Here is a 55,986-nt window from a genome sequence, read left to right as displayed (position 1 = left end):
GTCGATGTCGTAGCCCAGGCCCGAGACGTAGTCGTAGTTGTAGTCCGGGCGGTTGTTCGCATTGGTCAGCTTGTCGACGTCGACCGGCGCGCCGGCGGCCGTCTGGACGTAGTACTCCGCCGAGTACTCCAGGTAGGCGCGGACCTGGGCGCCGGTCAGCAGCTTGGCGACCAGCGTGTTGTCGTACACGTACAGGCCGGAGAGGTCCCGGATGGTGACATCGCCGGCCGGGATCTCGGAGGTCCGGGAGAACGGCGAGGCCTGGGCGATCACCGGCAGCGAGGCGTACTCGGTGCCCGCGAGCGCGGCCTTGACCACGTCCTCCTGCACCCTGGTGATCAGGTCGATGATCGGGGCGTCCTTGTAGCGGGCGTCGACGGTCGTCAGGGTCTCGGTCGCGCGGCCGACGACCTGGTTGACGTACGCGACGACCTTCTTGTGCTCGTCGGTGAGCAGCCGGGTGATCTCCGGGTCGTCGGCGACGGAGTTGGAGTTGCGCAGGGAGGCGGAGACCGACTCGACCTCCCACTTGCCCTTGCTGAACACCAGCTCGATGTCGAAGAGGGTGAGCCGCTCGGCGTAGCACAGCGGCTCGGAGAGCACGACGGTCTTGCCGGTCTGCTCGTTGACGACCTTCAGCTCCGGGATCTCCACGTGCGCGTGGCCGACCAGGATCGCGTCGATGCCGGGCACCTGCTTGGCGACGTTGGCCGCCGCGTTCTCCACGTACGGCACCTGGTCGCCGTACGACGACGTGCCCGAGGAGCCGGAGTGCGCCGAGACGACGACCACGTCCGCGCCCATCGACCGCAGCTTCGGCACCCACTTGGCGGCCTGCTCCTCCAGACCCGGGAACGCCAGCTTGCCCTGGACGTAGGCCTTGTCCCAGATCGCGATGCCCGGGTTGGTCAGGCCGAGGACGGCGACCTTGACCGGCTTGGCGCCCGGCACGTGGAACGTCTTCATGAAGTAGGCCGGGAAGGCGGGCTTCAGCGTCTTCGCGTCCACGGCGTTGGCGCCGAGCAGCGGGAAGTCGAGCTGGTCCTCGAACTTCCGCAGCGTCTCGATGCCGTAGTTGAACTCGTGGTTGCCGAGGGCCGCCGCGTCGTAGCCGATCGCGTTCATCGCCTGCGCCATCGGGTGCACCGGGCCGCCCTTGGCGGTGATCGGGTCGACCTTGGCGTAGTAGTAGGCCAGCGGGGTGCCCTGGATGGTGTCACCGGCGTCCAGGAGCAGCGTGTTGCAGCGGCCCTTCTCCTTCCGCACCTGCTTGACCAGGGTGGAGATACGGGCGAGGCCCATCGCGTTGCCCGCCTTGTCGGCGTACTCCGCGTCCTTGAAGTAGTCCCAGTTGAAGACGTGGCCGTGCAGGTCGGTGGTGCCCATGACGGTCAGCGAGTACCGCTTCACGGGGTGCCCGGGCTTGCCGGCCTCCGCCGCCTCGGCCGCCGGAGCCGCCGCCGCACCGGCGACCGCCACTCCTGCCCCGGTGGCTGCGGACTTCTTCAGGAACTTCCGGCGGTTCAACGGCATCTTCAGGTCTCCTTGGCGCATGGTTCAACAACGCGCGTAGATTCTGACCTGAGCATGACCTACGGCAACAGGGCCGGGAGGTTGCGATCTGGTGACCATCGCTCATAGGAGCGGGCGGCCGCACAATTCAACACTTGTCAATAACCCTTTGCCCAAAGTCTGTTGTGTGGCCATTCGGCGCCAATTCTCTACCCACGGGTAGGGCCTAGGCTCGAACCATGCGCCGAGCAAAGATCGTCTGTACATTGGGGCCCGCCACCGACTCGTACGACCAGATCAAGGCATTGGTCGAGGCCGGAATGGACGTTGCCCGGTTCAACCTCAGCCACGGCACGCACGCCGAGCACGAGGAGCGCTATCAGCGCGTGCGGAAGGCGGCCGACGAAACCGGCCGCAGTGTCGGAATCCTCGCCGACCTTCAGGGTCCGAAGATCCGGCTCGGCCGTTTCGCCGAAGGACCGGTACTCCTTGAACGCGGCGACACCTTCACCATCACCGTGGAGGAGGGCGTCGAGGGCGACCGCAACCGGTGCGGCACCACCTACGCCGGCCTCGCCGCCGACGTCACCGCCGGCGAGCGCATCCTCGTGGACGACGGCAAGGTCTGCCTGGAGGTCACCGAGGTCGACGGTCCCCGTGTGCACACCCGGGTGGTGGAGGGCGGTGTCGTCTCCGACCACAAGGGCCTGAACCTCCCCGGCGTCGCCGTCTCCGTCCCCGCCCTCTCGAAGAAGGACGAGGACGACCTGCGCTGGGCGCTGCGCACCGGCTTCGACGTGATCGCCCTCTCCTTCGTCCGCAGCGGCGGCGACGCCGCCGACGTACACCGGATCATGGCCGAGGAGGGCCGCCGCCTCCCGGTGATCGCCAAGGTCGAGAAGCCGCAGGCGGTGGAGAACCTCGACGGCATCGTGGCCGCCTTCGACGGGCTCATGGTCGCGCGCGGCGATCTCGGCGTGGAGATGCCGCTGGAGCAGGTGCCGATCGTCCAGAAGCGCGCCATCAAGCTCGCCAGGCGCAACGCCAAGCCGGTGATCGTCGCCACCCAGATGCTGGACTCGATGATCGGGAACTCCCGGCCGACCCGCGCCGAGGCCTCCGACGTCGCCAATGCGGTCCTGGACGGCACGGACGCGGTGATGCTCTCCGGCGAGACCAGCGTCGGCACCTACCCGGTCGAGACCGTGCGCACCATGGCGAAGATCGTCGCGGCGGCGGAGGAGGACATGCTGGCGGGGGGCCTGCCGCCGCTGACCGAGCGGAACAAACCGCGCACCCAGGGCGGCGCGGTCGCCCGGGCCGCCGCCGAGATGGGCGACTTCCTCGGCGCGAAGTTCCTGGTGGCCTTCACCCAGTCGGGAGACACCGCGCGCCGGCTCTCCCGCTACCGCTCGCCGATCCCGCTGCTCGCCTTCACCCCGGAGCCGGCCACCCGCTCCCAGCTCAGCCTGACCTGGGGAGCGGAGACCTTCCTCGGTCCCCACGTGGACTCCACGGACGCCATGGTCGACCAGGTGGACGAGCTGCTGCTGCAGTACGGCCGCTGCGAGAAGGGCGACGTCGTGGTGATCACGGCGGGCTCACCGCCCGGTGTCTCCGGCTCGACCAACATGGTCCGGGTGCACCACATCGGCGAGGACGACAGCCCGAAGTAACAGTGCTGCCTCGGCTTGGAGGCGATGTAGCCGTCGCCCAGGTGGAGACCCAGCAGGTAGGCGTATGCCGGATCTTCCGGGATTCCCGGCGTGTCCCGGCGTCGGATGCAGGGCGGTGTTCGAGACAGCGGTTCCGGGTCAGCCAGCAGGTGATCGCATGTCGGGAGATGCTCATTTCCTTGCTGAGGGAGCTCAGGCTGCGGCCCTGCGCCACCAGCGCGAGGGCTCGTCTACGTGTACCGAGGTCGTACATGTGAAAACCCTGCGAGGCCGATCGCAGCGACACGCAGAAAAAGCGGATGTTCACGAGAACGTGAACGTCCGCTTTTTAAGGGAACCTTCGTTTCTTAGGAAAAGTACCCCGGGTCGGATTCGAACCGACGCTGGATGGTGTTTGAGACCATTGCCTCTACCGCTGGGCTACCGGGGCTCCCTTGAAAAGCAAGGTCGACGGGCACCCGCCGTGACCCCACCTTACCGTAGCTAGGTAGGCTCTTGTCAGCAGTACCCCTGCCCTGAACGAGGAGCCCCCGTGACCGCCGAGTCGCCCCAGCCCGTAGACGTGCCAGACGAGGACAAGTCGCACGTGCCTCCGCTGACGACCCGAGTCGTCATCGCCGAGGACGAGGCCCTGATCCGGCTGGACCTGAAAGAGATGCTGGAGGAGGAGGGGTACACCGTCGTCGGCGAGGCCGGGGACGGTGAGCAGGCCGTCGAGCTGGCCCGCGAGCACAAGCCGGACCTGGTCATCCTCGATGTGAAGATGCCCAAGCTGGACGGTATCTCCGCGGCCGAGAAGATCGCCGAGGAGTCCATCGCCCCGGTCCTGATGCTCACCGCGTTCTCGCAGCGCGACCTCGTCGAGCGCGCCCGGGACGCCGGTGCCATGGCGTACCTGGTGAAGCCCTTCAGCAAGAGCGACGTCGTCCCGGCGATCGAGATGGCCGTCTCCCGGTTCACCGAGCTGAAGCAGCTGGAGAAGGAGGTCGCCGACCTCACCCAGCGGCTGGAGACCCGCAAGCTGGTCGACCGTGCGAAGTCCGTCCTCCAGTCCGAGTACGGCCTGACCGAGCCGGCCGCCTTCCGCTGGATCCAGAAGACCTCCATGGACCGCCGCATGTCGATGCAGCAGGTCGCCGAGGCGGTCATCGCGGACAACGAGGAGAAGAAGGCCGCGAAGAAGGGCTGAACAACCCGGCTACGACGAGGCCCGCGCCCCCGGAGAAGAGGGGCGCGGGCCTCGTCGTGCAGCGAACGGTCAGTCCTCGCCCAGATAGGCCTTGCGGACCGACTCGTCGTGCAGCAGGTCCTGGCCCGTGCCGGACAGGACGATGTTGCCGACCTCCATCACATGACCCTGGTCGGCGAGGGAGAGCGCCGCCTGGGCGTTCTGCTCGACCAGCAGGATCGTGGTGCCCTGCGACTTCAGCTCGGCGATCGTCGCCATGATCTTCTGCATCATGATCGGCGACAGACCCATCGACGGCTCGTCCAGCATCAGCAGCTTCGGCTGGGACATCAGCGCCCTGCCCATCGCCAGCATCTGCTGCTCACCGCCCGAGAGGGTGCCCGCGGCCTGCTTCCGGCGCTCCCCGAGGATCGGGAAGAGGTCGTAGGCGCGCTGGATGTCCTTCTCGATGCCCGGCTTGTCGTTGCGCAGGAACGCGCCGAGGCGCAGGTTGTCCTCGATGCTCATGCGCGGGAAGATGTGCCGCCCCTCGGGGGAGTGGGCGAGGCCCAGCGAGACCACCTGGTGGGCCGGGATCTTCTTCAGCGACCTGCCGTTGAATTTGATCTGTCCGCCGACCGGCTTCAGCAGGCCGGACAGCGTGCGCAGGGTGGTGGTCTTGCCGGCGCCGTTGGTGCCGATGAGCGTGACCACCTGGCCGGCGTCGACCTTGAAGGAGATGCCCTTGACGGCCTCGATCTTGCCGTAGGCGACCCTCAGGTCCTCGACTTCGAGCAGTGCGGTCATCGGTCGTTCTCCTTGCCGGGCGCGGCGTCCGTCGTGATCTCGGCGTGTGCCTCGGCGGCCTCCACCTCGGCCACCTCCTCGGCGCCGGGCGCGTCCTCGAAGGGCTCGCCGAGGTAGGCCGCGACCACGCGCTCGTCGCCCTGGACGGTCGCGCTGTCGCCCTCGATCAGCTTCTCGCCCTGTACGAGCACGGCCACGCGGTCGCACAGGTTGAAGATGAAGCGCATGTCGTGCTCGATGACGAGGACGGCGATGCCCATGTCCCGGATGGCGAAGACCAGTTCCTCGGTGGTCCGGGTCTCCTGCGGGTTCATGCCGGCCGTCGGCTCGTCGAGCAGCAGCAGGCCGGGCTCGCTGGCCAGGGCGCGCGCGATCTCCAGCTTGCGCTGCTCGCCGTAGGGCAGGTTGCGGGCGAGGTGCTCGGCCTTGTGCTCCAGGCCCACGAACGCGAGCAGCTCCATGGCCCGGTCCCGGGAGGCCTTCTCGGCCTTGTGGAAGCCGGGGCCGCGCAGCACCGCCGACCAGAAGCCCTCCTTGGTGCGGGTGTGCCGGCCGACGAGCACGTTCTCCAGGACCGTCATGTTGGCGAACAGCCGGATGTTCTGGAAGGTGCGCGCGATGCCGGCCGCGGTGACCTTGAAGGACTTGGGCGGCAGGACGTTGCCCTTGTACCGGACCTCGCCCTCGGTGGGGACGTACAGGCCGGTCAGGCAGTTGAAGAAGGTCGTCTTGCCGGCGCCGTTGGGGCCGATCAGGCCGACGATCTCGCCGGCGTTGACGGTGAGGTCGACGCCGCGGACGGCGGTGAGGCCGCCGAAGCGCATGGTCACGCCGCGGGCGTCCAGGACGGTCTCGCCGGGCGCGGTGGCGCCGGAAGCGGTGTCCTTCGTGGTGGTGTCGGTCGTCATGGTGGTCAGGCCCCCGCCTTCGTCAGGAGGGTCGGCGCTTCGGCCTCTTCGTGGAACTCGAGCTGGCGGCGCCGGTTGGGGATGAGGCCCTCGGGGCGGAACCGCATCAGCAGGATGAGCGCGAGGCCGAAGGCGAAGAGCTGGTAGTTGCCCAGGAACTGGAGCTTGTTCGGGATCAGGAAGAGCAGGGCCGCGCCGATCAGCGGGCCGCTGATGGTGCCCATGCCGCCGAGGACGACCGCGGCGAGCAGGAAGGCGGAGTTGGGCGGGATGGGGCCGGCGAACAGGTACTGCTCGGGCGTCACCGTGTAGGTGACGTGGGCCTGGACCGTGCCCGCGAGACCGGCGAGCGAGGCGCCGACGGCGAAGGCGATCAGCTTGACCCGGAAGCCGTTGATGCCCATGGCGAGCGCGGCGGTCTCGTCCTCGCGGATGGCCACCCAGGCGCGTCCGATACGGGAGTTGCCGCTGCGCCGGAAGACCAGCACCACGACCGCGGTGATGAGCAGCATGAGGAAGAAGTAATTGGCGAACCGGCCGATGGTGAAGCCGCCGACGTCGTGCTGGGCGCCGAAGTCGAAGCCGAGGACGTCGAGGTTCGGGATCGAGGAGACACCGTTGGAGCCGTTGGTGAGGTCGGGTCCGGAGGTGCCGTCGAGGTTGTTCGCCGTGATGCGGAAGATCTCACCGAAGCCGAGGGTGACGATGGCGAGGTAGTCGCCGCGCAGCCGCAGCGTCGGGGCGCCGATCAGCACGCCGAAGACCAGCGAGGCGGCGGCACCGACCAGGACCGCGGCCCAGAAGGGGAAGTGCACGTCGAACGGCGAGCTGGGGGAGCCGGAGACCAGGGCCGCCGCGTAGGCGCCGACGCCGAGGAAGGCGACGTAACCGAGGTCGAGGAGGCCGGCGAGGCCGACGACGATGTTCAGGCCGAGGGCGACGGTGGCGAAGATCAGGATGTAGACGCCGAGGGTCGCGTACTGGTCGTTGGTCTGGGTGAAGGGGAACAGCACCGCCGCGATGAAGGCGCCGCAGATGGTGATGTTCGTGTGCCGGGAGGCGATCTGCGAGGCGTGGGCGATCAGGCCGGCCTTGTTGAGCGCGGCGAAGCCGAGGCCCGCGGTGATCAGGAAGCCGATGAACTGCTCGTCGTACTCGGTGCCGATGCCGTAGGTGAAGACGGTCAGGCCGAGCCCGAGGATCGCGACGATGATCAGGATCTCGACGTACGACGGCAGGGTGCCCACAGGCCGGGGCGCACCGCCGGCGAAGACCGCCTTGGTCGTCTCCCACTTGTGTGCGGCGCCGTGCTTGAACTTCTCCCAGCCGGTGTCGTCCGGGTCGATCGGGTCGGGCTCGGGCCGCTGGAAGGGCAGGGAGAGCGCGCCGGCGAGGGCGGCGAGGCTGCTGACGGCGACCAGGAAGCCACCAGGCTCGAGGTTGACGAGTCCGCCGAGGTCGGTGCTGATCGCGAGGACCGTGTACCAGCTGGTGGCGAAGGTGGCCAGGGTGGCGAACTTCAGGGCGGCGTGGGGACCGGCGGGCACCAGCCAGCCGAGGCCCCGGAGGCCGTAGCCGGCCAGCGCGAACAGGGCGGCGAGGGCCGCGCCGATGAGGACGAGGACCTGGAGGCCGCCCGGGTAGCCGTAGACGGTGAGATCGCCGGGGAACTTGGCGGTCCAGGTCCAGGCGAGGAACGTGGAGACGATGGTCAGCACGCTGCCGCCGAGGGCGAGGCCGCGGGCGGCGTTCTCGGGCAGCGGCAGCAGACCGGCCGGGGCGTCGGCCTTGCGGGCGCTGGGAGTCTCGGGTGCGGTGGTCTGTGTGGTCATCGGTCTCACGCCCTGTCCGCGACGCGCTCGCCGAGCAGGCCCTGTGGCCTGAACAGCAGTACGAGGATGAGGAGTACGAAGGCCCAGACGTCGGCCCAGGACTGGCTGCCGAACTTGTCCATGCCCGGGATGTCGGCGATGTAAGCGGTGGCCAGGGTTTCGGCCACGCCGAGGACCACGCCGCCGATCATGGCGCCGTAGATGTTGCCGATGCCGCCGAGGACGGCCGCGGTGAACGCCTTCAGACCGAGGATGAAGCCCATACGGAAGTTGATCTCGCCGTACTTGAGGCCGTAGGCGACGGCCCCGACCGCGGCGAACGCGGCGCCGAGGGCGAACGCGATCACGATGATGCGGTCGGTGTTGACGCCCATCAGCTTGGCGGTGTCCGGGTCCTGCGCGGTGGCCTGCATACCGCGGCCGGTGCGGGTCTTCATCACGAAGTAGGCGAGGACCGCCATGCTGAGCGGGGCCGCGACGACGAGGAAGATGTCACCGGTCTGGATGGTGACGCTGCCGATCTCGAAGGGGCCGCCTTCGATCTGCGGGAAGGTGCGCGCGGACTTCGCCTCCGGGTACCAGGCCCACACGGCCTGCTGAAGAGCGAGGGAGAGGCCGATGGCGGTGATCAGGGGTGCGAGCCGCGGGGCGTTGCGGAGGGGCCGGTAGGCGAACCGTTCCGCTCCGACGGCGATGGCGACCGCGACGATGACGGCGCCTATGATCATCAGCGGCAGTGCGATCCACATGGTGGTGCCGCCGGGTAGCCAGAGCCAGACGGTGAGCGCGCCGAAGGCTCCTGTCATGAAAATCTCGCCGTGGGCGAAGTTGATGAGCTGGACGATGCCGTAGACCATTGTGTAGCCGATGGCGACCAGCCCGTACATGGATCCTAGTAGCAGGCCGTTGACCAGCTGCTGCGGCAGTTCGTTCACCGCATGTCCTCCGAGACGTTCGGAAAGTGCGAGGGATGTGGCCGGATGCGAGTCCGCGCGGGGCGCCAGTGGAACAGCGCCCCGCGCGGCTCATCGAGAGGGTGCGGGCGTGATCAGCCCGTGTAGGTACCGGACTTGACGGGCGCCCAGGCCCCGTTCTTCACGGCGTACACGGTGAGCTGCTTGTTGGTGGCGTCGCCGTACTCGTCGAAGGAGACCTTGCCGGTCACACCGTCGAAGGACACGTTCTGCATGGCCTCGGTGACCTTCGCGCGGGCGTCGGAGGGCAGCTTGCCGCCGTTGTCGTCGACGACCTTCTTCACGGCCTCGATGATCGCCCAGGCGGAGTCGTAGGAGTAACCGCCGTAGGCCGAGTACTCCTCCTTGTAGCCGGCGTCCTTGTAGTCGGCGACGAACTGCTTGGCGGAGGGGAGGTCCTCGACCGGGGCGCCGACGGAGGTGGCGAGGTCACCGGTGCTCTCGGCACCCGCCAGCTTCATGAAGGTGTCGTCCTTGATGCCGTCGCCGCCGACCAGCGGGATCTTGGCACCGGCGGCCTTGATCTGCTTGCTCAGCGGGCCGGCCTGCGGGTACTCGCCGCCGTAGTAGACGACCTGGGCACCCGAGTTCTTGACCTTGGTGGCGACCGCGGAGAAGTCCTTGGCGTCGGGGTTGATGTGCTCGGTGCCGACCACCTTGCCGCCGAGCTTCTTGAACTCCTCGGTGAAGGTGGCGGCGAGGCCGGCGCCGTAGGTCTTCTTGTCGTCGATGACGAAGACCTTCTTCTTCTTGGCGTCGTTGTAGACGTACTGGGCGGCGAACGGGCCCTGGATGGCGTCCGTGGTCGCGGTGCGGAAGTACGCCTTGTACGGGCGGACCTTCTTGTTCTGCCAGTCCGTGCCCTGGGTCAGGGCCGGGCCCGTGTTGGCCGGAGAGACCTGGACCAGCTTGGCGTCGTCGAAGACCTTCTGCATCGACTCGGCGACCGAGGAGTTCAGCGGGCCGACGACGCCGATGACCTCCTGCTCGCCGACGAACTTGGAGGCGTTCTGCTGGCCGGCGGAGGGCTGGGCCTGGTCGTCGGCGGCCTCGACCTTGAAGGTGACGCCCTTGACGAAGTTCGTCTTGTTGGCCTTCTTGGCGGCGAGGTCGGCCGAGTTCTTGATGCCGAGGCCCATGGCGGACAGGTCGCCGGTCAGGGGGGCGTCGACGCCGATCACGACGGTGGTGCCGCCGTTGTCGGAGTCCGACCCCTTGTCGCCGCTGTCGCGCGAGCCGCAGGCGGTGAGGGTGAGCGCTCCCGCCGCCAGCGCGGCGGTGATGGCGATAAGCGAACGTTGACGCACGATCAGTCCTTTCCCCAGGCACAACCGCCTCCCCGTGGAAGCGGTCGAGTCGCGCGCCGCGCTGAATTTGTGAATCCCAAGGCGCGGTGACTGGCCGTGACTCTAGGCGTGTGTGGGGAACGTGGAGGAGTGTCTGGCCAAGGCTGTGACTCTCTTGTTATGACACGACGTAATGCAGAGCGGTACTCCGTGGGGGAGAAGGAGGAATTCAGGTGGATTCGCTCTGTCCACATTCTGAGAACCCGCAGGACTCGCCATGATCATTCCAGGCGTCTCAGCCGTTTTGGTGATTACCTAAAACCGTTGCTGCAAGCTACTTCCAGGGCGTGGGAGAGGTCCTGCGCGTAGCGCCGGCCCAGGATGAAGCTCTGCGTCTGCATTGCGCGCTTATTACGCAGAGTTACGTCCAGGAAAGGGAGGTCGGCGTCCCTGGGGGCTTTTTCGCAATCCGCCACGTGCATCGTTATCGTGATCTTGCGGGCCGAACCGGCCTTCGTCCGGAACGGAGCGCGCGGTTCCGTCGTCAGCGTCAGCCCTGCGTACGGCTGCGTCACCCGGGTCACGGTGACCGGCGGCCCCGACGCCACGCTCACCAGGACCGCGAAGCTGAAGCTGCGCGGCGGGGCGTCCGCCGGAGTGGTCCGCTCGTCCAGGTAGGTCACCTCCACCGCCTGGGCGGGATACGGCGGTTGGGCGGGCGGGCGTATCGCGTGCGCGCGGGCCGCGTGCGGTGGCGGCTGCTGCGGCCGGGTGGCGTAGAGATAGCCGCCGCCTCCCACAAGGGCGGTCGCGGCGGCCAGGGCGAACGCCATCCGCCGGTGGCGGCGGTGCCAGGCGGCCGGGGCCGAGCGTTGCCAACTCCCCGAACGCGGGCTTTCCGGCTGCCGGTCGTCCCACGCGTGCGTGCCCTCACCGGGCTCCGGCGGACCGATCCCGCTCATGACCAGGGCCCCTCGGTCGGGGTCCCGTGGCGGTACCGTTCGGCACACGCGTGGCGCGCCTGACGGCCGATCAACTCCCGTGCCGCGGACTCCCCTTGACGCCGCCTGGCGGCCCGTCCCGCGGCCACGACATCCCTGAGGATCTCGTACTGCCCGTGGGACAGGCCCATCGACTGGTAGTCACCGTAGGTGTCGCCGTCGAGCACCTCGCGCGACCAGGAGACGACGAGCTCGGTACAGAGATCGGCGGGGGAGGGCGGCGACGGAGAGGTGGGGGGAGGTGCGGCGGGGGCCGGGGCGGAGTGTGCGGAGTGCGCGGAGCCGCCTGGTCCGTCGCAGGCCGTCACGGCCAGCGCCGCCGGCAGCGCCACCCCGAGCATCAGGAAACTCGCCCCCCGGCGGGGGCCTCCTCGCCGTCCCATGTGCCGAAGCTAAGGGGAGGGACGGCGAGGGGCAACGCTCCGGCGCGGGCGGTCCGGCTTCCGGCGGACTCGGCGCGGCTCGGCGGGCGAGCGGAATCAGTGGTTCTGGCGGCTCGCCCGCTGCGGAGCCCCGTTCAGCTTCCCGCGGGCTCCGCGGGCGCCCCGTCGCCCGGCCCCACCTCGCGCAGCAGGCAGGTCAGCCGGGCGGTGCAGACCCGCCTGCCCTCCTCGTCGCTGATGACGATCTCGTACGTCGCCGTCGACCGGCCGCGGTGCACCGGCGTGGCCACGCCCGTCACCAGGCCCGAGCGGACTCCCCGGTGGTGCGTGCAGTTCAGGTCCACGCCGACCGCGATCTTCGAGCTGCCGCCGTGCAGCATGGAGCCGACCGAGCCCAGGGTCTCGGCGAGCACCGCGGAGGCGCCGCCGTGCAGCAGGCCGTACGGCTGGGTGTTGCCCTCCACCGGCATGGTCCCGACGACCTTGTCCGCCGAGGCCTCCAGGATCTGCACACCCATACGCGTGCCCAGGTGCCCGGCCGAGAACAGGGCGGGCAGGTCCACGCCGAGCGCCGCGTACTCGTCGATGACCTTCTGCGGGAACTTCACTCGCTGCTGCTCGCCCATGGCCCGGCTCCGTTCTTCGTCCACGTGTTCCACTGGCTGAGCAAACGCTCAGTCGGTCGCCGATTGTTCCAGACGGGACTCGGAACGAGTTTCGAGGCGTACGACGACGGACTTGCTGGCCGGGGTGTTGCTGGTGTCGGCGGTGGCGTCCAGCGGCACCAGCACGTTCGTCTCGGGGTAGTACGCCGCCGCACACCCCCGGGCCGTCGGGTACAGCACGACCCGGAAGCCGGGCGCCCGCCGCTCCACCCCGTCCCGCCACTCGCTCACCAGGTCGACGTACGACCCCTCGGCGACCCCGAGCGCCCGCGCGTCCTCCGGGTGCACCAGCACCACCCGGCGCCCGCCCGTGATGCCCCGGTAGCGGTCGTCCAGCCCGTAGATCGTGGTGTTGTACTGGTCGTGCGAGCGCAGGGTCTGCAGCAGCAGCCGGCCCTCGGGCAGCTCCGGATACTCCACCGGCGCCGCCGTGAAGTTCGCCTTGCCCGTGGCCGTCGGGAAGCGGCGCTCGTCGCGCGGGGCGTGCGGCAGCGCAAAGCCGCCAGGGCGACCGGAAGAACCCGTCACGCGCGCGTTGAAGTCCTCGAAACCGGGGATCACGCGCGCGATACGGTCGCGGATCGTCGCGTAGTCCTTCTCGAACTCCTCCCACGGCACGACGCTGCGCTCGCCGAGCACCCGGCGCGCCAGGCCGCAGATGATGGCCGGCTCGGACCTGAGCCGGGGGCTCGCGGGCTTCAGACGCCCGCGCGAGGCGTGCACCATGCCCATGGAGTCCTCGACCGTCACGAACTGCTCGCCGCCGGCCTGCACATCGCGCTCCGTCCGGCCCAGGGTGGGCAGGATCAGCGCCCGCGCGCCGGTGACCACGTGCGAGCGGTTCAGCTTCGTCGACACGTGCACGGTCAGCCGCGCCCGCCGCATCGCGGCCTCGGTGACCTCGGTGTCGGGCGAGGCGGAGACGAAGTTGCCGCCCATGGCGAAGAAGACCTTCGCCTCGCCGTCGCGCAGCGCGCGGATGGCCCGTACGACGTCGAAGCCGTGCTCGCGCGGCGGAGCGAAGCCGAACTCCTTCTCCAGGGCGTCGAGGAAGGCCGGGGCGGGCCGCTCGAAGATGCCCATGGTGCGGTCGCCCTGGACGTTGCTGTGCCCGCGCACCGGGCACACACCCGCGCCCGGGCGGCCGATGTTGCCGCGCAGCAGCAGGAAGTTGACCACCTCGCGGATGGTCGGGACCGCGTGCTTGTGCTGGGTGAGCCCCATGGCCCAGCAGACGATGGTCCGCCGGGAGCCGAGAACCATGCCCAGCGCCTGCTCGATCTCCGCGCGCGTGAGGCCCGTCGCGGTCAGTGTCCCGTCCCAGTCGGCGGCGCGCGCCGCCTCGGCGAACTCCTCGAAGCCATGGGTGTGTTCGCGGACGAACTCCTCGTCCACCGCGCCGTCCGTCTCCAGGATCAGCTTGTTGAGGAGCCGGAAGAGCGCCTGGTCGCCGCCGATGCGGATCTGGAGGAACAGATCGGTGAGCGCGGCGCCCTTGAGGAGGCCCTGCGGGGTCTGCGGGTTCTTGAAGCGCTCCAGGCCCGCCTCGGGCAGCGGATTGACGCTGATGATCTTCGCGCCGTTCGCCTTGGCCTTCTCCAGCGCCGAGAGCATGCGCGGATGGTTCGTGCCCGGGTTCTGGCCGGCGACGATGATCAGATCGGCCTGGTACAGGTCCTCCAGAAGGACGCTGCCCTTGCCGATCCCGATGGTCTCGTTGAGCGCCGAGCCGGACGACTCGTGGCACATGTTCGAGCAGTCCGGCAGGTTGTTCGTGCCCAGCTCGCGCGCGAAGAGCTGGTAGAGGAACGCGGCCTCGTTGCTGGTGCGGCCCGAGGTGTAGAAGACGGCCTCGTCCGGGGAACCGAGGGCGGCGATCTCCTCGGCGATGATGTCGAAGGCCCGCTCCCAGGAGACCGGCTCGTAGTGCGTGCCGCCCTCGGCGAGGTACATGGGGTGGGTGAGCCGGCCCTGCTGGCCCAGCCAGTACCCGCTGCGGCCGGACAGGTCCGCGACCGAGTGCGCGGCGAAGAACTCGGGCGTGACCCGGCGCAGGGTGGCCTCCTCGGCCACCGCCTTGGCGCCGTTCTCGCAGAACTCCGCCGCGTGCCGGTGCTCCGGCTCCGGCCAGGCGCAGCCCGGGCAGTCGAAGCCGTCCTTCTGGTTCACGCGCAGCAGCGTCAGCGCGGTGCGCCGCACACCCATCTGCTGCTGGGCGATGCGCAGCGTGTGCCCGATGGCCGGCAGCCCCGCCGCCGCGTGCTTCGGCTCCGCGACCTGCGGCGCGTCCTGAACGGGATCACCCTTGGGCGGCTTGGTCGCCATCGCACGCTCTCCTTCGGCTGCGTGTGAGAAGTACGCCGACGATCCTCCCACGCCCCACCGACACGGGCACCGCCCCCTTCCCCGCCGGCCGCCGGCTCTCGGCCGCTGTGCCGTGGCTCACGCCCGCCGCAGGCGCGCGGCTCGGACTGTCAGTGGGGCGTGGCAGGATCGGGTGCGTGGCAGAGACAGCAGCGAAGCAGACCGACAAGACCCCCGGCGGTACCCGTCCCCGGCTGATGCTCATGGACGGGCACTCGCTGGCCTACCGCGCGTTCTTCGCGCTGCCCGCGGAGAACTTCACGACCGCGACCGGCCAGCCGACGAACGCGATCTACGGCTTCGCGTCGATGCTGGCCAACACTCTGCGTGACGAGGCGCCCACGCACTTCGCGGTGGCCTTCGACGTCTCCCGCAAGACCTGGCGCTCGGAGCGGTTCATCGAGTACAAGGCGAACCGCTCCAAGACCCCGGACGAGTTCAAGGGGCAGGTCGAGCTGATCGGCGAGCTGCTCGACGCGATGCACGCACCGCGCTTCGCCGTCGACGGCTTCGAGGCGGACGACGTCATCGCCACCCTCGCCACCCAGGCCGAGGCCGCGGGCTTCGAGGTGCTGATCGTCACCGGCGACCGCGACTCCTTCCAGCTGGTCACCGAGAACATCACGGTGCTCTACCCGACCAAGGGCGTCTCGGAGCTGACCCGGTTCACCCCGGAGAAGGTTTTCGAGAAGTACGGCCTGACGCCCGCCCAGTACCCGGACTTCGCGGCCCTGCGCGGCGACCCGTCCGACAACCTCCCCGGCATCCCCGGCGTCGGCGAGAAGACCGCCGCGAAGTGGATCAACCAGTTCGGCTCGTTCGCCGAGTTGGTCGAGCGGGTCGAGGAGGTCAAGGGCAAGGCCGGGCAGAACCTCCGCGACCACCTGGAGGCGGTCAAGCTCAACCGCGTCCTCACCGAGCTGGAGCGCCAGGTCGAGCTGCCGAAGTCGGTCACCGACCTGGAGCGGGCCCCGTACGACCGCAAGGCCGTCGTGATGGTCCTGGACACCCTGGAGATCCGCAACCCCTCCCTGCGCGAGCGCCTCTTCGCCGTCGACCCGGGCACGGAGGAGGTGGAGGCCGCCCCCGTCGCCGCCGACGGCGTGGAGATCGACGGGCGGATCCTGCGCACCGGCGAGCTGGCCCCCTGGCTCGCCGAGCACGGCGCCGAGCCCCTGGGCGTCGCCACCGTCGACACCTGGGCGCTGGGTGCCGGCTCCGTCGCCGAGGTCGCCCTCGCCGCGGCCGGGGGAGCGGCGGTCTGGTTCGACCCGTCCGAGCTGGACGAGGCCGACGAGAACGCGTTCGCGGCCTGGCTGGCCGACGCGGACCGCCCCAAGGTGTTCCACAACGCCAAGGGCGCCATGCGCGTCTTCGCCGAGCACGGCTGGAGCGTCGAGGGCGTGCGCATGGACACCGCGCTCGCCGCCTACCTGGTCAAGCCCGGCCGCCGCTCCTTCGACCTGGACGCGCTGTCGATGGAGTACCTGCACCGCGAGCTGACCCCGGCCGCAGCGGCCGACGGCCAGCTGGCCTTCGGCGCGGACGACGGTGCCGAGGCCGAGGCCCTGATGGTCCAGGCCCGCGCCGTCCTGGACCTCGGCGCGGCCTTCGAGGGCCGCCTCCAGGAGGTGGGCGCGGCCGAGCTGCTGCGGGACATGGAGCTGCCCACGTCCGCGCTGCTCGCCCGCATGGAGCGGCACGGCATCGCGGCCGACCGTCCGCACCTCGAAGCGATGGAACAGATGTTCGCGGGCGCCGTGCAGCAGGCCGTGAAGGAGGCGCACGCGGCGGCCGGCCGCGAGTTCAACCTGGGCTCGCCCAAGCAGCTCCAGGAGGTCCTCTTCGGCGAGCTGGCCCTGCCGAAGACGAAGAAGACCAAGACCGGCTACACCACCGACGCCGACGCCCTGGCCTGGCTCGCCACCCAGACCGACAACGAACTGCCGGTGATCATGCTCCGGCACCGCGAGCAGGCGAAGCTGCGGGTCACCGTCGAGGGCCTGATCAAGACCATCGCGGGTGACGGCCGTATCCACACCACCTTCAACCAGACGGTGGCCGCCACCGGACGCCTGTCGTCCACGGACCCGAACCTCCAGAACATCCCGGTCCGCACGGACGAGGGCCGGGCGATCCGCCGGGGCTTCGTGGTCGGCGAGGGCTTCGAGTCCCTGATGACCGCGGACTACAGCCAGATCGAACTGCGCGTGATGGCCCACCTCTCCGAGGACGAGGGCCTGATCCGGGCGTTCACCTCCGGCGAGGACCTGCACACCACGGCCGCCTCCCAGGTGTTCGGCGTCGAGCCCGGCGCGGTGGACGCGGAGATGCGCCGCAAGATCAAGGCGATGTCGTACGGCCTCGCCTACGGCCTGTCCGCGTTCGGCCTCTCCCAGCAGCTCAACATCGAGGCGGCCGAGGCCCGGGCCCTGATGGACGCCTACTTCGAGCGCTTCGGCGGGGTCCGGGACTATCTGCGCCGCGCGGTCGACGAGGCGCGGGCGACGGGCTACACGGCGACGCTGTTCGGGCGCCGCCGCTACCTCCCCGACCTCAACAGCGACAACCGCCAGCGCCGCGAGGCGGCCGAGCGCATGGCCCTGAACGCGCCCATCCAGGGCACGGCGGCGGACATCGTGAAGATCGCCATGCTCAAGGTGGACGGCGCGCTGCGGGAAGCCGACCTCAAGTCCCGCATGCTTCTCCAGGTCCACGACGAAATCGTCCTGGAGATCGCCCCCGGCGAGCGGGCGGCCGCGGAGGAGATCGTCCGCCGCGAGATGGCGGGCGCCGTACAGCTGAGGGCCCCGCTGGACGTCTCGGTGGGCGTGGGCCCCGACTGGGAATCGGCAGCCCACTAGCCCGCGCCAGGCAGGTGAAGGGGGCGCTGCGGCCGACCCGAGCCCAACGCCCCCTTCCGCCCGGCCCGGCGCCTCGTCTCCGCCGACGGCCACCAACCCCGACGGCACCGTCCGGCGGTGCCGCCCCCACCGCACTCTCCACCCACCCGGTTCGGCGCCGGGTTGTAGCCGACGGGCGCACCGCGAACGGCTCCACCCCACCCGCGCCCCGAGTGGCCCGACAGGCTCGTCCTCCTGCCAAGCCCGCGCCTGGTCTCCGCCGCAACGGCGATCAACCCGAACGGCGGCATCCGGCGGTGCCGCCCCCACCGCACCGCGAACGGCTCCGCCCCACCCGCGCGGCAAGACGGCCCGGTACCGAAAGGCCGGCCGAACCCCCGGAGGGACCGTCACTCTCGTGGCCCCCGCCAAAACGCCCCCCACCCCCCGCAGCCGCAACACTGCGGGCATGGGTATACGCATGCTTCACCGCCGGACGCCCCATGCAGCCACCGGGGCCTGGGCGGCCGCCGCCTCGGCGCAGGCCATGCCCGCCGCGCCGGTCCCGGCCCTCGCTGCCGACGCAAGCACCGCCCGCATCCCCGCCGACCCGGCCGCCACCGTCCGCAGGGTCACCAAGCAGCTGCGGCGAAGACTCGCCGGCCGCCCGGCCCACACCCCCGACTGGCGCCAGTGGGCCGAGGTGGCCCGCAGCTATCTCGCCCTCGCCCTCACCGCGATCCCGCGCACGGGCCCCCGGCGCACCCTCACGGTCTTCGTCGCCTCCCTCACCGAGCGACCGGCCGCCCGAGGCTCTCACCGGCCACCTCACCAGGAGCCCCGGATGCCCCGGGACCAGCGGCCGGACGCCAGACCCTGACCCCGACGGCATACAGCAGCAGCCCCGGGACCACCCCGGCGCCCACGCCGAAACACAGGGTGGGCACCAGCTCCCACGGCCGCGCGGTCGTACCCGTGTGCTCCCACCACTGCGCCGTCCGCTGCGCCGCCCCGGCCAGCGCACATCCGCAGATCACCGCGAGCGCCCGCCACCGGTCCCGCACGGACAGCACCGGCACTCCCGCCGGTGCCGCGCCCGGCGCCCACCGCAGCGCGCGCACCACGAACACCGCGAGCGCCACGGCACCCGCCACGGACGTGCCGTACTGCAGCCAGGTGAACAGCGGCATGCCGGCCGGCCGGTCCCGTCCGATGGCCGGAATCAGCCGCGTACCCCACCGGTCGTGATGCGTGAACGCGTCCCACACCACATGGGTGAGCGCACCGAGCACCGCGGAGCCGTACCACCACCCCACCGATGCCGCCCGCACGCGCGCGCGTGGCGCACCGCAGCGCAGCAGGGCGGCCGGCCGGCCCTGCCGCTTCCGTGGCAGCAGCGCGAGCAGCGGCTCCCGGACCAGCAGCCACAGCCCCGTGAGCGCCCAGGCGATGAGCACGTCGACGGTGGCGACCCCGGCGAACGCGTGCGTGACCGTGCCGCACTCCATGCCGCCCGGCAGGGCACCGGCCGCGTAATAGGGCATGTCGGGCGCGAAGGACCCCGCGACGAGCACCGCGGGCACCAGCCGGCCCCGGCCGCCCCCGTCCCGGCGGATCGCGGGCAGCACGGCCGCCGCATGGCTGAGTGTGAACGGCAACAGAGCCCCCCGAAGCGGTCGACGGCCCGCTTCGGCACCGGTGAGCGGGTCCGCCCAGTATGCGTGACCCCCGCCTGGGGGCGTTCACGACGACGACAGTTGGCCAACCGGTGAAAACCGGGCGCGAACGGGTGCCCGTTCAAAGCAAGTTGTCGTAGGGTCACGTGCGTCGCCGTGCCGGGTGCACGGTCGCACGCACATCGCACAGATGGAAAGGCGGAACAGGGGCAACCAGAGCACCGGGTCAACCGTCACACCAGAGCGAGGCAGACAGACGGAGACGGACGCGACGGGCGTCCACGGGAGGGGTTCACTCTATGGCGGCGCATTTCGGCAGGCGGCTCCGCAAGGGAGCGGCGACCACCGCCGTGGCCGCGGCAGCGGTCGCGGCGCTCTCCGCGTCCCAGGCCCCGGGAGCGACCGGCGAGGACCATGGCAGACCGACAACGGCCGGTGCCACCACCCCCGTACCCGACGGATCCGCGCGCAACGCCACCGGCAACTCGCCGTACTACACGGACCTGCCGCCGCTGAACAGCCCCAAGCCCAGCCCCTCCTCGAGCGCCGGCACCCCGGTCTCCCGGGGCGGCTCCGAGGCCGGCATCCCGGCGACGGTCCTCGACGCCTACAAGAAGGCCGAAGCCGAACTCCGCACCTCCAAGCCCGGCTGCAACCTGCCCTGGCAACTGCTCGCCGCCATCGGCAACGTCGAGTCGGGCCAGGCCCGCGGCGGGCAGGTCGACGCGAACGGCACCACACTGCACCCGATCCTGGGCCCCCAGCTCGACGGCAACGGATTCGCGCTCATCCCGGACACAGACGACGGCGCGTACGACGGCAACAGCACCTACGACCAGGCCGTCGGCCCCATGCAGTTCATCCCGTCCACCTGGGCCTGGGCCGGCCGCGACGGCAACGGGGACGGCAAGAAGGACCCCAACAACGTCTACGACGCCGCGCTCGCCGCGGGCCACTACCTGTGCCGCAACGGCTGGGACCTGTCCCGTGAGGCCGACCTGCACAAGGCGATCCTCAGCTACAACAACTCGCAGGACTACCTCAACCTGGTCCTGAACTGGATGGAGTACTACCGCAGGGGCAGCCACTCCATCCCCGACGGCACCGGCGGCGTGCCCGAGCACCGCAGCGACGACGACTCCCACCACACCACGTTCCCGAAGCCCTCCGACCCGCCGAAGACCAAGCCGGCCCCGAAGCCCGACAAGCCAGGGCACGACAACGGCGGAAGCGACAACGGCGGTAACGGCAACGGCGGTAACGGCAACGGCGGGAACGAGTCACCGAAGCCGCCGAAGCCGCCCGTCCCGCCGACGCCGCCGACGCCGCCGTCCACGACCGACCTGGTGGACCACCTGGAGGGCATGGGCACGGGCAAGGTCACCGCGGTGGCCGGCGACGCCTTCACCGAGCGGATCGGCGTCCGCGCCGAGACCAAGGTCGGCAAGTCCGTCGCCAAGGTCAGGATCCGCTTCACCATCACCGGTGACACGGACGCCACCTTCGCCGGCGGCGAGACCGTGGCCACGGTCGCCACCGACGCCAAGGGTGTCGCCCTCGCCCCGGCGCTCCAGGCCGGCGAGAAGACCGGCGACTTCAAGGTCACCGCGGCCGTCGTGGGCCGCACCGTCAAGGGCGTCGACTACACCGCCACCGTCACCGCCCGCGCCGCCGACACCCTGGCCCGCACCAGCGACACCGCGCTGACCTGCACCCCGGGTGGCGAGTTCGCCGACCAGGTCCAGGTGAAGGCGACCTACAAGGGCGCCGTGGCCGACAAGGTCGCCGCCACCGCCACCCTGATCAAGTCCGCGGACGACGCCACGGAGAACGACAAGGGCCCCTACTTCAAGGACGCCGACGGCAAGGCCGTACGCACCCTCACCGGCCTCCAGACGGACGCCGAGGGCCTGCTCACCCTGCCGAAGCTGTACGCGGACGACACCACCGGCACGTTCCTGCTCCGCATCACCACCACGGGCGGCGCGACGCTCACCGTGGAGCTGAAGGTCGAGCCTGCCGCCGGCGCCTCTCAGACCCCGGCCCCGAGCCCGTCCGCCTCTTCCTGAGGACCCGCACCGCGACAGGGCGCCCTCTCCGCTCCGGCGGGAAGGGCGCCCTCGTTCGTGTGCGCACCGCTGTTCTCTTCTCGCACGCGCGTTGCTACGGTGCCGCACCTGACGATCCATCAGGATCCGGTCACGACACCGACCGTCCGCCGGGAGGCCCCGCATGCGCGCCCTGATCGCCGCCGCGACCGGTCTGGCCCTCGCGCTCGTCGTTGTCCTCACGATCAGCGCGCTGGGCCCACCGTCGGGTCGGACGTCGCCCAAGCCGCTGCTGACGACGGTGCCCGCGCACCCGTAGCCGCACCCGTCCGGGAGGGAGGCCGAAATGCGCCGCACGGCCAGCCTGGTCCTGCTCGCCTTCGCCGTGTTCTTCGCGGCGCTGTCCCCGCTGCTGCGCTGGCACGCCTTCCCGCGCCTGGCCCGGATCCCCGCCGATCAGTACCAGGACATGGTCCTGGAGGCCCGGGGCGCCACCCTCCTCGACTACGGCACCATGCGCGCGAAGAAGGTGTCCAAGGTCACCGTCGTGCAGACCCTCAAGGGCAACGTGGAGGCCGCGAAGAAGATCGAGAAGACGGCGGGGCGGCCGGTCGTCGTCTGGGACGGCCTGTCCTACGTCCAGGGCCCCGACGGCAAGATGGTCTCCAAGGTGCCCGAGCGCTACATCTTCGACGCCCACAGCCAGGACCCCGTCCACGCCTCCGGCGAGACGGTCGACGGCGACCCGGTGACACGCACGGGCATCGAGTTCAAGTGGCCCTTCCTGACGCAGAGACGGGACTACGCGTACTTCGACGCACAGACCCGCACCACGAGCCCCATCCACTACCGGGGCACCCGGACCTTCCGCGGCCTGACGGTCTACTACTTCGAGCAGACCGTCCCCTGGACCAAGGTCCCCATGCCGAAGACCATGCCCGTACAGGGCATCACGCCGGAGTCGGTCGCCAGGACCGGCACGACCCGCTGGTACTCCACGGTCCGCCGGTTCTGGGTAGAGCCGGTCACCGGGGCACCCGTCTACGGCGAGGAGCTGCACAGGGAGGAGCTGCGCGGCGGCACCCTCCTCGGCGGGCGCGCCAAGGTCACCGCGTTCGCCGGGCACGTGAAGATCCGCGAGGACTACATCGACCACACGGTCGCCCTGGTCAAGCACAACCGCACCCTGGTGCTGGCACTCACCTCGTACGTCCCCCGGGGCTCCCTCACCCTCGGCCTGCTGCTCCTCGCCCTCTCCCTCTACCTGGAAGCCCGCGCCCGCCGCCCGCAGAACCCGGAGCCGGAACGGGCGGCGGACCCAGAGCCGGTCAGCGCCTGAGCCGGGCGTTGGTGTGCCGGGTGGGCTCGGCGGTCGCCGGGTCCTCGGGCCACGGATGCTTCGGATACCGCCCGCGCAGCTCCGCCCGTACGCCCTGGTAACCGTCCTTCCAGAAGGAGGCGAGGTCGGCCGTGACTGCGGCGGGCCGCCCGGCGGGGGAGAGCAGATGCACGAGCAGCGGCACGCCCGCCACGGTCGGCGTCTCCCGCAGCCCGAACATCTCCTGGAGTTTCACCGCGAGCACCGGCCGCTCCGGGTCCTGATAGTCGATCCGGATTCTGGACCCACTCGGCACGGTGATCCGCTCGGGCGCCAGCTCGTCCAGCCGGCCGGCCTCCCCACTCGCCCAGGGCAGCAGCCGCACGAGCGCCTGTCCGGCGTCGATCCGGGCGAGATCGGCCCGCCGCCGGGCCCTGCCCAGCTCCGGTTCCAGCCACTCGTCCACGCGCGCGTGCAGCGCCGCGTCCGACACGTCCGGCCACGGCTCCCCGAGGTGCGCGTGCACAAACGCCAGCCGCCGGCGCAGCACCTCGGCCTCGGGCGACCAGCGGAGCAGCCCGAGCCCCTCCTGACGGAGCCCTTCGAGCAGAGCGGCGCGTACGAGGGCCGGGCCGGCGTCCTTCAGCGGCCGTACGGCCAGCTCGATCGCCCCCAGCCGCGCGACATGGCGGGCCACGACGTCCCCGCCGGCCCAGTGCACCTCGTCCTGCTCGGCGAGCAGCGTCCCGGCCGCGGCGAGCGCCACCTCCTCGGACACGGCCGCCCCGAGCCGCACACGCGCGTGCCCCTTCCCGGCGGGCCGGTCGGCGACGGCGACGACGATCCAGGGAGCGCCCCGCAGCGCCGACCCGTCCGCCACCTCGGCCCGCGTCCCGGACGCCATGAGGTACGACCCACCGTCCAGCTTGGCCACCCGCTCGGGAAAGGCCAGAGCAGCGACAAGCCCGGCGAGCCGATCATCATGGGCAGCCCCGGCGACGACCCTGGCGAACTTGCCATCACCGGCAGGCCCGGAGGCGAACACGGCGAGCTTGTCGTCACCGGCAGGCCTGGAGGCGGGCTCGGTGAGCTTGTCGTCACCGGCAGGCCTGGAGGCGGGCTCGGTGAGCTTGTCATCGCCGGCAGGCCCAGCGGCGACCCCGGCGAGCTTGCCATCACCGGTACGCCTGGAGGCGGGCTCGGTGAGCTTGTCGTCACCGGTGACCGGTCCGGCTGCGGCGGTCGCTTCTGTCCGGCGGTCACGGGCGGGCGGGTGGGAAAACTCCGTCGAGACGGCCCGCAGCCGCCGCACTTCCGCAGCCCACCGCCCCGCGTAGGCGTCACCACCACCCCGGGCCCGCCGCAGAGCACCCGCCAGATCATCCCCGTAATCCCGCGGCACCTCCTCGGACAGCAGGGCCACCACCGAGGCCCCCTCGCCGGACGTATCCAACAACGCTCGCCCCAGCCGGGGGTGCACCCCGAGCCGGGCCAGCCGCACCCCGACCTCCGTGGCCCGCCCGACGGCGTCCACCGCCCCCACCGCCGTCAGCGTGGAGCGCGCCGCCGCCATCGCGCCGGCCGGCGGCGCATCCAGCAACGCCAGCCCGGCGGCGTCCGGATCGCCCCAGCAGGCCGCCTGAAGGGCGAACGCGGTCAGGTCGGCCACCTTGATCTCCGGCGCCGGGAAAGCCGGCAGACGGCCGTCCTCGGCCTCCGCCCAGCACCGGTAGACCGCGCCCGGCGCCTCACGCCCGGCCCGGCCCGCCCGCTGCCGCCCGGCCGCCCGCGACGCCCGTACGGTCGTCAGCCCGCTCAGCCCGCGCGCGTGATCCACCCGCGGCTCCCGGGCCAGCCCGGAGTCGACCACCACCCGCACCCCGGGCACGGTCAGCGACGACTCCGCGACGGACGTCGCCAGCACCACCCGCCGCCGCTCCCCGCCCGCCAGCACCGCGTCCTGCACCGCGGCCGGCGCCCGCCCGTGCACCTGGAGCACGTCGACGTCACCGAGATCCCCCAGCAGACCCGCCACGCGCGCGATCTCGCCCACCCCGGGCAGGAAGCACAGCACGTCCCCGTCCCGCTCGGCCAGCGCCCGCCGCACCACCGCCGCCACGTGCGCCAGCAGCGCCGGATCCACCCGCATCCCGTGCGGCGGCCGTACCGGACGGACCGGAGGGGCCCACACCACATCCACCGGATGAGTCATACCCGCCGCCTCGACCACCGGCGCCCCGCCGAGCAGCCGCGCCCACCCCTCGGCGTCCGTGGTCGCCGACGCGGCCACCAGCCGCAGCTCCGGCCGCAGCGCCTGCCGGACGTCCCACAGGAACGCGGCCACCGTGTCGGCGTCCAGATGCCGCTCGTGGCACTCGTCCAGGACGACGACGTCCACCCCGGCCAGCTCCTGGTCGCGCTGGAGCCGCTGGAGCAGGACACCGGTCGTCACGACCTCCACGCGCGTGTGCCGCCCCACCGCCCGCTCGCCGCGCACCGTGAAGCCGACGCTCCGGCCGGGCTTCTCGCCCAGCAGCCACGCCATGCGCCGGGCCGCCGCCCGCGCCGCGATCCGCCGCGGCTCGGCCACCACGACCCGCCGCCCGGCACCGTCCCCGATCAGCCCCGCGAGCACCAGCGGCACCAGCGTCGTCTTGCCGGTACCGGGCGGCGCCACCAGAACGGCGGTGCCGTCACCCTCCAGGGCGTCGGTCAGGGCGGGCAGCGCGGAGCGCACCGGCAGTGCGTCCAGAGCGTCGTAACGGATCACGCCCCCAGTGTCGTACGACGGCGCGAACGGTCCTCCACGCGCGCGTAGCCGAGCAGACGGCTCGCGCCATTGAAAGACGGGCCTCAGTCCCTCTCGCAGACGAAGATCGCCGTGCCGGGGATCAGGTTCCCGCGCAGGGGCGACCAGCCGCCCCACTCGGCGGTGTTCCAGGCCGGCCACTCCGGCTCCACCAGGTCCACCAGCCGGAATCCGGAGGCCACGATGTCCCGCACCCGGTCGCCGAGCGTCCTGTGGTGCTCCACATAGACCGCGCGGCCCTCCTCGTCCTGCTCCACATAGGGCGTGCGGTCGAAATACGACGCGGACACCGACAGCCCCTCGGGACCCGGCTCGTCCGGGAACGCCCAGCGGATCGGATGGGTCACCGAGAAAACGAACCGTGCGCCCGGCCGCAGCACCCGGCGGACCTCGCGCAGCACCAGCCGGGGGTCGGCCACGAAGGGCAGCGCCCCGTACGCGGAGCACGCCAGGTCGAAGGAGCCGTCCGCGAAGGGCAGCGCGCCGGCGTCGGCACAGACCAGCGGAAACGATCCGCCGATCCGCAGTGCGTGCTGCAGCTGGCGGTGCGAGAGGTCCAGGGCCACGGGGTGCGCGCCCTGGGCGGCCAGCCAGCGCGCGCACTGCGCCGCGCCCGCGCCGATCTCCAGGACCTCCTTGCCCTTCAGCTCCGCCGACGGGCCGAGCAGCTCGGCCTCCACCTCGTCCAGGCCCTCCGGGCCCCATACGAAGCGGTCGTCGCCCAGGAAGGTGCCGTGCTCGATCTGGTACTCGTCCGCGTTGCGGTCCCACCAGCCACGGTTGGCCCGCGCGCTCTCCGTGACGCTCGTGTCACGCCGCGTCGCTTCCGGCTCGGACCCCTCGCGGTCGTGCGCTTCCGGCTCTTGGATGATCGGCTCCCTCGTCGTACTCTTCCGTCCAACCCGCCCGGGGGTCCTCACGGGAGGGCTCCCCTAGGTCTGTGCGGCCTGTCGGGACGTTTTTTCTGCCGGGAATGCGGCGATCCGCCCCGGGTGTGCGTCTTCGCGCATTGACCCTGCCCGGCTGCCCCCGTATGCTACAAGTTGCGCTGCGGGCCTGCGCACCTCAGACGTAGCAGGCTGCGCTCGCATCTGTTGTATGTCCCCTCGGTTGTCGAGGCGCCACCGGGCACCCGGTGCTCAATGTGGCGCTTCCTTGGCTGTCCGGCTTCATCAGAGCGAAACGGGCTCCCGGCGTAAGCAGTACCTACGACTTCAATGTCCGTACCGGAGCCCTTTCCCACATGACGAGCAGCACCGAGACCACCGCCACCACCCCGCAGGTAGCGGTCAACGACATCGGTAACGAGGAAGCCTTCCTCGCCGCGATCGACGAGACGATCAAGTACTTCAACGACGGCGACATCGTCGACGGCGTCATCGTGAAGGTCGACCGGGACGAGGTCCTGCTCGACATCGGTTACAAGACCGAAGGCGTTATCCCGAGCCGCGAGCTCTCGATCAAGCACGACGTCGACCCGAACGAGGTCGTCGCCGTCGGTGACGAGATCGAGGCCCTTGTCCTCCAGAAGGAGGACAAGGAAGGCCGCCTGATCCTCTCGAAGAAGCGCGCCCAGTACGAGCGTGCCTGGGGCACCATCGAGAAGATCAAGGAAGAGGACGGGATCGTCACCGGTACCGTCATCGAGGTCGTCAAGGGTGGTCTCATCCTCGACATCGGCCTCCGTGGCTTCCTCCCGGCCTCCCTGGTCGAGATGCGCCGCGTTCGCGACCTCCAGCCCTACGTGGGCAAGGAGCTCGAGGCCAAGATCATCGAGCTGGACAAGAACCGCAACAACGTGGTCCTGTCCCGCCGCGCCTGGCTCGAGCAGACCCAGTCCGAGGTCCGCCAGACGTTCCTCACGACCCTCCAGAAGGGTCAGGTCCGTTCCGGCGTCGTCTCCTCGATCGTCAACTTCGGTGCCTTCGTGGACCTGGGTGGCGTCGACGGTCTGGTCCACGTCTCCGAGCTGTCCTGGAAGCACATCGACCACCCCTCCGAGGTTGTCGAGGTCGGCCAGGAGGTCACCGTCGAGGTTCTCGACGTCGACATGGACCGTGAGCGCGTCTCCCTGTCGCTGAAGGCGACCCAGGAAGACCCGTGGCAGCAGTTCGCCCGCACCCACCAGATCGGCCAGGTCGTGCCCGGTAAGGTCACGAAGCTGGTTCCGTTCGGTGCGTTCGTCCGCGTGGACGAGGGCATCGAGGGTCTGGTCCACATCTCCGAGCTGGCCGAGCGCCACGTGGAGATCCCGGAGCAGGTCGTCCAGGTCAACGACGAGATCTTCGTCAAGGTCATCGACATCGACCTCGAGCGTCGTCGCATCAGCCTCTCGCTGAAGCAGGCCAACGAGTCCTTCGGTGCCGACCCGGCCTCGGTCGAGTTCGACCCGACCCTGTACGGCATGGCCGCGTCCTACGACGACCAGGGCAACTACATCTACCCCGAGGGCTTCGACCCCGAGACCAACGACTGGCTCGAGGGCTACGAGAAGCAGCGCGAGGAGTGGGAGCGCCAGTACGCCGAGGCGCAGTCCCGCTTCGAGCAGCACCAGCAGCAGGTCATCAAGTCCCGCGAGGCCGACGCCGCTGCCGCGGCCGAGGGCGGCGAGGCTGCGGCTCCGGCCGCGACCGGCGGTTCGTACTCCTCCGAGGGCGCGGACACCTCCGGTGCCCTGGCCTCGGACGAGGCACTGGCCGCGCTGCGCGAGAAGCTGGCCGGCGGCCAGAGCTGATCGCTGCCGCTGAGGCTTAGCCGATAGCTGCTGAGGGGCCGTACCTTTCGAGGTACGGCCCCTCAGACGTTTGCCCCCCTCGGGTGTTTGTTCTCCCGGGCGTTTGCGGAGACCGCGGGTCGTTCTCCGGCCGCGGGCCGGCTGCGGCTTGGCGCGCCCACGCGGCGATGCCGCATATCGATACAGCCGCGCGCCCCAGGGGGTCACCGTGATGGTGGTCGAGTTCCCGGGCTGGGCGGGGCCATTTCTCGTACCTGAACGATGAACGCCGGTATGAACCCCGATGGCCGTGAAGGTACGGACCAGGTGACGGGTCGTCAAGATGTCCCGCGCGAGATCGCAGATCAGCGGCGTGTCGCGGGAATTCCCACGTTTCAGGGGGCGTTGTCGAGGAGGAACACGAGGAGGAGCGGTCACAGTGCTTGATCCGCAGGGTTTGTACGCATGGGAGCCGAAGGGCCTCGCCGTGGTCGACATGGCGCTCGCCCAGGAGTCGGCCGGCCTTGTCATGCTCTACCACTTCGACGGATACATCGACGCGGGGGAGACCGGCGACCAGATCGTCGAGCGGCTGCTCGACTCGCTGCCCCACCAGCTCGTGGCCCGGTTCGACCACGACCGGCTCGTGGACTACCGGGCCCGCCGGCCCCTGCTGACCTTCAAGCGGGACCGCTGGGCAGGCTACGAGGTCCCGGCGATCGAGGTCCACCTCGTCCAGGACACCACCGGTGCCCCGTTCCTGCTGCTGTCCGGTCCGGAGCCGGACGTGGAGTGGGAGCGGTTCGCGGCGGCGGTCCGGCAGATAGTGCAGCGGCTCGGCGTACGCCTGTCCGTGAACTTCCACGGCATCCCCATGGGCGTCCCGCACACCCGCCCGGTGGGCCTGACCCCGCACGGCAACCGCGCCGACCTCATCCCCGGCCACCGCAGTCCCTTCGAGGAGGCCCAGGTGCCCGGCAGCGCCGAGTCGCTGATCGAGTACCGCCTCATGGAGGCCGGGCACGACGTCCTGGGCGTCGCCGCGCACGTCCCGCACTACATCGCCCGCTCCCCGTACCCGGACGCGGCCCTGACCGTCCTGGAAGCCATCACCGCCGCCACCGGCCTGGTCCTGCCCGGCGTCGCACACGCGCTGCGCACGGACGCGCACCGCACGCAGACCGAGATCGACCGGCAGATCCAGGAGGGCGACGAGGAACTGACCGTGCTCGTCCAGGGCCTGGAACACCAGTACGACGCCGCGGCGGGCGCCGAGAGCCGGGGCAACATGCTCGCCGAGCCCGTGGAGATCCCTTCGGCCGACGAGATCGGGCGGGAGTTCGAGCGCTTCCTGGCGGAGCGCGAGGGCGACAACTAGTCCCGGGTCACCGGGGTGACCGCTTCCGGGAGGTGGGGCTGTCGGCGGGCTCGTCGGTGCCAGGGCCTAAGCTTCCGCTCATGCTGACAGTGGGCCTGACCGGCGGGATCGGCGCCGGCAAGAGCGAGGTGTCGCGGCTGCTCGTGGAGCACGGGGCCGTACTGATCGACGCGGACCGCATCGCGCGCGAGGTCGTGGCGCCCGGCACCCCCGGTCTCGCGGCCGTGGTCGCCGCCTTCGGACCGGACATCCTCGCCGCCGACGGCAGCCTGGACCGGCCCCGACTCGGCTCGATCGTCTTCGCCGACCCCGACAAGCTCGCCGTCCTCAACTCGATCGTGCACCCCTTGGTGGGCGCGCGTTCGCGCGAGCTGGAGAGCGCCGCGGCCGAGGACGCCGTGGTGGTCCACGACGTGCCGCTGCTCACCGAGAACGGCCTGGCGCCGCTCTACGACCTCGTGGTCGTCGTGGACGCGAGCCCCGAGACCCAGCTCGACCGGCTGGTACGGCAGCGCGGGATGGCCGAGGAAGACGCACGCGCGCGTATGGCCGCGCAGGCGACGCGCGAGCAGCGCCGGAAGATCGCGGACATCGTGATCGACAACGACGTACCCCTGGACACACTGAGGCAGCGCGTCGCCGAGGTGTGGGACGACCTCGCCCGCCGGGCCAGGCGGGCACCGGGGCAAGGGAGCGGCCCGGGCGTGGAATAGCGGTCCCGCGCGGGGCGTTGAAGCGCTGGAGCAAGGGAAGGACTCTGCCGTGCCCGAGACCAGCGGTTCCACCGGACGCACTCCGGAAACGCATGTCATCGACTTCCGTGCCGCCGAGCACCTGCTCAACGCACGGGACCCACGGGGCGCGGTGAAGCTGCTCGACGGCGTCATCGCCGCGCACCCCGAGAACACCGCCGCCCGGCTGCTCCGCGCGCGTGCCTTCTTCGCTGCGGCGCAACTGCGGCCCGCCGAGCTGGAGTTCACCATCGTGCTTGAGCGCGAACCGGACAACGCGTTCGCGCACTTCGCACTGGCCCGCACCTATGAACGGCAGGGCCGCCCGGACCAGGCCAAGCGCCACTTTCGGCTGGCGGCCGCGCTCGACCCGAACCCGGAGTACCTGAAGGCGGCACGCTTCGACGGCTGACGGCCTCGGCGTACAGCTGATCGCTCCAGGGTGTCTGGCGGCTGACGGTTGATCGCTCAAGACTTGCTGACGGCTGACGGCTGACGGCTGACGGTTGATCGTTCAGGGCCGGCTGATGGCGGGGCGGCGGAGCGGTGGAAGCCTTCGGTCAGGGACGGCGGTGCCTCCGCGGGCCCGGATACGGCGGTGGCGGTCCGCCGTCCGGCGGCCTGTACGGCGGAATGTTCCGGCCCGGCTGGTAGTGCGGGCCCTGCCGGATGTGCCGGAGGATCACGGTCATGTCGAAGGTGACCAGCAGCCAGAGCACCCCGCAGGCCGCGGCCCAGCCCGGGCGCCCGGCCAGCGCGAACGCCGCCGTGCCGAAGACCGCCCAGACCAGTCCCCACACGCTCAGCCAGAACCGCGCCCGCAGAGCGCTGCGCGCGGTCGCCGGTTCATTGCCCGTACGCATCGGATCACCACTCCTCCTTGCAACGTACTCTTCGATGACGACGTGCATCAACGCTCGACGAGGCGGTGCCGATCCAGGCTCGGCGAGACGAGGTTGATCGACGCTCCACGGGGCCGAAGGGGGACCGCCTGTGCTGCCGGACGCCGACGACCTGCCCGAACTGCTCCTCGACCTGGCCGTACCGCACGAGGACATCAACGACCTCGTCGCACAGTGGCGCAGACTGACCGAAGACCCCGGGGCGCTCGGACTCCTCGCGGAATGCGTCGAGGAGCTGTTCCGCGAGCCGGACGACACGGGGCGCACCCCCGCACTCGGCGAACTGCTCGCCGAGACGCCGGCCGAATGGGCCGACGTCTTCCCCGTCCACGTTTTCCTCGCCGCGCTCCCGCGCACCCAGGCGTACCACCGAGCACGCGGCATCCCGGCCGAGATCTCCCGGCGCACGCTGGCCGACCTGGGCCGGCACATCGCCCTGCACCGCAGACGGCACGGCAGGGCCGGGGTCCAGGCGCGGCGCTGGCTGGTCCGCCACTTCCGCGGCGAGCTGTACCAGCTGGGACGGCTCCAGTTCGAGCGGGGAAGGCTCGGGCGGCACACGGCGCGGGTGATGGTGGCGGCCGGACTGGACGCGGCACCCGGAACACCCTGCCTCAACCTGCACATCCCGGAATTCCACGGCCCGCTGACCCCGTCCGCCTGTGACCGCTCGCTGGCGCTGGCCCGTGACTTCTTCCCCCGGTACTTCCCCGAGGAACGGCCGGCGCAGGTGCTGTGCCACTCCTGGCTGCTCGACCCGCAGCTGCGGCGGTACCTGCCCGCCGACTCCAACATCGTCCGCTTCCAGGAGCGCTTCCGTATCGCCTGCCAGGAGAGCGAGCCGGCCGACACCGAGCCCGTTCAGTTCGTCTTCGGGGACCCGGCCCTGCCGGTGGCCGAGCTGCCCCGGCGTACGTCCGTGGAGCGGGCGGTCGGGGACCATCTGCGGGCGGGCGGCCACTGGTACATCGGGCACGGATGGTTCCCGTTCCGGGCCGAATAACGAGAACGAGTGAACTGGGGGAGGACGGGAACGGGCGTGCGGGAGCGGGCCGTTGTGCGGGCATGAGGATCGAAATGCGCGAGGGGCACGAGGGCACGGGACCGGGCGTGATCACACCGGACGGCTGCGCGGTCGAGCTGTACACGCGCCTGCCGGTGGGCGATGAGCCGGACATCATCGCCGCGGCGGTACCGGCCGGGGCACACATCCTGGAGCTGGGCAGCGGGGTCGGCCGGGTGACCCACCCGCTGTTGGAGCGCGGTTTCCGGGTCACGGCGGTGGACGAGTCCGCCGACATGCTGGCCCGGGTCCGCGGGGCGCGCACGATATGCGGCGCCATCGAGGATCTCGACCTGGGCGAGAAGTTCGACGTGGTGATGCTCGCGTCGTTCCTGGTGCACGCCGGTGACGAGCAGGTGCGCAGGGGCCTGCTGCGCACCTGTGTCCGGCATGTGGCGGAGGGCGGCTGTGTGCTCATCCAGCGGGAGGGCGCGGACTATCACACCAGCGTGCCCAGGGAGCGGACCGACCCGAGTGGCTTCACCGTACGCATCGCCTCGCTGGAGCCGGTCGGGGACGGGGTGAACGCGGTCCGCGCGGAGTATGTGTTCCCGGACGCGGTCTGGACGCAGAGGTTCCTGTCCAGGCCCCTGACGCAGGAGCAGTTCGAGGCGGCGCTGGCGGAAGCGGGACTGGAGGTGGACGCCTGTCTCACCCCGGACGGGATGTGGGTGCGGGCAGTGCCCACGGCCTAGGACGAGCCTCGGCGGACAGCGATGAGTTCTCGGCCCCTGGCCGGTCTACCTCGGTGAAAGCAACCGGGACCGCTTCACCAGGAGACCCCATGTCCGAGACCACCGCCGCCCCCGTCACCTCCACGACGTCGGCGGCCCCCGCCGGCAGGCTCACCGGCCGGGCGCGCGGAGCCCGGGTCGCCCTGCGGGCCGTGCAGATACTGCTCGCCCTGTTCTACGGCTTCGCGAGCGCCCTGCCCAAGCTCATCGCGCACCCGTCGGCCGTCGAGTCCTTCGACCGGATCGGCTGGGGCAGTGGGGCCATGTACGCCATCGGCGCGCTCGAACTCGCCGGCGCGGTCGCGCTGTTGACACCCGTGCTCCAGTCCGTGGCGGCGATCGCCCTCAGCGCGCTCATGGTGGGCGCGTTCATCGTCCAGCTCACCGCGTTCGACGGCCAGAACGCGGCGACCCCACTGATCCTGATGGCGCCACTCGCCCTGATCGCCTGGACCCGCCGTGCGCACAACAGGGACCTGCAGCGGCTGCTGCGCCGACGGTGACACCCCCGCCGGCTCCACCGCGACTCCGATCGGCCGGGACGCGGGGGCCGGCTGACGGTGGTAGTGGGCGGTGTCGGGGGATGGCCGCCCGTGGACAGTGGGCCCGGCCCGTCAGCTCACCGTCCGCGGGGCCGTCCGCCGAAGCCGCCCGAGCCGCCGGTGCCACCAGGGGCGCCCGAGCCACCGGAACCACCGGAGCCGCCGCGTCCGCCACGGCTGCCGGGCCTGCCGGTTCCGGCTCGGCCGCCGCTGCCACCACGGCCGCCGGGTCCGCCCGGGCCCGCCAGGCCGCCGGAGCCGGCGAAGCCTCCCGGGACAGCGCCCGGGACGGCGCCGGGACCTGCGAGGCCGCGCAGGCGTTCCATCTCGCGGCGGTCCCGTTTGGTGGGGCGGCCGGTGCCGCGGTCGCGGAGGCCGGCGGGGGCGACGGCGTCGCGGGGCGGAGGCGGAGGGGAGTTGTCGATGTAGCACTGGGCGGCCACGGGCGCGCCGACGCGCTTGCGGATCAGGCGCTTGACGATCACGACCCGTTCCCGGCCCTCGTGTCGGAGCCGGACCTCGTCGCCGACGCGCACGGAGTGGGCGGGCTTCACCCGCTCGCCGTTCACATGCACATGCCCGCCCCGGCAGGCGGTGGCGCCGAGGGAGCGGGTCTTCATCAGGCGGACGGCCCAGATCCAGCTGTCGATGCGGACGGTCTCGCCGTTGGCGGGCCCGGCGGCCTCGGCGGCGGCCACCGCAGCGGCGATCTTGGGATCGAGCGGCTGGTCGGCGGGGGCGGGATTCATTCCGCCCGGCCCGCCGGTCACCTCGCCGGACTCACGGTCCACGTTCTCGTCCGCATCCTCGGAAGCCATGCCCCGACCTTAACGCCACGGCCCCGTTGAGCCGGACGCCTTTTTCCGGGCGCCACGGCCCCGTTGAGCCGGACGCCTTTTTCCGGGCGCCACGGCCCCGTTGAGCCGGACGCCTTTTTCCGGGCGCCACGGCCCCGCTGAGCCGGGCGCCTTTTCCCGGGCGCGCACGCAGGTCCCCGTCCCCCTCCGCGCCCCCGACCGCCTTGGCTCACCCCGGACACGGCGCATCTTCGCACCCCGGGCGCCGACGGCCCGACGGCCCGATGGCCCGGCGGCCTGAGCGGCGGCCGTGGCGACGACCGCCGTCATCCTCGGCGGGGTGGCGGCGGCCATGGCGCGCTACGACACGAACCCGTGGTCCCCCTGGTCGCCACCGGTGCCGTCGGTCGCGAGGTCTGCGGATCCGGGCCGCTGGGCAGCGCATTCAGCTGAGCGCCGGGGGCATACGGTGGCGGTATGGACGACAGCAGCGCCCTCGCCCGGCTCGACCGGCGCGTCGCCGACTGCCGGGCCTGCCCCCGGCTGGTCGACTGGCGTGAGGAGGTGGCCCGTACGAAGCGGGCCGCGTTCGCCGACTGGACGTACTGGGGGCGGCCGGTGCCCGGTTTCGGCCCGGCCGATGCCCGGCTGGTGATCATCGGGCTGGCCCCGGCCGCACACGGCGGGAACCGCACCGGCCGCATGTTCACCGGCGACCGCTCGGGAGACGTGCTCTATCAGGCGCTGTACGACGTGGGGCTCGCCTCGCAACCCACCTCCGTCAGCGCCGGCGACGGTCTGGAACTGCACGGCGTGCGCGTCACCGCGCCCGTGCACTGCGCCCCGCCCGCCAACAAGCCGACCCCGGGGGAACGCGACACCTGCCGTCCCTGGCTGGTCCAGGAGCTGAGACTGCTGCGGCCGACCCTGAGGGCCGCGGTCGTGCTCGGCGCTTTCGGCTGGCAGGCCGCGCTGCCCGCGTTCGGGGAGGCGGGCTGGACCGTGCCCCGCCCCCGACCGGCCTTCGCGCACGGCACCCGGGTCGCACTCGACGGACTGGACCTCTTCGGCTGCTTCCACGTCAGCCAGCGCAACACCTTCACCGGCCGGCTCACCTCCGAGATGCTGCGCGAGGTGCTGCGCACGGCGGCGGAGGCGGCCGGGCTGTCGCCGTAGAGGGCGGCGGGAGACGGCGTCGGCGCGGCGGTGAAGTGCGCGGAGTCCCGGGTGGGCCTGGGGCTGACGCCCAGCCGGGCGGGTGGTTATGGGGAGCCGCTGCCCATCGAGAAGGTGTGGGGGCGGGCGGCGGCTGTCCGGGGAAGCCGGAACGCTCGGTTCAGGGGCTCAGGGGCTCAGGGGCGCCAGATGTAACGGACGTCCGGCTCCCGCTCCTCGTTGCCGCTGCCGTCGGTGAACTCCACGGCCGTGAAGCCGTGGCGCTCGTAGAAGCGGTGGGCGGGCTTGTTGACCTGGAAGGTCCACAGGGTCAGCCCGCCCGGGCTGCGCTCCTTGGCCAGCGCGACGAACCGGTCGCCGATGCCCCTCCCACGCCACCCGGGGTCCAGGTACAGCTGGGACAACAGCTCCCCGTCCAGGACCAGCAGGCCGACGACACCGGTTCCGGTCGCCTCCGCCACCCAGGTCTCGCGCGCCGGTACGACCACGTCCCGGATGTAGGTCCGGACGTCGTCGTCGGTGTGCGCTCGGACGACGGTCGGCAGCGCGGCGTCGAAGGACCGCAGATAGACGTCGGCGACGGCGCGGGCGTCAGCCGCCACGGCACGGCGCAGCGCGACCGCGTCCGTCACCGGTCGCCGTCTTCCCGCTCCGGCACCACGGCCGTCGCCGTGATCTCCACCAACTGTCCGGTGTACCCGAGACACGAGACGCCGAGCAGTGTGGACGAGTGCGGCCCCCGGCTCAGGCCGGACGCCTCGACCACCTTCCACACCTCGGACAGCGTCGCGGGCTCGCTGCTGACCACGTACACCTCCGTCGCGAGCACATGCTCCATGTCGCTGCCGACCGCGTGCAGTTGTTCGCGCAGGTTGGCGATCACCTGCTCGGCCTGGCGTACCGGGTCCCCCGGGCCCGCCAGCTCGCCGTCGGCGGTGAGCGGCACCGCCCCGGCGAGGAACGCCAGCTTCGTGCCGGCCTCCACGACGGAGGCGTGGGAGTAGGTGGGGGGAGGGAAGAGTGCGGGAACGGTGACGCGTCGGATCACGGAAGCGGCTCCTACCAGGCTCGACGGACGACCTCCCGATGATCGGGCCCCTCGGCCCCGAGCGCATCCGAATTTCGCGGGCACGCATCCGGACGACGCGTCCCGAAAGCCGGATGACGCGTTCCCCGACCTCTGTCGAACCGTCGTCCCCGGAATTTCAGAAGCGACCTCGCCGGGCGTACGCCAGGCTGAGCGCATGCCCCCGTCTTCCGACGCAGACTTCCTCGCCGACACCGCCGACCGCCTGGCCGCCCTCCCCGCCGTCCGGGCCGTGGCCCTCGGCGGCTCACGTGCCGAGGGCACCCACCGCCCGGACAGCGACTGGGACCTGGCCGTCTACTACCGCGGCCCCTTCGACCCGGGCGACCTGCGCGCCCTCGGCTGGCCGGGCGAGGTCTCCGACATCGGCGGCTGGGGCGGCGGGGTGTTCAACGGCGGCGCCTGGCTGACCGTCGACGGCCGCCGGGTCGACGTGCACTACCGGGACCTGGACGTCGTCGAACAGGAACTCGCGGAGGCGCGGGAGGGCCGCTTCCGGGTGGAACCGCTGCTGTTCCACCTGGCCGGGATCCCCAGCTACCTGGTCGTCGCCGAACTGGCGCTGAACCGGGTACTGCGGGGCGAACTGCCGCGCCCGGCCGGATACCCGCCGAAACTGCGCCGCACGGCCGCCGACCGCTGGTCCGGCACCGCCCGAGCCACCCTCTCCTACGCCAAGGCCAACCACGCCCCCCACGGCCGCCTCACGGAAACCGCCGGCGCCCTCGCCACAGCCGCCACCCACTCCGCCCACGCGATCCTCGCGGCCCGCGGCGCATGGGTGACGAACGAAAAGCGCCTGCTGGAGCGGGCCGGGCTGCGCGGGATCGACGCGGTGGTGGGCGCGCTGCGGGCCGAGCCCGGCGCCCTCGCCGACGCTGTGACCGAAGCGGAGGAGATCATCGAACGGGCATTGCGTTCATAAAGAACCCGCCCTCCCGGGCACCTTTCACCTCCCTGAAACGTGGGCGTGCGCTGTGCTCGGGGAACGCGATCTATCGTGGAAACAGTCCACAGTCCACAGCCCACAGCCCACCGGCCACCGTCGTCCGAAGGCGCATCCGCCCTCGTATGAACAGGAGCCCTGTGTCCCGGTTCGCCGTGCCTGCCTGGCTTGCCCATGCCTTTCGTGCCCAGCGTGGTCCCGTTCCCTGGAGCGCGGTGTGCCGGGGAGCGCTAGCCGCCGGGCCGTTGCTGCTCGGTGGGGTGCTCGCCGGGCGCACGGCCGGCGGGGTGCTCGCCGCCATCGGGGCGATGCTCGCGGGGATCAACGACCGGCCCGGCAGCCGGCGGGCGTCCGTGCAGCGACTCGGGGTGCCCGCGCTGGCCGGGGCGCTCGGGCTGCTCGTGGGGACGTACGCGGGACAGGGGCTGGCCGCCGTACCGCTGACCCTGGCGCTCACCGCGCTGGGGCTGGTCGCCGGCGGCGTCAGCGCCGTCGGGCCCGTCGCCTCCGCGGCCGGCACCCAGTTGCTCGTCACCGCCGCCATCGGCGCCGGAATGCCGGCGGCCGAGAGCGGCTGGCAGCGGGCCCTGGCCTTTCTGGCCGGTGCCGGCTGGCTGCTGGTGCTGCGGCTCGCCCTGCCCACCCCCGGTTCGCTCGCCGGGGACTTCCGGTTCGACGGCGAGCGGGCCGCGGTCGCCGACGTGTACGACGCGATCGCGGCGCTGGTCGAGGCCGTGGGCGGCGCGCGGGCCACCGCCCGGCGGGCCGCGCTGACCGCCGCGCTCGACCATGCCCAGGACGCTCTCGCCGGACCCCGGCTGCGCCCGTACGCCGGCTCCGCGGCCGAGCGCCGGCTGCACGCCCAGTTCGCCGCGGCCCTGCCCCTCGCCGAGGCCGCCACCGCCCTCTACTGGGCCGGGGAGCCCGTGCCGGCGCGGGCGGCCGAGGGGCCCCGGCGGCTCGCCGCGGCCGTCCGCGGCAACACCGGCACCGGCCCACTGCCCGCACCCCACCTCCCGCACGGTCGGCTGTGCTCGCGCGGGGCGACTCCGATGGCCCCCGCCCTGCGCGCCCTGGACGACGCCCTGCTGCGCGCCGCCGTGTCCTTCGACCGGGGCGAGGGCGCCGCGCGCGGGCTGCTCGGCCGCCGCCGGGACGTCCGGCACGCGCTGCGGGCCGCGCTCGGTGCCGGCGGACGCGAGTACGGGCTGCGCGTCGCCCTCTGCTTCGGTGCCAGCGCCGCCATCGCCCAGGCGCTGCACCACACCCGCTGGTACGGACAGCACACGCACTGGTACTGGTTGCCCGTCACCGCCGTCTTCCTCGTCAAGCCCGACCTCGGTCCGCTGGTCTCGCGGGTGCTGTGCCGGGCCGCCGGGACCGTGCTCGGCGCCGTACTGTTCGCCGGCTTCGCCGCGCTGCTGCCCCGCCCGGCGGGGCTGATCGTGCTGGTGGCGGTGTGCGGCGCCCTCATCCCCGTCGCCGTCCGGCACTTCGCCGCGCTCACCGCCGTCGTCACCGTCCTCGTCCTCGCCCTGGTCATGGCCGGCGGGGAACCGCAGGCATCGGTCAGCCGGATCGGCGAGACCCTGCTGGCCTGCGCGCTCGTGCTGGTCGTAGGGCATCTGCCGATGCCGGGGGAGCGGGGCGGCGGGGTACGGGACCGGCTCGCGACGGCCGGCGGCGCCGCGCACGTCTATCTGCTGCACGTCCTCGGCGAGTCCGACGACCGCGCCGAGCGCTGGGCGCTGCGCCGGGAGGCGTACCGCACCCTCGCCGAGGCCCGTACCGCCATCGCGCACGCCGCCGCCGAACTGCCCGCGCTCGCCCGGCACACGGCGGGCACGGACGCCGTCGCCGAGGCACTGGAACGGCTCGTCGACACCACCACGGCCTGCGCCGTGCACCTCGACGACACCGGCCGGCTCACCCCACGGCACCTCCACCAGCTGCGGGAGGCGCTGGGGGAGCTGGAGCGGCAGGGCGTACGGGTACCGGTGCCGGCCGCCGCGTAGCCGCGCGCGGACCGCACAGCCGTGTCCGCACGTACTGCCGGCGCCGCCGTGCAGCCGTGCCGCCAGGCCGCGATCCGGATCCGGACCGGCGCGCGGTCCGAGCCGAGTGTGTCCCGCCGTTGCGCCGGGTCCGGGCCGACCGACGGCAGCCGGGGTGCGGGGCCGGCGGGCAGGCCGGTGCCGGCCTCCATCACCCGGTGCGCCAGATGTGGACACGGTCGCCGCCGTCGCCGCCGAGCACGGCCTGCCCGTCCACATCCACGCCGCCGAGAACCGCGACCAGACCGACACCAGCCTCGCCCGGCACGGCCGCACCCCCGTCGAGATCCTGGACCGCACCGGGCTGCTGGACACCGACCTGCTCATCGCCCACGGCACCGGCATCGTGGCACGGACCTTCCACTGCTGGAACGCACGGGCGGCCGTACAGCTGTGGCCACCGCGCCCCGCGGCTACCTCGTGTTCGCCTGACCGACGACCACTCCGGTACGGGCCCTGCGCGCGGCCGGCGTCCCCGTCGGCCTCGCCACGGACGGCCCCGTCCTCTTCGAGGGGCGGGCCCAGCTCGTCGTCCACCACTTCATGTTCACGCCGGAGTGGGAGACCGGCTGCGCATGCTGCGCGGCCTTCCCCGACCAGGTCGGCCATCTCGCCCACCTGCGCGCCCGGAACACCTCCTTCGCGGCCGTCTCCCGGGCGCCGTTCACCCGCATCCTGCCGTTCAAGGCGCGGATGGGCTGGGCGGCGCCCTGGTACTCCTCCTGCCTCAGCGACTTCAACCGCGGCCTCGAGGCACGGTCGAGTCGGGCGGGGATCTCGTGGAGCGACCCGGCGTCAGCTGCTTCCTGCGCGACCACGACAGGGTCTTCCACACCTACTCGGTGTACGACGACGGGCTGGACGGACTGGGCACCGCCGCCGCGCTGCTGGACCTGACCGCGCTCGGCCGCAGCCCCGCGGGCAGCGACCGGCTCCGCCTTCACGACGAGTACGACTTCTGACACGACGTGTACGACTGCTGACACGGAGCGTGCGGTTCATGTCACAAGGTGAACGGACCCTCACCGTCCGCCCCGAACCCGTGTCGGTAATGTCTCAGTCGCGTCACCGAGCGAGGCGTTTCCCCTCTCCAGGGCGTTAACTCCTATACGTACGACGCTTCCTGGAGGTGCGAGATGGTGAACGGGCGAACGGTGCTCGAGCGCTTTCCCGCCGGTGGTCCGCGGGGCTCCTGGCCCGCGGAGGAGTTCGCGCACGCGCGGCGTCTGGAAGGCATGCCCGCCGAGGTCGTCATGGACCTCGCGACGGACATGTTCCTGGTGATCGTCCGCGGGGGCGAGGCCGCCGAGTGAACCGGCGCGGGCACCGGCATGGGGCTGCGCGATCGGCTCAGGCCGGCTTCGGCGTGGGGTCCGGGTGGCTCGTGAGTGCCTTCGGCGCGGGTTCCGGATGTCTCGTGGGTGCCTCCTGCGGTGCCGGTACCCTCGCCGTGAACTGCTCTGCCTGGAGCGTGTACAGCTCGGCGTAGACACCGCCCCTGGCCAGCAGTTCCTCCGGGGTGCCGGACTCGACCAGGCGTCCGTGCTCCAGCACATGGACCAGGTCGGCGTGCCGGACCGAGGCCAGCCGGTGGGTGATCAGGACAACCGTCTGCCCGCTGCCCGCCAGTGCCCGGATCTTCTCGAACACCTCCAGCTCGGCCCGCGCGTCCAGTGCCGCCGTCGGCTCGTCCACGATCAGGATGCTTCCGCGCCGGTAGGCGGCCCGGGCGATGCCGAGCCGCTGCCACTGGCCGCCGGACAGCTCGTGCCCGCCGCTGAAGTTCCGGGCCAGCAGGGTGTCCAGGCCGCGCGGCAGATCCGCCACCACCTCCTCGGCACCCGCCTCCGCGATCGACGCGGCCAGGCGTTCCTCGGTCATGGGCGCGGCGGAGCGGCCGACGGCCACGTTCACCCGGGCGGTGAACGGCCAGCGCTTGAAGTCCTGGGCCACCATGGCGATGCGCTCGGCCAGCAGCCGCCGGTCGGCACGCGCGGCGTCCACGCCGTCCCACAGGATCCGGCCCCGGTCCGGCGTGTACAGCCCCGCGAGCAGCTTGACCAGCGTGGTCTTGCCCGAGCCGTTCTCCCCGACGAGCGCGATGATCCGGCCGAGGGGAAGGGTGAGGGTGACGTCGTCGAGGGCGGGGCGCGCGGTGCGAGCGGGGCACGCGGTGGCACGGGGTGATGCGTCACGTGGGTGCGCGTCCCCCGGATGCGTGTCACCTGAATGTGTGTCACCGGGATGTGTGTCACCTGGATACGCGTCACCGGCGTGCGTATCACCTGGATACGCGTCACCGGGATGCGCGTCGCGCGGGTAGCTGAAGGTGACGTTCTCGAAGCGGATCTCCTTCGGGTCCTCCGGCAGCGGCTCGCCGCCCGTCGGGATGGCCCGCTCGGCCGCCGCTGCGTACATGCGCTGGAGATCGCCCACGAACAGGGCCTCCTCGTGCAGCTGGTTGATCTCCAGCACCAGCGTGTCCAGGCTCGCCGCACCCGTACGGATCGCGATCACCGCCGTACCGGCCACCGACAGGGCCATCGCGCCCGCCAGCAGCAGCGCGCCCAGCGTCGCGTACGTGGCGAGTGTCGCGAGACCCGTCCAGGCGGCGGCGATCAGACCGGTCCGGGCGGCCAGCCGGGACAGCCGGGCCTGTTCCGCCTCCGCGGTCTCGGACATGGCCCGGAAATGGCGCAGCAGGAACGGCCCCACGCCGTGCACCCGGATCTCGGGGGCGGCGGCCGGCTCGGTGAGCAGCGAGCTGATCAGCTGGCCGGCCCGGGCGTGCTGCACCCAGGTGTGGAAGGACTCGTAGTGGCGCCGGGCGTTGGTCAGCGCGCTCCAGGCGCTGGGCAGGGTCATGGTGACCAGCAGCGGCAGCAGCGCCGGATGCAGCACGGTGAGCACGCCCGCCGCGGCGACCAGCGAGATCATCGCGTTGATCACCCGGGTGCTGTAGCCGATCATGTGCCGCGCGGACCGGGCGCCGTACTGGGCCGTGTCCAGCAGTTTGTGGAAGGCGTGGTCCTCGATCGCGGCCAGTTCGACGTTGGCCGCGCGCTCCAGGTACAGCTCGGTCGCCACCCGCTCCACCTTGGGCTCCAGCCGTCCGGTGGCGTAGGTGGAGGCGGCCCGCAGCAGCGCGGCGACCATCATGACGGCGGCCATCACGACGAGGGCGGGGGCGGCCGAGCGCAGCCGCTGTGCGATGTCCGGGCCGGTGAGAAGCTTGCCGAGCGCGTTGTTCACGGCCAGCAGGCTCACCGCCTGGGCCGCGCCCCGGCCCATCTCGGCGGCCAGCACCACCCGCGCGGCCCCCGCGTCGGCCTGCCGGGCCAGCCGGAGACTGGACCCCAGCATGCCGGGCAGCCGGACCATCATCGCCCGGAAGCTCAGCGCCAGGAAGGCGTCCGCGTGCTGGTTCCAGCCCATGTCGTATCGCAGCGGCCCGCCGAACAGCAGCCGCTCGGACGCCGACACCACAGGCTCGGCCGCCTCCCGTCTCTTCCTCACCGTGACCTCCCGAACCCCGACGGAACGGCCACTATCGCGGCCGGGGCGGCGGCCCGGCAGGGCGTGAGGGGATGCATCGAGGGCGCGGAGGGAGCGCGGGGTGACGGGGGGAGGGGTGCGGTTCGTCCGGCGGGGGTGAGCGGATTGCCTTTCCGGGGTGTGCGGCTCGGTTGTCGGCGGGGTGTGCGGCTCGTTCGTCGGAAGACGTGGGCACCGCTGCCGGAGGGTGTGGCTCCGCTCTCGGGGATGCGGCTCGTTGCTCGGCTGGGCGCGCCTTCGCCCGCATCGGCGCGGCTCCGGAGCAGCGCCGCTTGCCCGGGTGTGCCCCGGTCGCGGAGTTCCCTCCGTGGGGCCCCGGCCGAGCCGAGTGCTGTGGTTACGCCGAGACGGCCTGCGACCAGTCCGGAGTCGTCCCCGTCACACGGCACAACGCCAGGTACAGCGGGATCGGCGGGGTGTACGGAACCGTGTCCTGCGGGCGGTGGATCAGCCGGACGGTGCCGGTGACCAGGGCGCCGACGGCGTAGTGGGCCGGGGACGGCCAGGGCAGGGCGAAGTCCGAGTCCGACGGAACGATCCACCACCAGTGGGAGCCGTCGGCGTACACGCATCCCACCCGCGGCAGCAGCGGGGCGACGAGCGGACCGAGGCGGTCCGGTACGGCCACGGCGTCACAGCCGAGCGGAGCCGTCATGCCGTCCGGCACCGGCAGCCGGCGGACCGGTTCCGGGGCCGGCCGCCGGCGCTGGAGACGCACCAGGGTGTCCAGGCCCATGACGTGCTCAAGGCCGGCACCGGTGCCGGCCGGGCGGTCGGCCTCGCCGCGAGTCACGGCCGCTCCTCGCGAAGGTGCTGCTCCGGCGGCATGTGCCGGTGCTGGTCCGGGTGTCCCGCGCGGCGGTGCTGCTCGGGATGCGTCCCGTGCGGGTGCTGCTCGGAATGCGACGTGTGCCGGTGCTGCTCGGGTGACCGGCGCAGCGGCTGCCCCGCGGTCGGATGCCGGTGGTGCTCCACTGCCACCGGCCCGTGCTGCCCTGCGCCGGCATGCCCGGCCGAGCCCGCGGTGGCCTGGCCCTGCCGGTCGGCGAAGTCCTCTCGGCGTGCGTGCTGCCGCTCACCGTCGCCTCGGTGTGCGTGCCGGTCCCCGTCGTCCTGCACGTCCGCGGCCCCGTACCAGAGCCACTCCGCGGCCCCGCCCGCGCGCGGCCCCGGCTCCTCCCGCCGGCACTGCTCCGGTGTCCGCCCGGTCGCCTCCGCAGGCCGGTCCGCGTCGGAGTCGTCCGGACGGCCCGGCTTGGGGCGGGCGCCCCAGCCCAGGTCGTTGCACGGCCCGGCGGTGTCCGGGGCGGTGTCGTTCTGGCGGGGCAGCTCGGCCCAGACCAGCAGGCCGGGACCGTGCTCCTGGGCCCCCCAGGCCCGGCACAGCGCGTCGACGAGAAGCAACCCCCTCCCGTGCTCCTCATCGGGTCGCTGCGGAGACGGGTGGGGTTCACCAGGAGCACAGCCCTCGTCGCGTACGGCTATGCGCACCATGTCGTCGTGGTCGTGCAGCTCGCACACGACCCGGCTGCTCGCCGTGTGCACGATCGCGTTGGTGACCAGCTCGGATATGACCAGGGCCGCGTTGTCGCAGGTGTCCGCGCAGACCGACCAGCCGGACAGCCGGGCACGCGCCAGACGTCTCGCCTGGGCGGCGGAACCGGGATGCGCGGCCAGCTCGAAGCGGAACCGGCGCTCGGCAGCGCCCCCGTGGGGAACTGTTCCTTCCCCCACTCTCGAAAACGTTCGAGCGGGGGAACCCCCATCGGCGCCGAGACCGGGGCGGTCTGCGGCGGCGTCTGTTCCTAAGGGCGCGGACGGAATCACGTCTGCCACTATCTCCCCGGCGCGGACACTTGGCAAGAGTCACTCTGAAAAATGCAGAGTGCTGTGTGACTCGGTCAGAGGCCGTGGCACACTGCTCGCAACAGCACGTAGCGCGGCGCCAATTGGAGTCGTCGAAGTCCGTCTCGGTCTTCGAATGAACCTTCGAATGGCGCCGTAGGGCTGTCAGGAAACTTTTCGGTGGAGGCTTTCGGTGGAGGTGGGAGCGTGAGCGAACCGCGGTCCGCGCCGACGGTGGGCCAGGTGGTCCTCGGCCGGCGCCTGCTGGACCTGCGGGAACGCGCCGGACTCAAGCGAGAGGAAGCCGCCCGCGTCCTCCACGTGGCCCCCGCCACCGTCCGCCGCATGGAGATGGCCGAGGTCGCCCTCAAAATCCCGTATGTCCAGCTGCTGTTGAAGGCGTACGGCGTGCCCGACGGCGAGGCCGAGATCTTCGTCCAGCTGGCCGAGGAGGCGAACAGGCCGGGCTGGTGGCAGCGGTTCCACGACATCCTGCCGGGCTGGTTCTCGATGTACGTCAGCCTGGAAGGCGCGGCCAGCCTCATCCGCTCCTATGAGCCGCACTTCGTCCCCGGCCTGCTGCAAACCGAGGACTACGCGCGCGGGGTGCTGAAATCCGGCGCCATCGGCCAGACGAGCCCGGACGACATCGAGCGGCATGTGGCGCTGCGCATGCAACGCCAGGAACTGCTCGCCCGGCCCGACGCCCCCCGCTTCTGGGCGGTGATGGACGAGACCGCCCTGCGCCGCCCGGTCGGCGGCCCGGAGGTGATGCGTGCACAGATCGACAAGTTGCTCGAGGCCATGAAGATGCCCCATGTGACGCTCCAGGTCGCGCCGTTCGCCAACGGGCCGCACCCGGGCACGTACGGGCCCTTCGTGCTGTTCCGATTTGCCATGTCAGAACTGCCGGACATGGTCTACAGCGAGTATCTGACCGGCGCCGTCTATCTGGACGCACGCACCGAGGTGGCGACCCACCTGGAGGTCATGGACCGCATGGCGGCGCAGGCCGCTACGGCACAACGCACGAAGGAGATCCTCCGGGATCTCCGCAAGGAGCTGTGAATGGATCGCATCAAGCCGCGCGGACACGTCTACAACGGCATGCCCGCGCGGGAGTTGGGCAGCGAGGGGTGGCACAAGCCCTGGAGCGGCGGCAACGGCGGTAACTGCCTGGAGGCGATGAAGCTGGCCGACGGCCGGATCGCCGTGCGCCAGTCGACCGATCCGGACGGGCCCGCGCTGATCTACACCATGGACGAGATGACCGCGTTCATCGAGGGCGCCAAGGCGGGGGAGGCCGACTTCCTGCTGTCATGAACTCGCCGGGTTCTGCGACGGCGTTTTTGTCTCTTGCTCAACTTGTTTTTGGTGACAGTGGCTTGATCATCCAACATGTCCGACGCCTGCGGAGTGCCGCACGGCCGGACGGCACCCGATGGCCAACGGGCCCCGCGCCGGGGGCCGGTGCCGGGCCAAGGCGGCGGGCAGCCCGGGATACACGGCGGTGGCGCGCAAGCCGTAGACACGCCCGCCCCTATTCGGCTGCGGTGCACGTGCGCCGCGTTTACGGTGGTCACGGTTCAGGTGCGCAGGCAGCGGCTCCTTCCGCCGCAGGTACTCGCTACCCCTCCGGGCGGCCGGTCATGCTCCCGGTCGGGCGGATCAATGCCGAGGGCCGGTCGGGTGCCGGCCATCGGCACGCGAGTGTCACGTCACCGCCGCCGACCCTCGATCTCTGAACCGCCCTCCGAACCGGTCCCGGGGCCTCCCCCCCCGGCCGGCCTGACGCAGAAGTCACCCCGGCCGGCCCGTCTCGGACATCCCTCCTGCCGGCCCGTCTCGGAGAGTCACCCCCGCCGGCCCGTCTCGGGCAGTCACCCCGGCGGCAGCACCTCGCACAGCGCCTCCAGCGCCGCCCCGTAGGCGTGCTCGCCGGGGGCCGCGTAGCCCACCACCAGGCCGTCGCCCGCCTCCGTCGGGCTCTGCGGATGCCGGAAGGCGGCGAGCCCGTCGAGGGCGACGCTCTGCCACGCGGCGGCCTGCACCGTCGACCGCTCCGTTCCGGGCGGCAGCCGCAGCACCGCGTGCAGCCCGGCCGCGATGCCCGTCACCTCGATGTGCGGCGCGTGCGCGGCGAGCGCGGCGACGAGCCGGTCACGCCGGCGCCGGTACCGCTGCCGCATACGGCGCACATGACGGTCGTACGACCCACAGGCGACGAAGTCCGCGAGAGCGAGCTGGTCCAGGACGCTCGCCCACCCCTCCCGCTCGCCCTTCGCCGCCAGTACCGGCTCCACATACCGCTGCGGCAGAACCATCCAGCCCAGCCGCAGCGCCGGTGACAGGCTCTTGCTGACCGACCCGATGTGGATCACCCGCTCCGGATCGAGACCCTGAAGCGCACCGACGGGCCGGCGGTCGTACCGGAACTCGCCGTCGTAGTCGTCCTCCAGCACCACCGCCCCACGCGCGCGTGCCCAGTCGATGACGGCCGCCCGGCGTTCCGGGTGCAGCGGGCCGCCGGTCGGGAACTGGTGCGCGGGCGTCAGCAGCACCGCCCGCTCCCGCCCGAGCGCGTCCACCCGTGCACCGTGCTCGTCCAGCGGCAGCGCTACGGTGCGCACGCCGGCCGCAGCGAGCAGTTCCCGGTGGAAGCCCAGCCCGTACGCCTCCACGCCGAGCGGACCGCGCAGCACCCCGCCTGCGGCCGGTCCGTCCCCCGCGCCTCGGCCGAAGAGGAGCCGCAGCGCGTGCGCGAACCCCGAGCAGATCACGATCCGGTCCGGCTCGGTACGCACCCCCCGCGCGCGTGCCAGGTACTCGGTCAGCGTCTCCCGCAGTTCCCGGCGCCCGGCCGGGTCACCCGGCCCGAACGCCTCGCTGGGCGCCGCCTCCAGCGCCCGTCGGTAGGAGGCCGACCAGGCCGCGCGCGGAAAGGCCGACGCGTCCGGCGTGCCCTGCCGCAGATCGTGCCGCGGCCCCCGCGCGCGCAGAGGCACCTTCACGGGCGTCCGTACGGCCTGCCGCAGTGGCTCGGCACGCTCTGCGACCCGGGTCCCCGACCCTTGCCGTGCGGTCAGCCAGCCTTCGGCGACCAGCTCCGCGTAGGCGTCGGCCACCGTGTTGCGGGCCACGCCCAGGTCCGCGGCGAGCGACCGGTACGGCGGCAGCCGGGTGCCCGGCGCCAACCGTCCGCTGCGCACGGCCTCTCGCAGCGCCCGGATCAGCGCGGCCCGGCGCCCACCCGGCCCGGACAGCTCCAGATGCAGGTCGGCGCCGATCCGCTCCGCGGAATTGACCCACGATTCCGTCATGGAAATGCACCCTACAACCGGTCTTTCCGGCCCCTAGGTTGATCCACATGACGACGCACACGCACACCGCCCCGACCAGCAACCGCACCGCCGGAATCGCCGCCGCCGAGAGCGCCCGCACCCGCCTGGACTTCGCGAAGGCCGCGCCGAAGGTCTTCCGCTCGATCATCGGCTTCGACGCCGCCGCCCGCGAGGGCCTCGACCCGGCCCTCGTCGAACTGATCCAGATCCGCGCCTCCCATCTCAACCACTGCGCCTACTGCCTGCACATGCACACCAACGACGCCCGCAAGGCCGGCGAGAGCGAGGACCGGCTCCACATGGTCGCCGTCTGGCGCGAGGCCCGCCACTTCTTCACCCCCAAGGAGCAGGCCGCCCTCGCGCTGACGGAGGCGGTGACCCTGGTCGCCGACGGCGGCGTCCCCGACTCCGTCTACGCCGAGGCCGCCGCCCACTTCGAGGAAGGGGAACTGGCCCGGGTCCTCGCCCTGATCCTCACCATCAACACGTGGAACCGCGTGGCCCTGGCGACGGGCAAGGTGGCGGGCACGGACGAGCGCACCGGCTGACGATTCCGCCGACACCCGATCCCCGGTACCCAGCGGCTCCCGCGGACCGCGTCTCAGGCCACCATCGGCCGGTCCGTCGGGGCGATCGGGGCCGGGAGCCGGGAACTGCCCGTCAGATACCGGTCGACGGCCGCCGCGACCGCCCGGCCCTCCGCGATCGCCCACACGATGAGCGACTGCCCGCGCGCCGCGTCTCCCGCGACGAACACCCCGGGGACGTTGGTCGCGAAGCCGTCGTCCCGGGCGATCGTGCCGCGCGGCTGAAGCGCCAGCCCCAACTGCTCGCACAGGCCGTCCTCCTGGTCGGGCCCGGAGAAACCGAGGGCGAGCAGCACGAGGTCGGCGGGGAGCGCCCGCCCGGTATCCGGCACCGGAGCCCGCCGCTCGTCCACCTCCACCAGATGCAGTGACCGCACCCACCCCCTCTCGTCCCCGGTGAAACGGAGCGTGGACGCCGCGAACAGCCGCGCGTCCGCATCCGCCGCCGGCGCCGTACGCAGCTCCCGCGCCTCCTCGTGCGCGGCCGACAGCCGGTAGATCTTCGGGTACGTCGGCCACGGCTCGGTGTCCTCGTCGCGCTCGTCACCCGGCTGGGCGTAGATGTCCAGCTGGGTCACGGACGCGGCCCCCTCGCGCACCGCGGTGCCCAGACAGTCCGCCCCGGTGTCCCCGCCGCCGACGATCACGACGTGCTTTCCGGCGGCCGACAGCGGCGAAACCTCCAGATCCCCCTCACACACCCGATTGGCCAGCGGCAGATACTCCATCGCCTGGTGTATCCCCTTCAACGTCCGGCCCGGCACCGGGAGTTCCCGCCACGCCGTCGCACCCGTCGCGATCACCACCGCGTCGTACCGGGTGCGCAGTTCCGCCGCCGGAACGTCCCGGCCGACCACCGTCGACGTACGGAACTTCGTCCCCTCGGCCCGCATCTGCTCGATGCGCCGCTCCAGATGCCGCTTCTCCATCTTGAACTCGGGGATGCCGTACCGCATCAGCCCGCCGATCCGGTCGTCCTTCTCGAACACCGCGACCGTGTGCCCGGCCCGGGTCAGCTGCTGTGCCGCGGCGAGCCCGGTCGGCCCGGAGCCGATGACCGCGACCGTCTTCCCGGTCAGCCGCTCCGGCGGCCGGGCGGGCGTGAAGCCCTCCTCCCACGCCTTGTCGGCGATCGCGCACTCGACGTTCTTGATCGTGACGGCCGGCTGGTTGATCGCCAGCACACACCCCGCCTCGCACGGTGCCGGACACAGCCGCCCGGTGAACTCGGGGAAGTTGTTGGTGGCGTGCAGCCGGTCGCTCGCGGCCCGCCAGTCCTCCCGCGACACCAGGTCGTTCCACTCGGGAATGAGATTGCCCAGCGGGCAGGCCTGGTGGCAGAACGGGACACCGCAGTCCATGCAGCGGTCGGCCTGCTTGCTGATGATGGGCAGCAGCGCTCCCGGGACATACACCTCGTCCCAGTCCCGCACCCGCTCCTCGACGGGCCGCCGCGGCCACTCCTGGCGCGGCGTGGTCATGAACCCCTTGGGATCGGCCATGGGCGTCTTCCTCGCGTACGGGCACCGAAGGCACCGGGTGTACGACAGGCCGTTCGTCATCGGGCGGCACTCTTCCGGCCACGATACGTCCGCTCGGGCGGCCGCGCAGAGTGGCGGACAGCGCTTTCTGCGGGGGTAGGGGGTCAGGTGAGCGCCACGATGTAGACGAGGGCCGCCGCGGCGGAGGCGACGGTCCGGACGTGGTTCCAGAACGTCCACTCGCGCACGTACGCCGGCCAGTACACGGCGGCCTCCGGCGCACCCGGGGTGAGCCGGGCCAGCCGGTCGTTGCGGGGCACGTTCGCGACCACCGTCAGCCCGAACGAGCCGGCCAGGTACAGCGCGCTGCCCAGCAGCAGCTCCACCTTCCCCTCGCCCGGCCACACCACGAACGTCACCACCGCTATCAGCACGCTCAGCACCGCCGATCCCATGAACACCGTCATGAAGGCGGGCCGCACCGCGGCGACATTGATCGCGTTCATCGCCGCGACACCCTGCGCGGGCGGCAGCGCCGCGAGCCCCCGCATCACGAACGTCGAGAACCCGCAGAAGACGCCGGCCACCAGCCCGGTCCCGAGAATTCCCGCCACGACCAGCACGAAGAACGGCCCGTCGATCATCTCCACGCCCCCATCCGGTCCGAGACCGCCCGAGTCTGGTCTCCTCCGTCTTCTCAACCCGCGTCCTCCCCTACCCCCTGCCACGCCCGCAGCACGCTCTCCACGACCGGTGCGATGCGGCGCCGTGCCTCATGCCGCGGTACCCCGCTCATCAGCAGCTCGTCGTACGGCGTGTCCACATGCCGTACGCCTGCCACGACCGCCGAGATCACCGCCCCCTCGGACAACGCCCGCCCGGCCGCACTGCGCCCGACCCGCCCGCTGCCCCGCACCGACGCGTGGGCCGCGATCGACCGGGCCCGCTCGACCGGACACCCGGGGAACAGCCGGAGGATCTCGGCTGTGAACGCCGCCGCGAACCGCTCGTCCTCCGCCGCCCTGCGCCGCGCGTCCCGCGCCCGCCGCCGACGCCGCGCCTCCGCATCCGCCAGACACCGGGCCTCGGCCCGGGCCAGCGCGGCCTCCTCCACGAGCACGCCCTGGCGTTCGTAACGGCTCTTGCGCCGGTTGAACCGCACCACGACCACCGACAGCGTGCTCTCCTCCCGCGACCTGCGGGTCAGGGCCGTGTCGCCGCGCGGCAGGAACACCAGGTGCCCGAGGTCGGCACAGTCCAGGCACCGCGGTGCTCCGTCCTCCAGCACGAGCAGCGACAGCGGACCGCGCCGGCAGCCGGCACACCGCTTCTGCTTCAGCGGCTGGATGACGACAAGCCGCCCGGGGGAGTGGGGGGTTGCGGGAAGCGCCATACGCGGTACTTTCCCCGTCACCGCCCACGCCTCCCACGCCGCCTACGTCTCCTCCTCGTCCACCGGCCCTCCTCCGTCCCGCACTCCTCCTGTTCTTGCCCTCGCCGCCCGCCGCGCGGCCGCACCCACGCCTGACCGACCTCGCCCCCTGCCCGGCGCACCCGGCATCATGGGCGCTGTGCGACTCGAAGCGATCACCTGGGACCGGCTCGCCGAGCAGCTCGCCGACCGGCTGGCCGGTGTGGCGCCGGACGACGGCGGGGCCTGGCCGCGCGTCGGCTTCGACGGGGCCCCCGCCGCTCATCCCGGAGATCTCGCCGCGCGTGTCGGGGAAGCGCTGCGGGTGCGCGGCCGGCCCTCGCTTGTGATCGGCACCGAGGGGTTCCTGCGCCCCGCCTCCCTGCGCCTGGAGCACGGGCGGCGTGACGCGGAGTCGTACTACGGCGGATGGTTCGACACGGGCGCCCTGTGGCGCGAGGTCTTCGGCCCGCTCGAACCCGGAGGCAGCGGGCGGGTCCTGCCCGACCTGTGGGACCCGGCCACGGACCGGGCCACCCGCAGCCCGTACGTCCAACTCCCGCCCCGGGGAATCCTGTTGCTCCACGGCCCCCTCCTGCTGCGTCACTGGTTCCCCTTCGACCTGACCATTCACCTCCTTCTCTCCCCGGGTGCCCTGCGCCGCCGTACCCCCGAGGCCGACCACTGGACCCTCCCCGCCTTCGAACGCTACGAGGCCGAGACCGACCCGGCCGGAACGGCGGACGTCCTGGTTCGCGCCGACGACCCGCGCCACCCCGCCTGGAGCGGCTGACCGGACGCGCGCCCGGAGACCGGGCCGGGAAAGTCGGCAGGGAGATTCAGACAGCCCCTTTTATATGCGCGTGCATGTAACTAGGGTGGTGTTCATGACGACCTCACCGGCTGCTCCGGTCACGTTCGACGAATCCCTCCGCGCTCTGCTGGACGGCAAGAACTTCGCCAGCGTCGCCACCCTCGGCCCCGACGGCGCCCCGCAGAACTCCGTGGTCTGGATCAAACGCGAGGGCGACCGCGTGCTCTTCTCGTCCGTCGACCGCCGCCAGAAGGTCCGCAACCTCCGCCGCGACCCGCGCATCAGCCTCTCCGTCTTCGACCTGGCGAACCCCTATCACTCGGCCGAGATCCGGGGTGTCGCCGAGATCCTGCCGGACGAGGGCAAGCGGCTCCCGTACGAGCTGTCGCACAAGTACCTCGGCGTCGACCCGCCGGCCGAGAAGGAGGACGAGATCCGTGTGATCATCAGGATCGTCCCGCAGAAGGCCGTGTCCTTCTCGGCGTGACCCGGCGTACCGGCCGAGTCCGGCCGGCTGTCGAGGGGCGCCCGCGCCCCAACGCTTCGGCGCTCAGAGCCAGCCGTTACGCCGGAAGCCCCGGTACAGCACCAGACACGCCGCCGCCATCACGCCCATGATCAGCGGATAGCCGAACCGCCAGTGCAGTTCCGGCATGTGATCGAAGTTCATGCCGTACACCCCGCACACCATCGTCGGAACGGCGACCACCGCGGCCCACGCCGTGATCTTCCGCATGTCCTCGTTCTGCGCGACCGTCACCTGCGCGAGATGCGCCTGGAGGATGGAGTTGAGCAGTTCGTCGAACGCGGCGATCTGTTCCTTGGCCCGGATCAGATGGTCGAGCACATCCCGGAAATAGGCCTGTATCTCCGGAGCGACGACCCGTATCGGCCGGGTGGCCAGCTCCTCCACCGGGCGGCCCAGCGGCACCACCGCCCGCTTCAGCTCCAGCAGTTCACGCTTCATCTGGTAGATACGGCCTGGATCGAGACGCGCGCCGTTCTCCGAGAACACCTCCGTCTCGACCTGGTCGATATCGGCCTGCACCGCGTCCGTCACGCTCAGATAGTCGTCGACCACATGGTCGGCGATCGCGTGCAACACCGCCGCCGGCCCCTTGGCGAGTTGGTGCGGATCCCCCTCCAGCTCCTCACGCAGCGGGCCCAGCGAACCATGTCGGCCGTGCCGCACCGTGATCACGAAGTCCTCGCCGACGAACACCATGATCTCTCCGGTGTCCACGACCTCGCTGGTCGCCGTCAGCTGTTCGTGCTCCACGTAACAGACGGTCTTGAACACCGCGAAGAGCGTGTTCCCATAGTGCTCCAGCTTCGGCCGCTGATGCGCCTCGACCGCGTCCTCCACCGCCAGCGGATGCAGGTCGAACAGCTCGGCGACACCCGCGAACTCACGTTCCGTCGGCTCGTGCAGCCCCAGCCAGACGAAGCCGTCACCGCTCTTGCGCACCAGCCGTACGGCGTCCGCCAGGTCGGTGCACCCCGGCACCCGCACCCCGTCCTGATACGTCACGCAGTTCACCACCGACGAGCCCAGCGGGGACCTGGCGGGATGGCTCAGGTCCACGCGCGGCCGGCGCCGGGCCAGCCGCGCCACCTTGCGCAGGCCGCCGACCCTGCCCAGCCCCGTGACCTTCCGCAGATTCCCTGCCATGGACATCTGGATCTCCTTGCGTGGATCCCCGCGCGCAACGCTTCCGCGCCTTGCCCCGCAAGTCTGCCAGTCCCCCGCAAAGGATGGGCAAGCCTGTGGGAACGGGGAGTTCCGCTTGGTTCCCGCCTGTGGACGAAGGGTCGGCCGGCCGGGACAAACCGGGTGACTGTCATGATCGGCGCATGACGCGATCCGACGGGTATCTCCTGGACAACCGGCAGAACGAGGCCGGCGAACGCTTCGACGCCTTCACCGCTCTCTTCGACCCCACGACCTTCCGGCACCTCGAAGGACTGGGCATCGAACCCGGCTGGCGCTGCTGGGAAGTCGGGGCCGGTGGCACCTCCGTCGTCTCCTGGCTCGCCGAGAGGGTGGGGCCGGCCGGTCAGGTCGTCGCCACCGACATCGACACCACGCGACTCACCGCCGCGGCCCGCCCGCCGGTGCACATCCGCACCCACGACGTGGGCACCGAGGAGCCGCCGGGGGAGGGCTTCGACCTCGTCCACGCCCGGCTAGTCCTCGTCCATGTATCCGACCGGGAACGCGCGTTGCGGTCCGTGATCAAGTCCCTGCGCCCCGGCGGACGACTGCTCATCGAGGACGCCGACCCCGCCCTCCAGCCCCTGACCTGCCCCGACGAAAACGGCCCCGAGGAGCGGCTCGCCAACCGGCTGCGCCAAGGCTTCCGCAAGCTGCTCGCCGACCGCGGCGCCGACCTGTCCTACGGCCGTAAACTTCCCCGACTGCTCCGGGAGGCCGGGCTGCACGACGTGCAGGCCGACGCGTATTTTCCCGTGACTTCGCCCGCCTGCACCGCCCTGGAGGCCGCGACGGTCCGTCAGATCCGTGACCGCCTCGTCGCCGCCGGCCTGGCCACCGACGCGGAGATCGACCAGCACCTGGCCAACGTGGAGGCCGGCACCATGGACTTGGCCACCGCACCGATGATCTCGGCGTGGGGCAGGAAGGGGTAGGTCCCGGATCCGGGCATGCGAGGTCGTGTTGGACCGTTTCCACGGCAGGCTGGCCGGACCTGTGAGCCGCCTGCCGATCCGGAACGTTTCAGCGACCGCCGGCCGGCCGTTGCGGCCCGGCGAAGGGCTGCAACCGGCGCCGGCGGTCTTCCTGCCAGCTAACCCCCGGTGTCCGCATGCGGTGGTCTGCCGCCCACCCGGCTCACCGCCTCCCCGCCCGCCCGGCAGCCACGGGCCGCCGCCTCCCGCGGGGTGGCGCCCGCGAGCAGGGCGGCGAGGAACGCGCCGGTGAAGGCGTCACCCGCACCCGTGGTGTCGCGAGGCGTCGCCGGTACGGCCGGGACCCGGGCCACTACGGTGCCCGAACGTGCCAGCAGCGCCCCGTCCGCACCCGCCTTGGCCACCACCAGCGGCACGAGTCGGCTCAACTTGGCCGCCGCTTCCGCCGGATCCGGCAGCCCGGTCAGCAGGCACGCCTCGTCCCGGCTGGGCAGCAGCAGGTCCAGCCCCTCCGCGAACGCCAGGAAACGGCCCACCCCCAGCTGCACCAGGAAGCCGGCCGAGGCCGGGTCAAGGCTGACCGGCACACCGCGCGCGCGTGCCGCCGCGAGCGCCGTCTCGGCGAGCGCCCGGCTCGGCTCCGTGAACAGCAGATAACCCGACAGATGCAGCCGGGCCACCCCGTCGAGCAGCGCGTCCGACCAGTCGGCGGGGCTGAGCCGCAGGGACGCCCCGCTGTCCGTCAGGAACGTCCGCTCGGCCGCCGCGCACGCGTCGACGAGACAGATCACCGTCCCGGTCGCCGCCTCCGGATCCACCACCAGCCGCGGCCGCACCCCGGCCGCGACCAGCTCCCGCTCGTGCCACGCGGCGGCATCCGCGCCCACCCGCCCCAGCAGCCGTACGTCGG

Annotated in this window: 49 protein-coding genes, 1 tRNA gene and 3 pseudogenes (2 of these 53 running past the window's edge); 26 read left to right on the top strand and 27 right to left on the bottom strand. The window is 71.8% G+C overall.

Annotated features, from left to right (window positions below):
• Nucleotides 1-1,533 carry the 5' portion of a bifunctional metallophosphatase/5'-nucleotidase gene (locus ACZ7DL_RS16530; RefSeq protein ID WP_470774856.1) on the bottom strand. Its footprint begins 273 nt before the window's first position, so only the first 1,533 of its 1,806 coding nucleotides appear in the window; the start codon lies at nucleotides 1,531-1,533; its stop codon lies off the left edge, out of view.
• A gap of 218 nt (nucleotides 1,534-1,751) precedes the next feature.
• On the opposite strand from ACZ7DL_RS16530, the gene pyk reads away from it, so the two are divergent.
• Nucleotides 1,752-3,188 (top strand): pyruvate kinase, encoded by a 1,437-nt coding sequence (gene pyk / locus ACZ7DL_RS16525; protein WP_470774855.1) that lies wholly within the window; start codon nucleotides 1,752-1,754, stop codon nucleotides 3,186-3,188.
• 357 nt (nucleotides 3,189-3,545) lie between these two features.
• Here pyk and ACZ7DL_RS16520 read toward each other — a convergent pair.
• Nucleotides 3,546-3,618 (bottom strand) — tRNA-Leu (locus ACZ7DL_RS16520).
• A 102-nt stretch (nucleotides 3,619-3,720) separates the two neighbouring features.
• Between ACZ7DL_RS16520 and ACZ7DL_RS16515 the strand changes: the two genes are divergently transcribed.
• Nucleotides 3,721-4,377, top strand: a complete 657-nt coding sequence (locus tag ACZ7DL_RS16515; protein WP_470774854.1) for an ANTAR domain-containing response regulator — start codon at nucleotides 3,721-3,723, stop codon at nucleotides 4,375-4,377.
• A gap of 69 nt (nucleotides 4,378-4,446) precedes the next feature.
• Here ACZ7DL_RS16515 and ACZ7DL_RS16510 read toward each other — a convergent pair whose 3' ends face one another.
• From ACZ7DL_RS16510 to ACZ7DL_RS16470, 9 genes are all read right to left on the bottom strand, one after another.
• The gene (locus ACZ7DL_RS16510) at nucleotides 4,447-5,163 is read right to left on the bottom strand and encodes an ABC transporter ATP-binding protein (RefSeq protein ID WP_470774853.1); all 717 of its coding nucleotides are present in this window, start codon (nucleotides 5,161-5,163) and stop codon (nucleotides 4,447-4,449) included.
• Nucleotides 5,160-6,071, bottom strand: coding sequence for an ABC transporter ATP-binding protein (locus ACZ7DL_RS16505; RefSeq protein ID WP_470774852.1), 912 nt, complete (start codon nucleotides 6,069-6,071; stop codon nucleotides 5,160-5,162). Before ACZ7DL_RS16505 ends, ACZ7DL_RS16510 begins: the two co-directional genes overlap by 4 nt.
• Nucleotides 6,072-6,076: 5 nt before the next feature.
• On the bottom strand, nucleotides 6,077-7,903 hold the full coding sequence (locus tag ACZ7DL_RS16500) for a branched-chain amino acid ABC transporter permease (protein ID WP_470774851.1): 1,827 nt from the start codon (nucleotides 7,901-7,903) through the stop codon (nucleotides 6,077-6,079).
• 5 nt (nucleotides 7,904-7,908) lie between these two features.
• Entirely contained in the window at nucleotides 7,909-8,838 is a 930-nt protein-coding gene (locus ACZ7DL_RS16495; RefSeq protein WP_470774850.1) for a branched-chain amino acid ABC transporter permease, read from the bottom strand.
• 113 nt (nucleotides 8,839-8,951) lie between these two features.
• A complete protein-coding gene (locus tag ACZ7DL_RS16490) occupies nucleotides 8,952-10,184 on the bottom strand; it encodes a branched-chain amino acid ABC transporter substrate-binding protein (RefSeq protein WP_470774849.1) in 1,233 nt (410 codons plus the stop codon).
• Nucleotides 10,185-10,474: 290 nt separating this feature from the next.
• Complete coding sequence (locus tag ACZ7DL_RS16485) at nucleotides 10,475-11,125, bottom strand: Tat pathway signal sequence domain protein (RefSeq protein ID WP_470774848.1); 651 nt, start codon at nucleotides 11,123-11,125, stop codon at nucleotides 10,475-10,477.
• Nucleotides 11,122-11,547 carry a hypothetical protein gene (locus ACZ7DL_RS16480; RefSeq protein ID WP_470774847.1) on the bottom strand — a complete coding sequence of 142 codons (426 nt, stop codon included), beginning with the start codon at nucleotides 11,545-11,547 and terminating at the stop codon, nucleotides 11,122-11,124. Before ACZ7DL_RS16480 ends, ACZ7DL_RS16485 begins: the two co-directional genes overlap by 4 nt.
• Before the next feature lie 134 nt (nucleotides 11,548-11,681).
• A complete protein-coding gene (locus ACZ7DL_RS16475; protein ID WP_470774846.1) occupies nucleotides 11,682-12,173 on the bottom strand; it encodes a hotdog fold thioesterase in 492 nt (163 codons plus the stop codon).
• Nucleotides 12,174-12,221: 48 nt separating this feature from the next.
• Nucleotides 12,222-14,537 (bottom strand): FdhF/YdeP family oxidoreductase, encoded by a 2,316-nt coding sequence (locus ACZ7DL_RS16470; RefSeq protein WP_470774845.1) that lies wholly within the window; start codon nucleotides 14,535-14,537, stop codon nucleotides 12,222-12,224.
• Between the two features lie 176 nt (nucleotides 14,538-14,713).
• Between ACZ7DL_RS16470 and polA the strand changes: the two genes are divergently transcribed.
• The gene (polA, locus tag ACZ7DL_RS16465; protein WP_470774844.1) at nucleotides 14,714-17,440 is read left to right on the top strand and encodes a DNA polymerase I; all 2,727 of its coding nucleotides are present in this window, start codon (nucleotides 14,714-14,716) and stop codon (nucleotides 17,438-17,440) included.
• A gap of 448 nt (nucleotides 17,441-17,888) precedes the next feature.
• The gene (locus tag ACZ7DL_RS16460; protein ID WP_470774843.1) at nucleotides 17,889-18,299 is read left to right on the top strand and encodes a hypothetical protein; all 411 of its coding nucleotides are present in this window, start codon (nucleotides 17,889-17,891) and stop codon (nucleotides 18,297-18,299) included.
• On the opposite strand, the gene ACZ7DL_RS16455 is transcribed toward ACZ7DL_RS16460, so the two are convergent.
• The gene (locus ACZ7DL_RS16455) at nucleotides 18,208-19,077 is read right to left on the bottom strand and encodes a DUF4184 family protein (protein WP_470774842.1); all 870 of its coding nucleotides are present in this window, start codon (nucleotides 19,075-19,077) and stop codon (nucleotides 18,208-18,210) included. The two genes, ACZ7DL_RS16460 and ACZ7DL_RS16455, sit on opposite strands and share 92 nt — an antisense overlap.
• Before the next feature lie 317 nt (nucleotides 19,078-19,394).
• Between ACZ7DL_RS16455 and ACZ7DL_RS16450 the strand changes: the two genes are divergently transcribed.
• The 3 genes from ACZ7DL_RS16450 to pgfA all read left to right on the top strand — a co-directional run bounded on the left by ACZ7DL_RS16450 (nucleotide 19,395) and on the right by pgfA (nucleotide 22,482).
• A complete protein-coding gene (locus ACZ7DL_RS16450) occupies nucleotides 19,395-21,164 on the top strand; it encodes a lytic transglycosylase domain-containing protein (protein ID WP_470774841.1) in 1,770 nt (589 codons plus the stop codon).
• Nucleotides 21,165-21,327: 163 nt separating this feature from the next.
• A complete protein-coding gene (locus ACZ7DL_RS16445) occupies nucleotides 21,328-21,462 on the top strand; it encodes an SPW_0924 family protein (protein WP_470774840.1) in 135 nt (44 codons plus the stop codon).
• A 27-nt stretch (nucleotides 21,463-21,489) separates the two neighbouring features.
• Complete coding sequence (pgfA, locus tag ACZ7DL_RS16440) at nucleotides 21,490-22,482, top strand: cell envelope lipid trafficking protein PgfA (RefSeq protein ID WP_470774839.1); 993 nt, start codon at nucleotides 21,490-21,492, stop codon at nucleotides 22,480-22,482.
• Here pgfA and ACZ7DL_RS16435 read toward each other — a convergent pair.
• Nucleotides 22,472-25,231, bottom strand: a complete 2,760-nt coding sequence (locus tag ACZ7DL_RS16435) for an ATP-dependent RNA helicase (RefSeq protein ID WP_470774838.1) — start codon at nucleotides 25,229-25,231, stop codon at nucleotides 22,472-22,474. The two genes, pgfA and ACZ7DL_RS16435, sit on opposite strands and share 11 nt — an antisense overlap.
• 83 nt (nucleotides 25,232-25,314) lie before the next feature.
• A complete protein-coding gene (locus ACZ7DL_RS16430) occupies nucleotides 25,315-26,190 on the bottom strand; it encodes a class I SAM-dependent methyltransferase (RefSeq protein ID WP_470774837.1) in 876 nt (291 codons plus the stop codon).
• A gap of 323 nt (nucleotides 26,191-26,513) precedes the next feature.
• On the opposite strand from ACZ7DL_RS16430, the gene rpsA reads away from it, so the two are divergent.
• The 4 genes from rpsA to ACZ7DL_RS16410 all read left to right on the top strand — a co-directional run bounded on the left by rpsA (nucleotide 26,514) and on the right by ACZ7DL_RS16410 (nucleotide 30,504).
• On the top strand, nucleotides 26,514-28,004 hold the full coding sequence (gene rpsA, locus ACZ7DL_RS16425; RefSeq protein WP_097255253.1) for a 30S ribosomal protein S1: 1,491 nt from the start codon (nucleotides 26,514-26,516) through the stop codon (nucleotides 28,002-28,004).
• A 418-nt stretch (nucleotides 28,005-28,422) separates the two neighbouring features.
• Nucleotides 28,423-29,361 carry a PAC2 family protein gene (locus tag ACZ7DL_RS16420; protein WP_470774836.1) on the top strand — a complete coding sequence of 313 codons (939 nt, stop codon included), beginning with the start codon at nucleotides 28,423-28,425 and terminating at the stop codon, nucleotides 29,359-29,361.
• 80 nt (nucleotides 29,362-29,441) lie between these two features.
• Nucleotides 29,442-30,074, top strand: a complete 633-nt coding sequence (gene coaE / locus ACZ7DL_RS16415) for a dephospho-CoA kinase (protein WP_470774835.1) — start codon at nucleotides 29,442-29,444, stop codon at nucleotides 30,072-30,074.
• Between the two features lie 49 nt (nucleotides 30,075-30,123).
• On the top strand, nucleotides 30,124-30,504 hold the full coding sequence (locus tag ACZ7DL_RS16410; RefSeq protein ID WP_470774834.1) for a tetratricopeptide repeat protein: 381 nt from the start codon (nucleotides 30,124-30,126) through the stop codon (nucleotides 30,502-30,504).
• 148 nt (nucleotides 30,505-30,652) lie between these two features.
• Here the strand turns inward: ACZ7DL_RS16410 and ACZ7DL_RS16405 are convergent, their stop codons facing one another.
• Nucleotides 30,653-30,955 (bottom strand): DUF6343 family protein, encoded by a 303-nt coding sequence (locus ACZ7DL_RS16405; protein WP_470774833.1) that lies wholly within the window; start codon nucleotides 30,953-30,955, stop codon nucleotides 30,653-30,655.
• A 130-nt stretch (nucleotides 30,956-31,085) separates the two neighbouring features.
• Between ACZ7DL_RS16405 and ACZ7DL_RS16400 the strand changes: the two genes are divergently transcribed.
• From ACZ7DL_RS16400 to ACZ7DL_RS16390, 3 genes are all read left to right on the top strand, one after another.
• The gene (locus tag ACZ7DL_RS16400; RefSeq protein WP_470774832.1) at nucleotides 31,086-31,997 is read left to right on the top strand and encodes an acyltransferase domain-containing protein; all 912 of its coding nucleotides are present in this window, start codon (nucleotides 31,086-31,088) and stop codon (nucleotides 31,995-31,997) included.
• A gap of 62 nt (nucleotides 31,998-32,059) precedes the next feature.
• Nucleotides 32,060-32,752: a class I SAM-dependent methyltransferase gene (locus tag ACZ7DL_RS16395; RefSeq protein WP_470774831.1), complete on the top strand. Its 693-nt coding sequence runs from the start codon at nucleotides 32,060-32,062 to the stop codon at nucleotides 32,750-32,752.
• 89 nt (nucleotides 32,753-32,841) lie between these two features.
• Entirely contained in the window at nucleotides 32,842-33,294 is a 453-nt protein-coding gene (locus ACZ7DL_RS16390; RefSeq protein ID WP_470774830.1) for a DoxX family protein, read from the top strand.
• A gap of 116 nt (nucleotides 33,295-33,410) precedes the next feature.
• On the opposite strand, the gene ACZ7DL_RS16385 is transcribed toward ACZ7DL_RS16390, so the two are convergent.
• Entirely contained in the window at nucleotides 33,411-34,151 is a 741-nt protein-coding gene (locus ACZ7DL_RS16385) for an RNA-binding S4 domain-containing protein (protein WP_470774829.1), read from the bottom strand.
• A 456-nt stretch (nucleotides 34,152-34,607) separates the two neighbouring features.
• On the opposite strand from ACZ7DL_RS16385, the gene ACZ7DL_RS16380 reads away from it, so the two are divergent.
• On the top strand, nucleotides 34,608-35,306 hold the full coding sequence (locus ACZ7DL_RS16380; protein WP_470774828.1) for a uracil-DNA glycosylase: 699 nt from the start codon (nucleotides 34,608-34,610) through the stop codon (nucleotides 35,304-35,306).
• Between the two features lie 176 nt (nucleotides 35,307-35,482).
• Here the strand turns inward: ACZ7DL_RS16380 and ACZ7DL_RS16375 are convergent, their stop codons facing one another.
• Together ACZ7DL_RS16375 and ACZ7DL_RS16370 are read right to left on the bottom strand one after the other, a co-directional pair.
• The gene (locus ACZ7DL_RS16375) at nucleotides 35,483-35,938 is read right to left on the bottom strand and encodes a GNAT family N-acetyltransferase (protein WP_470774827.1); all 456 of its coding nucleotides are present in this window, start codon (nucleotides 35,936-35,938) and stop codon (nucleotides 35,483-35,485) included.
• On the bottom strand, nucleotides 35,935-36,354 hold the full coding sequence (locus tag ACZ7DL_RS16370; protein ID WP_470774826.1) for a RidA family protein: 420 nt from the start codon (nucleotides 36,352-36,354) through the stop codon (nucleotides 35,935-35,937). The genes ACZ7DL_RS16375 and ACZ7DL_RS16370 overlap by 4 nt, the downstream gene beginning before the upstream one ends.
• Before the next feature lie 196 nt (nucleotides 36,355-36,550).
• Here ACZ7DL_RS16370 and ACZ7DL_RS16365 point away from each other — a divergent pair, with 196 nt between their 5' ends.
• The 5 genes and pseudogenes from ACZ7DL_RS16365 to ACZ7DL_RS16345 all read left to right on the top strand — a co-directional run bounded on the left by ACZ7DL_RS16365 (nucleotide 36,551) and on the right by ACZ7DL_RS16345 (nucleotide 40,706).
• Nucleotides 36,551-37,318, top strand: a complete 768-nt coding sequence (locus ACZ7DL_RS16365) for a nucleotidyltransferase domain-containing protein (RefSeq protein ID WP_470774825.1) — start codon at nucleotides 36,551-36,553, stop codon at nucleotides 37,316-37,318.
• Nucleotides 37,319-37,464: 146 nt separating this feature from the next.
• A complete protein-coding gene (locus tag ACZ7DL_RS16360; protein WP_470774824.1) occupies nucleotides 37,465-39,354 on the top strand; it encodes an FUSC family protein in 1,890 nt (629 codons plus the stop codon).
• 157 nt (nucleotides 39,355-39,511) lie between these two features.
• Nucleotides 39,512-39,891 (top strand): annotated as a pseudogene (locus ACZ7DL_RS16355) (amidohydrolase family protein); the annotation flags it as partial.
• A 6-nt stretch (nucleotides 39,892-39,897) separates the two neighbouring features.
• Nucleotides 39,898-40,355 (top strand): annotated as a pseudogene (locus tag ACZ7DL_RS16350) (DUF899 family protein); the annotation flags it as partial.
• Nucleotides 40,356-40,529: 174 nt separating this feature from the next.
• Nucleotides 40,530-40,706 carry a hypothetical protein gene (locus ACZ7DL_RS16345; protein WP_470774823.1) on the top strand — a complete coding sequence of 59 codons (177 nt, stop codon included), beginning with the start codon at nucleotides 40,530-40,532 and terminating at the stop codon, nucleotides 40,704-40,706.
• A gap of 37 nt (nucleotides 40,707-40,743) precedes the next feature.
• Here the strand turns inward: ACZ7DL_RS16345 and ACZ7DL_RS16340 are convergent, their stop codons facing one another.
• The 3 genes and pseudogenes from ACZ7DL_RS16340 to ACZ7DL_RS16330 all read right to left on the bottom strand — a co-directional run.
• Nucleotides 40,744-42,909 (bottom strand): ABC transporter ATP-binding protein, encoded by a 2,166-nt coding sequence (locus ACZ7DL_RS16340; protein ID WP_470774822.1) that lies wholly within the window; start codon nucleotides 42,907-42,909, stop codon nucleotides 40,744-40,746.
• A gap of 376 nt (nucleotides 42,910-43,285) precedes the next feature.
• Entirely contained in the window at nucleotides 43,286-43,684 is a 399-nt protein-coding gene (locus tag ACZ7DL_RS16335) for a hypothetical protein (RefSeq protein ID WP_470774922.1), read from the bottom strand.
• A gap of 404 nt (nucleotides 43,685-44,088) precedes the next feature.
• Nucleotides 44,089-44,784 (bottom strand): annotated as a pseudogene (locus tag ACZ7DL_RS16330) (ATP-binding protein); the annotation flags it as partial.
• A gap of 216 nt (nucleotides 44,785-45,000) precedes the next feature.
• On the opposite strand from ACZ7DL_RS16330, the gene ACZ7DL_RS16325 reads away from it, so the two are divergent.
• On the top strand, nucleotides 45,001-45,861 hold the full coding sequence (locus tag ACZ7DL_RS16325) for a helix-turn-helix domain-containing protein (protein WP_470774821.1): 861 nt from the start codon (nucleotides 45,001-45,003) through the stop codon (nucleotides 45,859-45,861).
• A complete protein-coding gene (locus tag ACZ7DL_RS16320) occupies nucleotides 45,862-46,116 on the top strand; it encodes a DUF397 domain-containing protein (RefSeq protein ID WP_067042896.1) in 255 nt (84 codons plus the stop codon).
• Nucleotides 46,117-46,673: 557 nt separating this feature from the next.
• Here ACZ7DL_RS16320 and pdxR read toward each other — a convergent pair.
• Nucleotides 46,674-48,113: a MocR-like pyridoxine biosynthesis transcription factor PdxR gene (pdxR, locus tag ACZ7DL_RS16315; protein ID WP_470774820.1), complete on the bottom strand. Its 1,440-nt coding sequence runs from the start codon at nucleotides 48,111-48,113 to the stop codon at nucleotides 46,674-46,676.
• Nucleotides 48,114-48,160: 47 nt separating this feature from the next.
• On the opposite strand from pdxR, the gene ACZ7DL_RS16310 reads away from it, so the two are divergent.
• Nucleotides 48,161-48,682 carry a carboxymuconolactone decarboxylase family protein gene (locus ACZ7DL_RS16310; protein ID WP_470774819.1) on the top strand — a complete coding sequence of 174 codons (522 nt, stop codon included), beginning with the start codon at nucleotides 48,161-48,163 and terminating at the stop codon, nucleotides 48,680-48,682.
• A 53-nt stretch (nucleotides 48,683-48,735) separates the two neighbouring features.
• On the opposite strand, the gene ACZ7DL_RS16305 is transcribed toward ACZ7DL_RS16310, so the two are convergent.
• The 3 genes from ACZ7DL_RS16305 to ACZ7DL_RS16295 form a co-directional block, all read right to left on the bottom strand.
• Nucleotides 48,736-50,223: a glutamate synthase subunit beta gene (locus ACZ7DL_RS16305; RefSeq protein WP_470774818.1), complete on the bottom strand. Its 1,488-nt coding sequence runs from the start codon at nucleotides 50,221-50,223 to the stop codon at nucleotides 48,736-48,738.
• Between the two features lie 143 nt (nucleotides 50,224-50,366).
• Nucleotides 50,367-50,846, bottom strand: a complete 480-nt coding sequence (locus ACZ7DL_RS16300; RefSeq protein ID WP_470774921.1) for an anthrone oxygenase family protein — start codon at nucleotides 50,844-50,846, stop codon at nucleotides 50,367-50,369.
• 53 nt (nucleotides 50,847-50,899) lie between these two features.
• On the bottom strand, nucleotides 50,900-51,595 hold the full coding sequence (locus ACZ7DL_RS16295; RefSeq protein ID WP_470774817.1) for a DUF2293 domain-containing protein: 696 nt from the start codon (nucleotides 51,593-51,595) through the stop codon (nucleotides 50,900-50,902).
• Between the two features lie 169 nt (nucleotides 51,596-51,764).
• Here ACZ7DL_RS16295 and ACZ7DL_RS16290 point away from each other — a divergent pair, with 169 nt between their 5' ends.
• Complete coding sequence (locus ACZ7DL_RS16290) at nucleotides 51,765-52,406, top strand: nucleoside/nucleotide kinase family protein (protein ID WP_470774816.1); 642 nt, start codon at nucleotides 51,765-51,767, stop codon at nucleotides 52,404-52,406.
• A gap of 94 nt (nucleotides 52,407-52,500) precedes the next feature.
• A complete protein-coding gene (locus ACZ7DL_RS16285; protein ID WP_470774815.1) occupies nucleotides 52,501-52,914 on the top strand; it encodes a PPOX class F420-dependent oxidoreductase in 414 nt (137 codons plus the stop codon).
• Between the two features lie 63 nt (nucleotides 52,915-52,977).
• Here ACZ7DL_RS16285 and corA read toward each other — a convergent pair whose 3' ends face one another.
• The gene (gene corA / locus ACZ7DL_RS16280) at nucleotides 52,978-54,105 is read right to left on the bottom strand and encodes a magnesium/cobalt transporter CorA (RefSeq protein WP_470774814.1); all 1,128 of its coding nucleotides are present in this window, start codon (nucleotides 54,103-54,105) and stop codon (nucleotides 52,978-52,980) included.
• Nucleotides 54,106-54,281: 176 nt separating this feature from the next.
• On the opposite strand from corA, the gene ACZ7DL_RS16275 reads away from it, so the two are divergent.
• Nucleotides 54,282-55,076, top strand: coding sequence for a methyltransferase (locus ACZ7DL_RS16275; protein WP_470774813.1), 795 nt, complete (start codon nucleotides 54,282-54,284; stop codon nucleotides 55,074-55,076).
• Between the two features lie 158 nt (nucleotides 55,077-55,234).
• Here the strand turns inward: ACZ7DL_RS16275 and ACZ7DL_RS16270 are convergent, their stop codons facing one another.
• A protein-coding gene (locus ACZ7DL_RS16270) for a carbohydrate kinase family protein (protein ID WP_470774812.1) crosses the window boundary here: on the bottom strand, nucleotides 55,235-55,986 show its 3' portion. It continues 184 nt past the right edge of the window; the window shows 752 of its 936 coding nt (coding positions 185-936); its start codon lies beyond the right edge, outside the window; its stop codon occupies nucleotides 55,235-55,237.

It is taken from the genome of Streptomyces sp. NPDC036984 (genome assembly GCF_055607665.1).
The sequence above is the reverse complement of the archived record's forward strand: the minus strand, read 5'-3'. Positions and strand labels throughout refer to the sequence as shown.

Excerpts from the sequence above, each read along its gene's own strand:
- pyk (WP_470774855.1), top strand. The coding sequence starts at position 1,752 with ATGCGCCGAGCAAAGATCGTCTGTACATTGGGGCCCGCCACCGACTCG.
- ACZ7DL_RS16510 (WP_470774853.1), bottom strand. The coding sequence starts at position 5,163 with ATGACCGCACTGCTCGAAGTCGAGGACCTGAGGGTCGCCTACGGCAAG.
- ACZ7DL_RS16505 (WP_470774852.1), bottom strand. The coding sequence starts at position 6,071 with ATGACGACCGACACCACCACGAAGGACACCGCTTCCGGCGCCACCGCG.
- ACZ7DL_RS16500 (WP_470774851.1), bottom strand. The coding sequence starts at position 7,903 with ATGACCACACAGACCACCGCACCCGAGACTCCCAGCGCCCGCAAGGCC.
- ACZ7DL_RS16485 (WP_470774848.1), bottom strand. The coding sequence starts at position 11,125 with ATGAGCGGGATCGGTCCGCCGGAGCCCGGTGAGGGCACGCACGCGTGG.
- ACZ7DL_RS16480 (WP_470774847.1), bottom strand. The coding sequence starts at position 11,547 with ATGGGACGGCGAGGAGGCCCCCGCCGGGGGGCGAGTTTCCTGATGCTC.
- ACZ7DL_RS16475 (WP_470774846.1), bottom strand. The coding sequence starts at position 12,173 with ATGGGCGAGCAGCAGCGAGTGAAGTTCCCGCAGAAGGTCATCGACGAG.
- ACZ7DL_RS16470 (WP_470774845.1), bottom strand. The coding sequence starts at position 14,537 with ATGGCGACCAAGCCGCCCAAGGGTGATCCCGTTCAGGACGCGCCGCAG.
- ACZ7DL_RS16460 (WP_470774843.1), top strand. The coding sequence starts at position 17,889 with ATGGGTATACGCATGCTTCACCGCCGGACGCCCCATGCAGCCACCGGG.
- ACZ7DL_RS16450 (WP_470774841.1), top strand. The coding sequence starts at position 19,395 with ATGGCGGCGCATTTCGGCAGGCGGCTCCGCAAGGGAGCGGCGACCACC.
- ACZ7DL_RS16445 (WP_470774840.1), top strand. The coding sequence starts at position 21,328 with ATGCGCGCCCTGATCGCCGCCGCGACCGGTCTGGCCCTCGCGCTCGTC.
- pgfA (WP_470774839.1), top strand. The coding sequence starts at position 21,490 with ATGCGCCGCACGGCCAGCCTGGTCCTGCTCGCCTTCGCCGTGTTCTTC.
- rpsA (WP_097255253.1), top strand. The coding sequence starts at position 26,514 with ATGACGAGCAGCACCGAGACCACCGCCACCACCCCGCAGGTAGCGGTC.
- coaE (WP_470774835.1), top strand. The coding sequence starts at position 29,442 with ATGCTGACAGTGGGCCTGACCGGCGGGATCGGCGCCGGCAAGAGCGAG.
- ACZ7DL_RS16405 (WP_470774833.1), bottom strand. The coding sequence starts at position 30,955 with ATGCGTACGGGCAATGAACCGGCGACCGCGCGCAGCGCTCTGCGGGCG.
- ACZ7DL_RS16395 (WP_470774831.1), top strand. The coding sequence starts at position 32,060 with ATGAGGATCGAAATGCGCGAGGGGCACGAGGGCACGGGACCGGGCGTG.
- ACZ7DL_RS16390 (WP_470774830.1), top strand. The coding sequence starts at position 32,842 with ATGTCCGAGACCACCGCCGCCCCCGTCACCTCCACGACGTCGGCGGCC.
- ACZ7DL_RS16385 (WP_470774829.1), bottom strand. The coding sequence starts at position 34,151 with ATGGCTTCCGAGGATGCGGACGAGAACGTGGACCGTGAGTCCGGCGAG.
- ACZ7DL_RS16380 (WP_470774828.1), top strand. The coding sequence starts at position 34,608 with ATGGACGACAGCAGCGCCCTCGCCCGGCTCGACCGGCGCGTCGCCGAC.
- ACZ7DL_RS16365 (WP_470774825.1), top strand. The coding sequence starts at position 36,551 with ATGCCCCCGTCTTCCGACGCAGACTTCCTCGCCGACACCGCCGACCGC.
- ACZ7DL_RS16360 (WP_470774824.1), top strand. The coding sequence starts at position 37,465 with ATGAACAGGAGCCCTGTGTCCCGGTTCGCCGTGCCTGCCTGGCTTGCC.
- ACZ7DL_RS16345 (WP_470774823.1), top strand. The coding sequence starts at position 40,530 with ATGGTGAACGGGCGAACGGTGCTCGAGCGCTTTCCCGCCGGTGGTCCG.
- ACZ7DL_RS16335 (WP_470774922.1), bottom strand. The coding sequence starts at position 43,684 with ATGGGCCTGGACACCCTGGTGCGTCTCCAGCGCCGGCGGCCGGCCCCG.
- ACZ7DL_RS16320 (WP_067042896.1), top strand. The coding sequence starts at position 45,862 with ATGGATCGCATCAAGCCGCGCGGACACGTCTACAACGGCATGCCCGCG.
- pdxR (WP_470774820.1), bottom strand. The coding sequence starts at position 48,113 with ATGACGGAATCGTGGGTCAATTCCGCGGAGCGGATCGGCGCCGACCTG.
- ACZ7DL_RS16310 (WP_470774819.1), top strand. The coding sequence starts at position 48,161 with ATGACGACGCACACGCACACCGCCCCGACCAGCAACCGCACCGCCGGA.
- ACZ7DL_RS16305 (WP_470774818.1), bottom strand. The coding sequence starts at position 50,223 with ATGGCCGATCCCAAGGGGTTCATGACCACGCCGCGCCAGGAGTGGCCG.
- ACZ7DL_RS16300 (WP_470774921.1), bottom strand. The coding sequence starts at position 50,846 with ATGATCGACGGGCCGTTCTTCGTGCTGGTCGTGGCGGGAATTCTCGGG.
- ACZ7DL_RS16295 (WP_470774817.1), bottom strand. The coding sequence starts at position 51,595 with ATGGCGCTTCCCGCAACCCCCCACTCCCCCGGGCGGCTTGTCGTCATC.
- ACZ7DL_RS16290 (WP_470774816.1), top strand. The coding sequence starts at position 51,765 with ATGGGCGCTGTGCGACTCGAAGCGATCACCTGGGACCGGCTCGCCGAG.
- ACZ7DL_RS16285 (WP_470774815.1), top strand. The coding sequence starts at position 52,501 with ATGACGACCTCACCGGCTGCTCCGGTCACGTTCGACGAATCCCTCCGC.
- corA (WP_470774814.1), bottom strand. The coding sequence starts at position 54,105 with ATGTCCATGGCAGGGAATCTGCGGAAGGTCACGGGGCTGGGCAGGGTC.
- ACZ7DL_RS16275 (WP_470774813.1), top strand. The coding sequence starts at position 54,282 with ATGACGCGATCCGACGGGTATCTCCTGGACAACCGGCAGAACGAGGCC.